Genomic DNA, 57450 nt, shown 5'->3' on the forward strand with positions numbered 1-57450 from the left:
GTTCATGACCTTGGCGACCGAGGCCTTGATGCCCTCGTGCGCGTCCGAGATCACGAGCTTGACCCCACGCAGGCCCCGGCGCGCCAGTTTGCGGAGAAAAGCGGTCCAGAACGTCTCGGCCTCGGAGGGACCGACGTCCATGCCGAGAACCTCCCGGCGACCGTCGCCGTTCACACCGACCGCCACGATCACGGCGACCGAGACGATGCGGCCGGCCTCGCGCACCTTCACGTAGGTCGCGTCGATCCAGAGATACGGCCACTCGCCCTCAATGGGGCGGTCGAGGAAGGCGTTGACCCGTTCGTCGATCTCCTCGCACAGCCGCGAGACTTGGCTCTTCGAGATGCCGGTCCCGCCCATGGCCTGCACCAGATCATCCACCGATCCTTCGACAGGCTCAGGATGAGGGGGTCGAGATGGATGTAAGCCTCTTGGATCACCGCCGTGAGCGCCTTCTCGGCCATGCGCCGCGGTTCCAGGAAACCGGGGAAGTACGAGCCCTTGCGCAGCTTGGGGATGCGCAGCTCGACCGTGCCGGCCCGCGTCTGCCAGTCCCGGTCGCGGTAGCCGTTGCGCTGGACCAGACGCTCGGCGCTCTTCTCGCCGTGAGCCGCCCCGGTCAGGCCGCCCACCTCCAACTCCATCAGCCGCTCGGCCGCAAAGCCGATCATCTCACGCAGCAGATCGGCGTCGGCACTCTTCTCCATCGGCGGGTTCCCATCGTGGCCTGCCACGATGGGCGCCGTTNCGGCCGCAAAGCCGATCATCTCACGCAGCAGATCGGCGTCGGCACTCTTCTCCATCGGCGGGTTCCCATCGTGGCCTGCCACGATGGGCGCCGTTCCCACGCAGGGCCATCATCTCGTCGGTCATCGGAGGTCTCTTGGGTTCGAGGTTGGTGCTCGCAACCCGACCCTACCCGGCAACCGCCGATGACCACCCCTCAGCTACACCACCACCCGGGACACGACCCCGCCATCGCGAGATCGAAGGTTCCCACGCAGGGCCATCATCTCGTCGGTCATCGGAGGTCTCTTGGGTTCGAGGTTGGTGCTCGCAACCCGACCCTACCCGGCAACCGCCGATGACCACCCCTCAGCTACACCACCACCCGGGACACGACCACGCTGGGCGAAGCCGGTCGTGGCCGCGACCTCCGACAGCACGCGACCCTGCGCCAGAAGCCAGATCACCTGGTAGTGGCGCGCGGCGCACGCCTCCTGGCTCGTGCGGGCGCGCCAACCCAGTTCCTCCACGCTCAGATGATCGGCGATGTAAGCCATGCCCGCCTCCGCGATCCATGGCTCAATCGCTAATCCCATCCAACAGTGACGGGAATCCCTCCGAGTCAATCATCCGGAAACGGTATGAGAAGGCGGCGCTCCTTGCCGCGGCGGTGAAGCGGGTCAGCAAGGAGCGCGAGCGGCGGCGCAGCACGACGGCTTCCCACGCGCGTCGCGCCCTCTCGATGAAGCGGGCCGCGGGCGATCCCGCCGCGAACCGCTCGCCGTCTCGAACCTCGAACCGCGGCATGCGCCCGGTAGCCGACGACACGAGAGCGCCGTCCGGGGCGCTCAACGAGGAGGGGCAGGAGATCGCGAGGCGCCGTGGCGGCGGCCCGCGATAGAGGCACGATGCGACGGGCAGTCCTGGCCGTGCGCGGTCGACCCTTGCCGTGATGAGACTACCGGCCCTCGATGCGCTCTCGCGCATCGGGGACCGCCTGGGCAAACTATGACCGGGCTCGGGCGGCCATACGCTGCACCGTCTCGCCGTCGCCGACGGTGCCGCCGCGGCAGATCGGGGCGTCGGGATCCACGACGAAGGCCACGACGAGGGACGCTGCGGCGGCGTGGATCCTGACCTCCGCAGCGTCCGGGCAGAGGCCGGTCTCAGCCTCGCCGAACGTTTGCCCGTCGGCATCAATGCAGCCGGAGAAGACGAAGAAGTAGGTGCGCCAGCCCGGTCGGGCCGGTAGGACTGCGGTGTCGCCCGGACCCATCCGGATGTCGTGGCAGTGGACGGCGTTGCGCACGGTGAAGCGCGCCTCGCTCCCGCTCGGGCCGAAGACGTGACGCCACGCGTTGATGTCGGGCTCGGGCAGGCGGCCATGCTGAATCTGCGGCTCGAGATCGGCGGCGTGAGGCCGCACGAAGATCTGGAGCATCCGCAGCGGCGGGTCGTCGGCGCGTGTGCGCTCCTCGTGCCGGAAGCCGCGCCCGGCATTCATGATCATCAGGTGGTCGGCATCGACGGTCAGGTGTTCGCCCTGCGGATCGTCGTGGCGCATGACGCCGGCCGGAACCCAGGAAACGATCTCGTCCTGCACATGCTCGTGGAGCTTGATATGCGTGCCGGGAGCCAGAAACGACTCCATGATCGTCGCCAGGGGGCCGAGGCCGTGGTCCGAGTGACCTCGTTTCAGATGTCCTGGAAAGTAGGCCCGGGCCACGAACCCATCGCTGTCGATGGCGTCCTCGGTCGTCCGCTTGGCTTTTTCGATCATCGGAACTCGACTGATCCCGGCTTGGGGGCATCCGCGTGGGAGGCTGTCTCGACAACACGCCTGATGGCGTTGGGTGCCGAGCCGGGCGGTCGGGACCGGCTATGACGGCCTGCAATCATCCGGCACTTGGGTCGCGGGCATCGGCAACGCTCTCGCTTGCGCGAACCGCCTTACCACCCGCGGGCGGGTGCGGGATCGCGGCGATCAGCTCGCGGGTGTAGGCGGCCTGGGGCGCTTCCAGCACCGCCTCGGCGCTGCCCGCCTCGACGATGCGGCCCTGGCGCATCACGATCACCCGGTCGCACAGCAGCCGCACCACGTGCAGGTCGTGGCTGACGAACAGGTAGCTCATCCCGAGCTTAGACTTCAGATCCTCCAGCAGATTGAGCACCACCGCCTGGACCGAGACGTCGAGAGCCGCGGTCGGCTCGTCGAGGATGACGAGTTCCGGTTCCAGCGCGATCGCCCGGGCGATGCCGACGCGGGCCTTCTGCCCGCCCGAGAGCTGGTGGGGGAAGCGGTCGAGCAGATCGAGCGGCAGGCCCACCAACTCCGCCAGCGCCTCGCAGCGGGCCCGGATCGCGTCGCGACCCTTGAGGCCGCCCATCCGCATCAGCGGGTCGGCGATGGCGCGCAGCGCCGTGAAGCGCGGGTTCAGGCTGTCGGTCGGGTCCTGGAACACCATCTGGATGCGGCGCCGGTGCGGGGAGGCAGCGAAGCGCCGGGCGGGAATCGCGCCGATGTCGTCCTCGCCCAGCACGATCCGGCCGGCGGTCGGGTCGGTGAGCCGCATCACCATCATCGAGGTCGTCGACTTGCCGCAGCCGGATTCGCCGACGAGCCCGAGGCTCTCGCCCCGGCGGATCTCGAAGGACAGGCCGTCGACCGCGCGGAAGGGCGCCGCGTCGGCCGGGGCGCCCCCTCCGAGAATCTGCCTCCACGTCCGGCTCGTCCCCTGGCGGGGATATTCCTTGACGAGCCCCTCGACCCGCAGCAGCGGGGCGCCGGCTCCCGCGACCGGGGCCCGCATCGCCGGAGGGGCGGGCGTGCCCTCGGGCAGGAGCCCGCGCAGGGTGGCGCCGGGCCGGGGCGTCGCCCGCATCAGGCGGCGCGTGTAGGGGTCCTGCGGCGCGGCGAAGACCTGCGCGGCCGGGGCGGTCTCGACCACCTCGCCCTGGCGCATCACCACGACCCGGTCGCAATAGGTGGCGGCGAGCCCCAGATCGTGGGTGATCAGAATCGTCGCCATGCCGCGCGCCCGCGTCAGCTCGGTCACGAGGTCCATCACGGCCTTCTGCGTCGTCACGTCGAGCCCGGTGGTCGGTTCGTCGGCGATCAGCAATTGCGGCCGGCAGGCGAGCGCCAGGGCGATGACGATGCGCTGGCACATGCCCCCCGACAGCTCGAACGGGTAGGCGTGGTAGCGCTCCTCAGGGTTGGCGATGCGCACCTGCTCCAGCATCGCGATCGTCCGGGCGCGGGCGTCCATCGAGCCGGCTATGGCGTGGCGGCGCAGCACGTCCTCGATCTGGCGGCCGACCTTGCGGATCGGGTTCAGCGCCATGCGCGGATTCTGGAAGATCATCGAGATCTCCCGGCCGCGCAGGTCGCTCATCCCGCGCTCGTCGGCCGCGCGCAGGTCGAGACCCGAGAAGGCGACCGAGCCGTCCGCGATCCGCCCGGCCCGGTCGAGGATGCGCATGACCGCGTAGGAGGTCACCGACTTGCCCGAGCCGGACTCGCCGACGATGCCGACGGTCTCGCCGCGGGCGACTTCGAGATCGACGCGCTTGACGGCCTGCACGGTGCCGCGGCGGGTGGCGAACTCGACCGTGAGCCCCTTGACGTCGAGGAGGGCGCCCATCTCAGGTTCTCCGCTGCGGGTCGATGACGTCGCGTAGGCCGTCGCCGAGCAGGTTGAAGCAGAACACCGCGAGCATCAGCGCGAGGCCGGGAAAGAGGGCGATCCACCATTCGCCCGAGATGATGAAGCCTGCGCCTTCCGCGACCATGATCCCCCATTCCGGGGTCGGCGGCTTGACGCCGAGCCCGATGAACGAGAGCCCGGCCGCGTTCAGGATCGCGTAGCCCATGGTCAGCGACATCTGCACCATCATGATCGGCATGATGTTGGGCAGGATCTGCGCGAGCAGGATGCGCATCTCCGAATTGCCGGTCAGCCGCGCCGCCTGGACGAAGCCCGCCTCCCGGCGGACGTTGGCCTCGGCCCGGGCGATGCGCTGGTAGAGCGGGAAGTTCACGATCGCGGTGGCGAGAACGATGTTCGTCACCGTGTTGCCGAGCGCCGCGACGATGCCCATGGCGAGCACGAAGAGCGGGAAGGCCATGATCGTGTCGCTGATCCGGCTGACGATCCGGTCGGTCCAGCCTCCGTAGAAGCCCGCGCAGATCCCGGCGAACCCGCCCAGCACGAACACAAGGGCGACGGAGGAGACCGCGATGATGAAGTCGAGACGGGTCGCCACGAGCACGCGGGAGAAGATGTCGCGCCCGACCTGATCGGTGCCGAACCAGTGGGCCCGCGACGGCGCCTGGAGCGCGGCCGCCGTGTCGGAGGCCAGCGGATCGTAGGGAGTGATCACCGGTCCCAGCAGAGCGGCGAGCACGATGGCGGCGAACATCGCGAAGGCGAGGCCCGTGATCGGGTTCGAGGCGGCGACGTGGCGGGCGTGGCCGAGGCCTGCGGCGAACCCCGTGGCAGGACGCGCAGGCGCGGGGGGCGCGGGCTCGGCCAGGGACGGCAGGGCAGTGGGAATCTCGCTCATGCTCCGATCCTCATGCGTCGAGCCTCACGCGCGGATCGATCAGGCCGTAGATCAGGTCGATCGCGAGGTTCAGGGCGACGTAGAGCAGCGCCATGGCCAGCACGAAGCCCTGGACCGGCGCGTAGTCGGACTGGATCAGCGCCTCGACCGCGAAGGAGCCGATGCCGGGCCACGCGAACACCTTCTCGACCAGGACGTTCGCTCCGAGCAGGAAGGAGAAGACCATGCCGAGCGTGGTCACAACCGGCAGCATCGCGTTGCGGAAGGCGTAGGTCAGGACGACGGTGCGGGGCTTGAGGCCCGCGGCACGGGCCGTGCGCACGAATTCCGAGGACAGCACCGAGAGCATCGAGGCCCGCGTCATCCGGGCGATGGGCGCCAACGAGAACAGGGCGAGCGTCGCCGCCGGCAGGGCGAGCTGGGCGAGTGCCGCCCGGACGACCTCGAGATCGCCCGCGAGCAGGCTGTCGAGCGTGAGGAAGCCGGTGATCCGCGGCGGCTCCGACAGGTAGACGTCGAGCCGCCCGACCGGGGCCGGCGCCCAGCCGAGCAGGTAGTAGAACAGGTAGACGAACAGCAGCCCGGTGAAGAAGACCGGCAGCGAGACGCCCGCGGTCGTCACCACGCGGCAGGCGTGATCGATCAGCGAGCCCTCGCGGACCGCGGCGAGGATGCCCAATGGGATTGCCACCGCCATCGACAGGATCAGCGCGCCGAGCGTCAGTTCGGCGGAGGCTGGCAGGCGCGTGGCGAGTTCGCTCAGCACCGGCTGGCCGGTCGAGAGCGCGTTGCCGAGGTTGCCGGTCGCGAGGTCCCTCACATAGGCCGCGAACTGCACGGGCAGCGGCCGGTCGAGGCCGAGCGCCGTGCGGATCTGCTCGATCGAGGCCTGATCGGCGGTCGGGCCGGCGAAGTAGGCCGCCGGGTCGCCCGGCAGCACGCGGGTCAGCAGGAAAGTGACGATCACGACGCCAAACAGCGTCGGGACGATGGTCACGAGTCGTCGCGCGAGCGTGCGCATCGGCAGCCTCCTCGACGGGGTGCGGGACGGGCGGAGACGCAGGGCACAGTTACGCAGGGAGTGGGCTCGCGCGCGTCCGCCTCGCGCGAGCCGATGAAATCCGTGTGTCGAGAGGGGTCACCCCTCTCGCGGGTCCAGGGCAGAGCCCTGGTTGAGTCCTCGGGTCGAACAGGCCCTCAGACCGCGGTCTTGACCAGCGAGCGGTAGTCGAGCTGCCGGTGGAACCAGTAGCTGTAGCCGCCCACCGATTTCTGCAGGGCGACGTTGAGGTAGGGCTGGAACAGCGGGATGCGCGGGGCCTCGTCGTAGGCGAGCGCGATCATCCGTTTCACGGCGCCCTCGTAGGCCGTCTTGTCGCCGCTCGCGGCCGCCACGCGGGCGGCGTCGATCTCGGCGTCGAGAGTCGGGTTCTTGTAGGACATCGTGTTGAACACGGCGTTCTGGCCGTGATAGGCCCAGAAGAAGAAGTATTCCGGATAGTCCAGCCAGCCCGAGAAGAAGTTGATCAGAAACGGCATCGACTTCTTGGCCATCTCGCCGCGCCAGTTGGCGCCCGGCACCTTGTCGAGGGCGGCGCGGATGCCGATCTGGGCGAGGCTCTCCTGCAGCAGCACCGCGATCGGCTCGCCGACGATGCCCTGGCCGAGATCGAACGAGATGCGCGTCTCGAAGCCGTCGGCGAGTCCCGCCTCGGCCAGCAGCGCGCGGGCCTTGTCGAGATCTGTCGTGTAGGCCGTGGCCCGCGGCCAAGTCATATCGTCGGAGGTGTTCGAGGCAGCACCGAACAGCGGCTTGGCCTCGCCGAACAGCACCGCGTCCATGATCTTCCGGTAGGGCACCGCGTAGGCGATCGCGCGACGCACCCGCGCATCGTCGAAGGGCGGTTTCGTCACGTTCAGCTCGATCGACCACATGCCGTTCGAGACCGGCGTCGAGGCGACCGCGACCTTGCCGGCCCGCTTCATCTCGGCGAAGTCCTTGGCCGGCAGATCGAAGGACACGTCGGCGTCGCCCCGCTCGATCAGCGCCCGCCGGTTGCCCGCCGACGGGATGGTCCGCCAGATCACCCGCTTCAGGCCGGGCAGGGGGCCGGACTTCCAGTCGTCGTAGCGGGCGTAGACGACCTCGGTGCCCGGCGTCCACTTAGCGACCTTGAAGGCGCCGCCGCCCGCGACGTTGTTCTTGGTGTATTCGAGGCCCCAGGGGTCCTTCTCGGTAGCGTTCTTCTTGACGAGGCCTGAGTTGAACACCGCCGGGACGATCACCGCGAGGTCCGGCAGCGTCAGCGCGTCGGGCCGCAGGAACGCGACCCGGAAGGTGTGATCGTCGATCGCCGTGAACTGCTCGGGCTTGGTGAGGCTGCCCGCCGCCATCTGCGTCGTCGGGAAGCCACCGACCGTGACCGCTCGGTCGAAGGACCATTTCACGTCTGCCGCGGTGACCGGGGTGCCGTCGTGGAAGCGCGCGTCCTTGCGCAGGCGGAAGGTTACGCCCTCGGGATCGACGGTCCACGACTCGGCGAGTTCGGGAACGATCACCGTCTTGTCGTAGCTGCGCGAGCCGTCCGGCAGCGTCTTGATGCCGTAGGTCACGAGCCGGTCGTAACAGTTCCAGGCCGCCTCGTAGCCGGGGCGGTTGGTGCCGACCCCGTGAATGTCGAGGTTGTTGGGCCCGTTCTCGGAGATCAGCAGCAGCGTGTCCTGCCGCGCCCCCTGCGCGTGGAGCCGCGACCAGGGCAGCCCCGACGCGGCGAGCGCGGCGGTGGAGGCGAGGAAAGTGCGGCGGTCCATGGCCCCGGCTCCGGAATCCGTTCGGTGACGGGGACATATTGTATGCAATTAAAGTCTTCTGCATGCGCAAATAGGTATCATGTGTGCCTATAATTTGATTTGCATGCGGTTCCGGCTTGTGCAGCTAGGATCGTCCGGTTCATGCTTCGATGCCGCCGGGAGCTTCGCATGATCGTCCTCGATGACCGCGCCGACGACCGTACGCGGGCGGACCGCCTCGTCGGCGACGTCACGGACGGCATCCTCAGCGGCCTGTTCGCGCCCGGGGACCGGTTGGACGAGGCGTCGCTGGCCGAGCGCTACGGCGTGTCGCGCACGCCCGTGCGCGAGGCCCTGCGGCGGCTCGCGTCGAGCGGCCTCGTCGAGACGCGGCCCCGGCGCGGGACGGTGGTCGCCAGCCTCACGCCGGAGCGGCTCGCCGAGCTGTTCGGCGCCATGGCGGAACTGGAGGCGACCTGCGCGCGGCTCTGCGCGCTGAGCATGAGCCCGGTGGAGCGCCGCCGCCTGGAGGACCACCATGCCGCGATGGAGACGCTCGTGAGCGCGGAGGACGTCGATGGCTTCGTGTCGGCCAACCTCGCCTTCCACACCCAGATCTACGCGGGCGCCCATAACGGGCATCTCGCCGAGATCGCGGCGGGCCTGCGCACGCGGCTGATGCCCTATCGGCGCGCGCAGTTCCGCATGGCCGGCCGGCTGCCGCGCTCGCACGCCGAGCACGGCGCCGTCGTCTCGGCGATCCTGGCCGCGGACGCGGGCGCGGCGCACGGGGCGATGCTGCGCCATGTCAGCCTGGTCGAGGATTCCTTCGAGCGCCTGGCCCTGCGCCGGCCGCGATGAGCGCTCATCCGCTTTGGCGGAGCGGTGACCCCGGCAGTGGCCGACAACGACCGCCGAGGGGCACCGTAGGTTGGCGAAGCGGGCGAGTCCCGATGTCCATCGCGGCATGCCCCGCATCGATCCGGATCAAGCGCCGATCATTGGACCGGCAGACAGTCCATTTCGTTGTCACAGAGGTAGAATACGCCAAGGACAGCTCGGCGAAATTCGTGGGCGCAGAAGGCATTCCCCCGTTAAACAAGTAGTTATTCTAGGTTTCAGTGAGGAATTAAGGAAGTCAGCCTGAGGCAAGCGCGGCGTGAGAGAAGGAATGGCCCGTGCAGGAGACGGCCATGCCGGTTGCGGTTGACGGGCTTCGCGACGATCAGTGGGAGCGGGTGAAGGGCCTCTCTCCGGGTGGGACGAAGGGCAAGCGCGGCCCACGGACGGACAACCGCCGCTTCCTCGATGCCCTGTTGTGGATGGCCCGCTCCGGCGGTCGCTGGAAGGATCTGCCGGAGCGTCTGGGCGACTACCGGACGGTCAAGCGGCGCTCCTACGACTGGATCGCGCGCGGCGTGCTGGACCAGATGCTTTCGGACTTGGCCCGCGAAGCCGATCTGGAATGGCTGATGATCGACTCGACCATCGTGCGCGCGCATCAGCACGCAGCCGGAGCCCGCAAGGTCGAAGAGGGGCGGATGCCCAGGGCCTGGGTCGCCTCATCCTGAGCCTGTCGAAGGACGCGCGGCGGCCTGAGCACCACGATCCATGCGGCCTGCGATGCGCTGGGCAATCCGGTGCGCCTGCTGGCCAGCCCCGGCCAGCGCAACGACATCGCGTTGGCTCACGACCTGATCGGCTGCCGACGATCTCGGCCAGATCGACCCGACCGGGGATGTCGATGGCGGCCTGGACGCGGGCGACGGCGTCGAGCCGGTCCTCCAGAAGGAGGACGTAGGTCTCGAGATCCTCCGCCGGCTCCGCCGAGGAGCGGATCAGCATGCGCAGCATCGCGAAGGTGTTGCGCTGGCGGTGGCGCAGCTCGCCCGGGGCGTTGCGCTGGTCGAGGCGTTGGCGCAGGCGCGCGTTGTCACCCTTGAGATCGGCGAGTTCGGCCTCCAGCGCGGCGATCCGGTCGGGCTGGAGGTCTGGTGTCATCGGCTCGCGCGCGCGCTCGCCTCCGCTTTGGCTCAATCCTTCCGATGGCGGAGCGTTCAGCGCGCCCCGCATCTGATGGGTCCGGTTCGTCGATGAGGCGCGGGCGGCGCCCTCAGGAAGCGGCCGGGGCGGAGCGGCCGGACTTGCCGGTCAGTCGCTTGAGCAGGTCGCTCACCGGCCCCCAGAACAGCAGCAGCACGCCCAGGATCATCAGGGACGAGACGAGGCCGTTCGAGAAGAACACGGAGAGGTCGCCGCCCGAACCCAGCAGGGCCTGCCGGAAGGCATCCTCGGCCCGGTCGCCCAGCACGAGGGCGAGCACGAGGGGGGCGAGCGGGTAGTCGAGCTTCTTGAACACGTAGCCGACGACGCCGAACACCAGCATCAGCCAGATGTCGAAGCGCGAGGACTCGACCGTGTAGGCGCCGATGGCGCACACGACGAGGATGATCGGGGCCACCAGCGCGAACGGGATGCGCATGATCGCGGCGAAGACCGGCACGGTGGCGAGCACGATCAGGAGGCCCGCGAGGTTGCCGAGATACATCGAGGCGATCAGGCCCCAGACGAACTCCTTCTTCTCCACGAACAGCATCGGGCCGGGCTGGAGGCCCCAGATCATCAGGCCGCCGAGCAGCACCGCGGCGGTGGCCGAGCCGGGGATGCCGAGCGCCAGCATCGGCAGCAGCGCCGAGGTGCCCGCGGCATGCGCCGCGGTCTCGGGGGCGAGCACGCCCTCGATGTCGCCCCGCCCGAACTGCTCCGGCTGGCGCGAGAAGCGGCGGGCGAGCCCGTAGCCCATGAACGAGGCGGCGATCGCGCCGCCCGGCGTCACGCCCATCCACATGCCGACGACGGAGGAACGGATCAGCGTCGCCCAGTAGCGCGGCAGCGAGGCCCAGGTGCGCAGGACCACGCCGAGGTCCATCACGGCCTTCTTGCCCTTGAAGTGCAGCCCCTCCTCGATGGTGAGCAGGATCTCGGAGACGCCGAACAGGCCGATCACCACGACGAGGAAGTCGAAGCCCTTCATCAGCTCGGTCGCCCCGAAAGTGAGGCGCAGGTCGCCCGAGATCGTGTCCATGCCGACCGCCGCGAGCAGGAAGCCGAGCGCCAGGGAGACGACGATCTTGGCCTTGTTCTCCCGGCCCATGCCGACGAACGAGCAGAAGGTGAGGAAGAAGACGCCGAAGAACTCGGCCGGGCCGAAGCGCAGGGCGAACTTGGCCACCAGTGGAGCGACGAAGGTGATGAGCACCACGCCCGAGAGAGCGCCGATGAAGGAAGCCGTGAAGGCCGCCGTCAGCGCCTCGCCCGCGCGCCCCTGCTGAGCCAGCGGATAGCCGTCGAAGGTGGTGGCGACCGACCACGCCTCGCCGGGGATGTTGAACAGAATCGAGGTGATGGCGCCGCCGAACAGCGCCCCCCAGTAGATCGACGACAAGAGGATGATCGCCGAGGTCGGGTCCATGCCGAAGGTGAGCGGCAGCAGGATCGCGACGCCGTTGGGGCCGCCGAGGCCCGGCAGCACGCCGACCACGATGCCGAGCAGCACGCCCACCACCATGAACAGCACGTTGTGCCACGACAGCGCGACCTGGAAGCCGAGCAGGAGCTGGTTGAGATCGTCCATGGGTGTCGCTCCGCCGTGTGCCGGTCAGTAGCCGAGGAAGGCTTCGATCGGTCCCTTCGGCAGGGGGACCCGGAACTGCTGCTCGAACACCCAGAAGGAGATCAGCGGCACGAGGACGACGCCGAGTGCGGTCTGCCACCAGCGGAACGAGCCGAGCATGATCATGAACACGGCCATGAACAGCGCCGAGGCGACGTAGATGCCGAGATAGGCGATGCCGAGCACGTAGAGGAACAGCGGCACGAACACCTGCGCGACGAGCCGGAGCTGGCCGTAGGTGACGAACACGCTGTCCTCGCGCCTGAGCGCGCTGACGAGCGCGGCCACCGCTGCGATGGCCAGGATGACGGCGACGCGGGCGGGGAAGAAGCCGTTCTCCGGCCCGTTGTCCCAGCCCATGCCGCGCCCGTAGGAATCCCACAGGGCGAGCCCCGCGAGGCCCAAGAGCAGCAGCGCCACGACGATCTCGACGACGCGGCGCGAGACGCCGCGCTCGGGCGTCAGGGGGGAGGCTTCGGTCATGGTGGGACTTTCGGGGCGGGGCTTTCGGGGCAGGCGTCCCCAACGGGGCCGACGGCGCCGGAGGGGCGGCGCCGGCGCGTGCCGTTTCGGCGAAGCGGCGATCCGCTTCGCCGGACAAAGGATCAGTTCGTCGCGATGAACCCGGCCTTGGTCATCAGATCCTTGTGCTTCTGCTCGTCGGCCGTGAGGAAGTCGATGAAGCCTTGCCCCGAGCGGAAGTCCGGCACCAGCGCATTGCGCTCGAGATAGGCCTTCCAGTCCGGCGTCTCGGTCACCCGCTTGAACAGATCGACGTAGAAGGCCTGCTGCTCAGGCGTGACCTTGCCGGGCATGAACATGCCGCGCAGCATCTGGTAGGTGACGTCCAGCCCCTGCGACTGGCAGGTCGGGATGTCGGACCACGCCTTATCGGCGGTGACCTTCTGGGTGTATTCCATCGGCTTGGCCGAGAAGGCGCAGAGCGGCTTGACCGCGCCGGAGCGCCAGTTGGACACCTCTTCGGCCGGGTTGTTCATGTTGGCGTCGATGTGCTCGCCCGCGAGCTGCACCGAGGCCGGGCCGCCGCCCTGATAGGGCACGTAGGTGATCTTCACGCCCGCCGCCTGCTCCATCGTGACGGAGATCAGGTGATCCTCGCGCTTCGAGCCGTTGCCGCCGGTCTTGAGCGGCGGGGTGGCGGTCTTGGCGGCCGCGATGAAGTCCTTGGCGGTGTTGTAGGGCTTGGCGCTGTTGACCCACAGCACGAACACGTCCTGCGCCAGCATCGCGACGGGCGTGAAATCCTTCCAGCTCACCGGAAGCTTGGTGGAGAGCGGCGTCATGTAGATGCCGCTCGACGTGGTGATGAGCTTGTGGGGGTCGCCGGCCGACTTCTGGATGTCGAGCATCGCCTCGCCGCCCGCAGCCGCCGGCTTGTTGACGATGATGATCGGCTGCTTGACGAGGTTGTTCTTCTGGATCGCGCCCTGGATCGTGCGCGCCATCTGGTCCGAGGCGCCGCCGGGCGGGAACGGGACGATGATCTCGATCGGCTTCGTCGGCTCCCAGGCCTGCGCCGCGGCAACCGGCAGCAACAGGGACGCGATCACGCTCCGCACAATGGTCTTCATGGCGTTCCTCCCACGGTGCTCGTTTCGGCACTCGATCGTTTTATTGGTATCGGAACACCGACCCAACCCTCTCGTGACCTCCGGGCGGCTCCATTTCACAGAGCACGCACCGGCGATCCGGCGTCGAGAGGCGGGCGGTCAGCGACGGACCCCGAGCTGCCGGCAGCCCTGGACCCGTGCATCCGAGTTTTTGAATTTTGAATTATAAAATGGGCCCATGCAAGCGACCGGCGTGATTTTTCGCAGGTTGCCACCGGTATAGCCGATCGGGCCGCGCGCGGCAGGCCCTGATCGGCGCACGGGCCAGTTTGCGCTTTTCGAAACGATGGATTTCCATCGTTTCCGTTTTCACCACACCGCATCGGATGCATGATCCTTGCACGAAAAGCGAAAGGCTTTTCGGCCGGCACTCCCGCCATTCGGGAAGAAGTCGCCGGCACTGAGACCTCGAGTATTGACTCGGATAGCCCATCCGGGACGATACCGCAGGATCATCCCATCGCGAGGAGCTTTGGCATGCCGACGATCATCACCGAGGACGGGACCGAGATCTATTACAAGGACTGGGGCCCGCGGGACGGGCAGCCGATCGTGTTCCATCACGGCTGGCCGCTCTCCTCCGACGACTGGGACGCGCAGATGCTGTTCTTCGCGGGCAACGGCTACCGCGTGGTCGCCCACGACCGGCGCGGGCACGGGCGCTCGGCGCAAGTGTCCGAGGGCCACGACATGGACCATTACGCCGCCGACGCCGCGGCCCTGGTCGAGCATCTCGACCTGAGGAACGCCGTCCATGTCGGCCATTCCACCGGCGGCGGCGAGGTCGCCCGCTATGTCGCCCGGCACGGCGAGCCGCGGGGGCGCGTGGCCAAGGCGGTGCTGGTGAGCGCGGTGCCGCCGCTGATGCTCAAGACCGCGGCGAACCCGGAAGGCTTGCCGATCGCCGTGTTCGACGGCTTTCGCACGGCGTTCGCCGACAACCGCGCCCAGTTCTTCCTCGATGTCCCCTCGGGGCCGTTCTACGGCTTCAACCGCGACGGGGCGACGGTGCACGAGGGGGTGATCCGGAACTGGTGGCGCCAGGGCATGATGGGCTCGGCCAAGGCGCATTACGAAGGGATCAAGGCCTTCTCGGAGACCGACCAGACCGAGGACCTCAAGGCGATCTCGGTGCCGACCCTCGTGCTGCACGGCGAGGACGACCAGATCGTGCCGATTGCACCTGCGGCGCTCAAGTCGATCAAGCTCCTGCGCAACGGCACGCTCAAGACCTATCCGGGCCTCTCGCACGGCATGCTCACGCTGAACGCGGATCGGCTCAACGCCGACCTCTTGGCCTTCGTGAAGGGCTGACGCGCCGCTCAACGGAAACGATGCGTTTCGATCGTTTCCGTTTTCAGCGGGAAGCGCCTGTCGCATCATACTCGCAGGCCTGAGGCGCCGGTCTGGTTTGGCGGCGCCATCGACCCCTCGCAACAGGAGCACACGATGAGCTGGCACGGCGCCGAAGATCCCGTTCCGGGCGATCATTTCAGCTGCGACGCGATCAAGACCCTGATCGTGCCGCGCTCGCGCGATCTCGGCTCCTTCGCGGTGCGCCGGGCCCTGCCCTCGACCGAGTGCCGGATGGTCGGCCCGTTCGTGTTCTTCGACCAGATGGGCCCGTCGGAGTTCGTGCTCGGCGCCGGGATGGACGTGCGCCCGCACCCGCATATCGGCCTCTCGACGGTGACCTACCTGTTCGAGGGCGAGATCATGCACCGCGACAGCCTCGGCACCGAGCTGCCGATCCGGCCGGGCGAGCTGAACTGGATGACGGCCGGGCGCGGCATCACCCATTCGGAGCGCACCGGCAGCGCCCTGCGGCAGACCGGCTCGACGCTGTTCGGCCTCCAGAGCTGGGTCGCGCTGTCAGAGCGCGACGAGGAGACCGCCCCGGCCTTCGAGCATTACGAGGCCGACGCGCTGCCGGTGCTGACGGGCGAAGGCAAGACCGTGCGCCTGATCGCGGGCGAGGCCTTCGGGGCGCGCTCACCCGTGCGGACGTCGAGCCCGATGGTCTATGCCGACGTAGGCTTGGAGGCCGGCGCCGTGCTGCCGCTCGACCCAACCTACGACGAGCGGGCGATCTACACGGTCTCCGGCGCCATCGAGATCGCGGGCGACGGCTTCGGGCCGGGCCGGCTCCTCGTGTTCCGCCCCGGCGACCGCATCAGCGTGCGGGCGACGGAAGCCGCCCGGTTCATGGTGCTCGGCGGCGAGCCGATGGACGGGCCGCGGTACCTCTGGTGGAACTTCGTCTCGTCGCGGCCCGAGCGGATCGCTCAGGCCAAGGAGGATTGGCGCCAGGGCCGGTTCGACACCGTGCCGAACGACGCCGAGTTCATCCCCCTGCCCGAAGACCCGCCGCCGGTCCGCTACCCGTAGGCCGCCCCCTCCTCGCGTCCCCCCAAAAAACAGGAATCCGCCATGGCCGCCGAAGCAACGGGCGCCGCGAGCGAACTCGTGCAGGTCGTGTCCCTGCTGGCGGCGGGCGTCGTCGCGGTGCCGCTGTTCAAGCGGCTCGGGCTCGGCTCGGTGCTGGGCTACCTGCTGGCCGGGCTCGCCATCGGCCCGTTCGGCCTGCGCCTGTTCACCGACGCCCACGCGATCCTGCATGTGGCCGAACTCGGCGTGGTGATGTTCCTGTTCATCATCGGCCTGGAGATGGAGCCCTCCCGGCTCTGGGGCATGCGCCGGGCCATCTTCGGCCTCGGGCTCGCCCAGGTCGGCGCCTGCATCGGGGCGCTCACGGGGGTCGGCCTTGCGCTCGGCTTCTCGCTGCCCGTGGCGTTCGTGGCCGGCACCGGCTTCGTGCTGACCTCGACGGCGATCGTCATGCAACTCTTGGAGGAGCGCGGCGCGCTCTCGACGCCGAAGGGCCAGCGCATCGTCGCCATCCTGCTGCTCGAAGACCTCGCCATCGTGCCGCTCTTGGCCGCCGTCGCCCTGCTGGCGCCGGGCGGCGCGGAGACGAGCGGGTGGGACCGCATCGTCGCGATCGCCATCGCGCTGGCTTCGCTCGCCGCCCTGGTCGCCGCGGGCCGCTGGCTGCTCAACCCGTTCTTTCGCCTGCTCGCCGCCGCCAAGGCGCGCGAGGTGATGACCGCGGCCGCCCTCCTCGTGGTGCTGGGCTCGGCGCTGGCGATGCAGCTCGGCGGCCTGTCGATGGCGATGGGGGCGTTCCTGGCCGGCGTGCTCCTCTCGGAATCGAGCTTCCGCCATCAACTGGAGGCCGACATCGAGCCGTTCCGCGGCATCCTGCTCGGCCTGTTCTTCCTCGGCGTCGGCATGTCCCTCGACCTCACCGTGATCGCGGCGCGCTGGGGCCTGATCCTGGGAAGCGTCGCCGCCTACATGACGGTCAAGAGCCTCGTGATCTACGCGGTGGCCCGTGCGCTCCGGTCGTCGCACGCCGAGGGGTTGGAGCGGGCGGCCCTGATGGCGCAGGGCGGCGAGTTCGCCTTCGTGCTCTACGCGGCGGCCGCGAGTGTCGGCCTCATCGACACCACCACCAACGCGGTGCTGACCGCCACCGTCATCCTGTCGATGGCGCTGACGCCGCTGATGGTGATCGCCTTCGACCGCCTCGGTCCCAAAGCCGTCCCGTCGCTGGACGGCGTCGAGGCGCCGGAAGACCTCGTCGGCAGCGCCCTGATCGTCGGCTTCGGCCGCTTCGGCCAGATCGCCAGCCAGCCGCTGCTGTCGCGCGGCTGCTCGGTCTCGATCATCGACGTGAACCCCGAGAACATCCGGCTCGCGGAAAAATTCGGCTTCAAGGTCTATTACGGCGACGGCGCCCGCCTCGACATCTTGCGGGCGGCCGGGGCCGGGACGGCGCGCGCGATCCTGATCTGCATCGACGAGCCCGAGACCGCCCGCCGCATCGCCGAGATCGCCAGGTCAGAGTTCCCGCTGGTCCCGGTGCTCGCCCGCGCCCGCGACCGGGAACACGCCATCGCCCTGATCGAGGCCGGCGTCGCCTACCAGATCCGCGAGACGGTCGCCTCGGCGCTCAGCCTCGGCGAGCGGGCGCTCCTGACCGTCGGGGCCGACCCGGAGACGGCGCAGGACATCATGGCCGAGGTGCGCCGCCGCGACACCGAACGTCTCGATCTGGAGATCGTCGGCGGCCTCCACGCCGGCCTCGACCTGATCCACGGCAACGCGGCGGCCCCGGCGCACCGGGCGGGATGAGGGCATCGCCCGCCGACTGGCTCCCCCCCTCATCCTGAGGTGCCGCGAAGCGGCCTCGAAGGAGGGCTCCAGGGATCGCGCGCTCCGCTGGAGCCCTCCTTCGAGGCTCCGCCTTCGGCGACGCACCTCAGGATGAGGGCGAGGGTGGGAAAACCTCTTCTGCGGCAAAGCCGATCCGCGGCGCACGCTGGACGCACGACCGCCGTTCCTGTCTGATCGTCAAAACAGACGGGGGGGGGCGGACGATGGCGAAGGGTGACGACGATCAGGGCCGGCTCACGCGCGCGGCGAGCTTCGTTTTTCTGCATACGGAACACGCGATCTACGCCGCCCTCGGCATTCTGCTGGCCTTGACCGCGCTGGTCGCGCTGATCGACGCCGGGGAGATGACGTGGCACGCGCTCGTCGCGCTGGGGGGCACCGCTCAGATCCTGGAGGTGGTGGACCGCCTCCTGTTCCTGCTGATGCTGATCGAGATCCTGCACACGGTGCGGGTGTCGATGCGCTCCGGCCGGCTCACCTGCGAGCCGTTCCTGATCGTCGGCCTGATCGCCTCGATCCGGCGGGTGCTGGTGATCACCCTGCAATCCTCCGAGATCACCCATTCCAAGGACTGGTCGCCGGAGAAGCAGGCCTTGTTCCAGGCCTCGATGATCGAACTCGCGGTGCTGGCCGGCCTGATCCTGACCATGGTGGTCGCGATCTTCATCCTCCACCGCGCCCGCGACGACGGTCAGCCCGCGGGCGAGGAGAAGAAGGAGGACGCCGGCGCCTGACGGCGCGGGAGGCACCTGACGCGCCGTCAGCCCGCGGGCTTCCGCCCGGCCGAATCCTGCAACGGGCGCTCCTCGACGAGACTCAGGCAGGCCAGTGCCAGGACGAGGCCGAGGCAGGCGGCGAGGAAGACGAGGCGGAAGGTCTGGCCGAGTTGCGCCGCATCCGCCCCGCGGATCAGCGCGGCCATGTCATGCGCCGCCCCTTCGCCCGCCCCGCCGAGCACGAGGGTGCCGAAGATTGCGACGATGAGGGCCCCACCCAGCGCGCGAAAGAAGTTCATGGAGGCGGTGGCGATGCCGAGCTGCGGCAGCGGCACCGCGTTCTGGACCGCGATGGTCGAGAGCGGCAGCACCGTGCCGATCCCCATCGACAGCAGCACGAACAGGATCTCGATCCCCCACAGCGGCAGCCGGTGGCCGAGGAAGGCCAGCGTGGCGCAGGCCACGACGCTCAGGCTCAGGAGCGCCAGCGGCAGGCGCTTGTAGTGGCGGAAATGGACCATCGAGCGGCCCGAGATCGTGGCGCCGACGACCGTGCCGACCATCAGCGGCACCATGGCGAGGCCCGACCGGCTCGGATCGAGCCCGATCACCCCTTCGAGATAGATCGGCACGTAGATCGACAGCCCGATCAGCGTGCCCATGGCGAAGCATGCGGCGAGCGTCGCGCCTGCGACCACGCGGTCGCGCAGAATGCTCAGGGGGATCAGCGGCTCGGCCGCTTTGGCGAGGCGGGCGACGAAGGCGGCGCCGCTCAAGAGGCCGAACCCCAAGAGCCCGATGACCGGGGCGGAGGCCCAGGGATAGCGCACGCCGCCCCAGCTGAGCGCCAGCATCAGGCTGGTCGAGCTGACGACGAGGAGCGCGGCGCCGGGATAATCGACGCTGTGGCGCCGCTCGCGGCGGGGCAGGAGCTTGAGCTTGTCGTTGGTGAGGAGGAAGGCGGCGAGCCCGATCGGCAGGTTGACCCAGAAGATCGCCGACCAGTGCAGATGCTGGGCGAAGAAGCCGCCGAGCAGCGGCCCGGCCACCGAGGACACGGCGAACACCCCCGCGATGTAGACCTGATAGCGCGCCCGCTCCTTGGCTGAGAGGATGTCGGCCAGGATCGTCTGCGACAGCGCGATCAGCCCGCCCCCGCCGACGCCCTGCAGCCCGCGGGCGAGCGCCAGCGCGATCATGCTGGGCGCCAGCGCGCAGAGCAGCGAGCCGAGGCTGAAGGTCACGATGGCGATGAGCAGCATGATCCGCCGCCCGTGGATGTCGGACAGCTTGCCGTAGAGCGGCGTCACCGCGGTCGAGGCCAGGAGATAGGCGGTGACGATCCAGGGAAGGTTGGCGGCGTCCCCGAGTTCGAGGCCGATCGTCGGCAGGGCGGTCGCCACGATGGTCTGGTCGAGGGCGGCGAGCAGCATCGCGGCGACGAGGCCGATGATGATCGAGCGAATCTGGTCGGGGGTGAGGCGCGCCGGGGTTTCGGCGCGGTGGGGTGCGTTCAAAGCGGAAAGCCTCGGATGAGGGCGCGCGGCGGCCGTCGGCGGCGCGGCGCGAATCTCCGCCACACAGGACTTGATTGGGGCGGGAGGGTGGCGCAAGGCCGGGCCGGATGGCGGGGCAGGCTTCGGCCGGAGGCGGCGTGGACGGCGAGAGCATCGGTGACGAGGCCCTGTTCGCGCCTGCCGCCGCCCGCAACGGCGCGGCGATCCTCGACGTGCTGCGCGCCGTGCTGCCGCCGGGCGGCACGGTTCTGGAAGTGGCGAGCGGGACCGGCGAGCACGCCGTGCGCTTCGCCGCCGCCCTGCCCACCCTGCGCTGGCAGCCGAGCGACCCGGACCGGCGGGCGCTCGGGAGCATCGCGGCCCATGCCCGTCTTGCGGGCCTACCGAACCTGCTGGCGCCGCTCGAACTCGATGCCGGCGCAACGGACTGGTCGGTGACGCGGGCCGAGGCGGTGCTGTGCGTCAACATGATCCACATCGCCCCTTGGGCGGCGACCGAGGGGCTGCTCGCGGGCGCCGGGCGCCTGCTGCCGGAGGGCGGCCCGCTCGTCCTCTACGGCCCGTTCCGCATCGGCGGCGCGCATACGGCCGAAAGCAACGCCCGCTTCGACGCCGATCTGCGGATGCGCGATCCGGAATGGGGCGTGCGCGATCTCGAAGCGGTGCTGGCGGCGGCCGCCGGGCACGGCCTGGGTCTCGCCGAGCAGATCGCCATGCCGGCCAACAATCTCAGTCTCGTGCTGCGGAAAGTCGGGACTGCGGCAACCTGAGGATGTGGATTCGGTAGCCAAGGCCGCGGCGCTGTGCTGAAAATGCCCGCAAGGCGACCCCGCCCGCTTTCGGCTCGATGGTCCGTTCTCGAATCGTGTGTGCGTTTCCCGATCCTGAAGCGGCGCGGCCCTCGATCGCGGCCGGCACGCTGGCCGGGCGGATCGACGGGCTGGGACCGGGCGAGCGCCTCGTCGTCTTCGGGATCGGCCGCGAGGGCCTGGGGCGGCTCCTGGCGGACGGTTCCGCCCGCGGCGCGCTGACGGTCGCCTGCGAGGCGCCGCTCACCGCCCCGGCCCTGATCGGGCGGCTCCTCGACGACCTCGCCGAACTCGCTCTGGATCGCTGGCCGGAATGGCATGAGGGTGGCTCACCCTCGCCCGATCCGTGGCGCAAGGCGGCGGCCAAGCGCGCGGCGCTCGGCCATCCGCCCCGCTTCCGCCGGATGGCGCGAGAGATCGAACTCGCCCGCCTCCTCGGCGTCCTCGGGCCCCTTGGCCCGGCGCTCGTCTGGGAGGTCGATCCGGCCGCCGCGCAACGCGCCCGCCCGGTGATCGAGGCGATGGAATGGTGCGCCCGGCACGGGGCGGCGACCGTCGCGGTCCTGCCCGTCGCTCCGCCCGAGACCGCCCCCTACGACCGGCTGCTCTACGGAGCCCTCACCCTCGCCCGCGCGGAGCCCGCGGTGCTCGCCCGCTTCATCGCACCCGCCGGCCCCCACCATGCCAGCACCACCGAGCGGCGCGTCGCGGCGGCGCTGGGGCGCGATCCGGAGTTGGCCGGCCTGTTCGCCTGCAACGCGGCGGTGCCGGTCGGCGCCTGGGGCGGGCGGGCGCGGGTCGATCTGCTGTGCAGCCGTCACCGCGTCGTGGTCGAACTCGATGGGCCGGAGCATCGCGGCGAGCCGAATTTCGGCAACGACCGCCACCGGGACTACGAGTTGTTGACGGCGGGCTACCTCGTGCTGCGCTTGACGAACCAGCAGGTGGCGGACGACCTGACGCTCTGCATCGAGAAGATTCGCGCCGTCGTGAGGCTGCGGCGCGACGGACAAGGAGGGGAGCGATGAGCGGGACGCCGACACCGAGGCAGGCCCTGATCCTGTGGTGCCTCTTGGGCCGCCACGGCAGCGCCCTGCAAAGCGCGCTGGTGCCCAAGATCGACAAGGCCGACCGCGAGGCATTGCTTGCCGGGCGCTACGTCGAGGCGACCAAGGAGGGCCGCTCGCTGCGCCTCACCGTGACCGACCGGGGCTGGAACTGGGCCGGCGAGCACCTGCGCGCGCCGCTGCCGCCGAATTTCCGCGTGTTGCAGGACTGGCTGGAGCGCATCGGCGCCGACCTCGCCGCGAGCGGGCGGACGCTCGCCGACCTTGTCGGACCGCCGCCCGAGGCGCCGGCCCCGGCCGCGCCGCCGGCACGGGCGAAGAAGCCGTCCGCCGCGAAGGCTCCGAAGAAGCCGACGCCCAAACAGCTGCGGGCCCGCATCGAAAAGGCCTATCTCGCGCTGACGGGCGGCGAGCGGGCGAAAGCCGTGCGGCTCAGTGCCCTGCGCGCCGAACTGGCCGAGTTCGACCGGGCCACCGTCGATGCCGGGCTCGCCGCGATCCTGCGGGGCGACGAGACCGCGCGGCTGAGCCAGTTCAGCGACCCGAAATCCCTTGATGCGGCCGAGCGCGAGGCGGCGTTCAGCCCCGCGGGCGAGCCCTTCCACATCCTCTGGATCCAGTCATGAGCGAGCCCCTCGACGCCCTGCGCCGGGTCGATTTCGACTGGGTGCGTACCCTCGACAGCATCTGGATCGACACGGCCCCGACCGGGGCCCCGAACGAGCGGTGGGTGCCGGAAATCGTCGCCGCGCTGCACGAGAAGGCGCGCCAGCCCTCCGACCGGGCGATGGGCCGCGTCCTCGTCGGCCAATCCGGCGTCGGCAAGACCCATCTGGTCGGCCAATTGCGACAGGAGGCGTGGCGCCGGGGCGGCTGGTTCGTGCCGCTCGATGTCCTCGGTTTGACGGATTTCTGGCGCAGCGCCGCGCTCAGCTTCGTCACCGCCCTGCTCCAGACGATGCCGGACGGGCGGCGGCAATCGGATGCGGTGCTGGCCGGCGTCGCCCGCCGCTTCCACGTCGAAGAGCAGGTGGAGGCGGCGTTCAACACGCCCAACATCGACGCCCGCCGGATCGTCGACGTGCTGGTCCAGGCCCTGATGCGGGTCGATGCCTCGCGCGCCCTCAAGCATCTCGACGTGTTCCGGGCGCTCTGCCTGCTGCGTTCGCAGGATTTCGGCGTGGTCGGGCTCGCCCATGCGTGGCTCCAAGGCTACGAGGCCGACCCGGCGGAACGCGCGGCTTTGGGCTTCCGCACGCCGCCGCCCGCGCCGATCGAACTCGTGCGCGGCATGTGCTGGATCATGGCGCTGAGCGGCCCGACGCTGATCGCCATCGATCAGATCGACGGCATCATCGAGACCAGCCGCCTCGCCGCCGAGGACGGGATCGAGGCGGAGGCTGGCCTCGCCGAGGTGCTGGCCGCTGGGCTGCTCGAACTCAACATCGTCTGCGACCGCAGCATGAGCGTGGTCACCTGCCTCGAAGAATCCTGGGCGCGTCTCTCGGCCCGCAGCCTGCAGCCGATGCTCCAGCGCTTCGGCGAGTTGAAGGTGCTCGTCGGCATGAACGAGCGGGAGGCGGCACTCGCGCTGGTGGCCGGGCGGCTGGCGCCGGCCTATGCGGCGGCCGGCTTCGCGCCACCGTTTCCGACATGGCCGTTCACCGAGCGGGCCATCGCCGAGGCCGCCGCCTCGGCCATGATGCCACGCACCCTGTTGATGCGCTGCGACGCCTTCCGCCGCCGCTGCCTGGCAGTTGGGGCGGCCACGGTCTGCGACAGTCTCGTCGCGGCACCGACCGCGGTGGCACCGCAGCAAGTCACAAAAGACTTCGATCTCGCCGCCGCGTGCCGGAGCGCCGACATCGCCGGCATCCACGGCGACGACGAAAGCTGGCTCGGGCAGGTTCTGCGCGACGCCTTCGACCTCTACGCCCTGGAGGACGACCCCGACGACGCCCTCGATCTGGCGAGCAAGGGCGAGCCCGACCAGAAGATGCCGCCGTTGCACGGCCGGCTGATCTTCATCCACCGCAACGAGAACGACCGCGAGCGCCACGTCTGCTACCGCGCACTCCCGCACCAGAACGCCATCGCGTTCCAGGCGCGGCTGCGGGCGGCGCTGACCGCCTCGGGCATCTCCTCGCGCATCCCCGACCGGGCGCTGCTGATCGTGCGCCGGGGCGCGATGCCGAGCGGGGCCAAGACCAAGCAACTCCTCGATGCCTTCGCGGCGGCGGGGGGCCGCCTGCTCGACCCTTCGGACGACGATCTGCGGGTGTTCGTGGGCTTGCGCGAGTTGCGGTCAAAGGCCGAGGCCGAGGGTGCCGCCGATCGGTTCGTGGGCTGGCTGCGGGCCGAGCAGCCGCTGATGGGGACGGGCTTCTTCCGCGACGCGGCCCTCGCCCACGGGCCGGGGAAGGCCGAGCCGACGCCGCCCGCGAACAAGCCGCAGGAGGCGACGCCGCCCTCCCGGCCGCCCGAGCCTGCGCCCGTCGCGAGGCCCCCCACTCCGCCCACACCAAGGGACAACCCACAAAGGACGGCGCCGGACGCGATCCCGGTCGGGCACCGCCTCACGCCGGACGCGCCGGGCGTGAGCCTGCCGCTGCGCCTGCTGCCGCGCCACACCGCGATCATCGCCGGCTCAGGGTCAGGCAAGACCGTGCTGCTGCGCCGGCTCGTGGAGGAGGCGGCGCTGGCCGGCATCCCCGCCATCGTCATCGACCCGAACAACGACCTCTCGCGCCTCGGCGAGCCCTGGCCCGAGCGGCCGGAGCGGTTTTCCGACGAGGACGCCCGCAAGGCGGAGGCCTACCGCGCGGGGGTCGAGGTGGTGGTGTGGACGCCGGGCCTGCACGCGGGCAACCCGCTGTTCCTCTCGTCGCTGCCCGACTTTTCGGAGGTCGGCGAGGACCGGGACGAGCGCCAGCAGGCGATCGAGATGGCCGCCGAGACGCTGGGGCCGCTGGCCGGCGCCAAGACCAACCTCCAGCGCGGGGTGCTGGCAGATACTTTGCGACACTTCGCCAGGGCAGGCGGGCGCAACCTCGACGCCCTCATCAAGCTCCTCGGCGATCTGCCCGACGGGATCAGCGATATCGGCAACGCCGGAAAACTCGCCGCCGGCATGGCCGACCAGCTCCACGCGGCTTTGGCGACCAACCCGCTGCTCAAGGTCGAGGGCACGGTGCTCGATCCGCGCCGGCTGTTCTTCGGGGCGGACCCGGCCCGCACCCGCGTCTCGGTGATCAATCTGTCGGGGCTCGCCTCCGAGGCAGCGCGCGAGGATTTCGTGAACCGCCTCCAGATGACCCTGTTCGGCTGGATCAAGCGCAACCCGTCGCCGCGCGGGATGCTCTACGTCATCGACGAGGCACAGACCTTCCTGCCGTCGCAAAAGTCCAGCCCGAGCCTCGGCAGCGGCATCAAGCTGGTGGCGCAGGGGCGCAAGTACGGGCTCGGGATGATCGTGGCGACGCAGGTGCCCCGCGGCATCCACAATCAGGTCGTCTCGAACTGCACCACGCAGTTCTTCGGCCGCCAAAGTTCCCCCGCCACCATCGCGGCGGCCCAAGAAATCCTGTCGGCCAGCGGCGGCAGCGCCGCCGACATCGGCAAGCTCGGCGCGGGCGAGTTCTACTTCGCCACGGAAGGCTCGGGGCGGCCGGGCAAGCTGCGCACCCCGCTCTGCCTCAGCCACCACCCGGCCAACCCGCCGCGGCCGGAGGAGGTGGTGGGGCTGGCGCGCCGTTCGATGATGGCGGGGTGAAGCCGTCTGTGGACCACGTGCCGCGGGCGGGACCCGGCGGGCTTGAAGCGCGGTTCATCGGGGAGCCGGTCCTGAACCGGCTCACCAGGGACCCCCGATGGCCGCGAAAAAGACTGCCACGAAGACTGCCCCGGAGCCGAGCGCCGTCCCGCTGGTCCCCACCGGGGCGCTCGCGGTCTCCCTGCTTGACCTTTGCGAAGGATCGCGGCCGCTGGTCCACGTGGCCCGCGACGGGCGACGCCTGGAAGAGGTCGCCGCCATCCTGCGGGCGCTCGCGCCGGAGCGCAAAGTCGCGGTCTATCCCGAATGGGACTGCCTGCCCTTCGACCGGGCCTCGCCCTCGCGCGGCGTCATGGGCGCGCGGGCCGGGGTGCTGCGCTGGCTGACCGACCGGGACGCGCTGCCCGATATCCTCCTCACCACGGCCCCGGCCCTGCTCCAGCGGGTGCCGCCGCCGGAGACCTGGGGCCCGGCCCATGTCGAGATCACCGTCGGCGACCGGCTCGACCCGGAGGCGCTGACGGCGCAACTCGCCCGGCTCGGCTACCAGATCGACGACCGCGTGGACGAGCCCGGCGAGGTCGCGGTTCGGGGCCGGACCATCGACGTGTTTCCCGCCGCCGCCCCCCTGCCCTGCCGCATCGAGCACGCGGACGGCCGCGTCACCGCGATCCGCGCCTACGATCCGGTCTCGCAGCGCTCGCGCACAGAGACCGAGCGGCTGGTGATCGACCCGGCGACCGAGATCGTGCCGGACGAAGGATCCGACCTCACGGTGACGCCGTTCACCGGCGCGGAGCACCGGCTGGCGCGACACTATCGCGACCTCTCGACGGTGCTCGATTACGTGCCCGACGCCCGCCTCGTGGTCGAGGCCGGCACGGAGGACCGCGTCGCTGCCTTCTTCGAGCAGTTGGAGGAGGCGCGGGAGGAGGCGGGGTCGCCGGACGACGGCGCGCTCTATCTCACGCCCGCCGATTGGACCGCGCTGGTGAAGCAGCGCGGCCTCGCCACGGCCAGCACCGAAGAGGCGGAAAAGGTCGCGCTGACGCCCTTCGTGCGCGAGCGCCGGCCCGACTCCGCCTTCGCCAAGACCTTGAAGGAGCGCCTCAAGGCCGGCGACCGCATCGTGCTCACCGGCCCCAAGGCACCCTTACGGCGGCTGGTGCGGGCGGCGGCCGAGCAGGACGGGCGCGACCTTCGCCTCATCGACAGCTGGAGCGAGGTGGCGGACGCCGCCCCCGGTGCGATGCTGGCGATTGAGGCCCCGATCCAGGCGGGTTTTCGCGTGCCGGAGGCAGGCGCGACCGTGATCGCCGCCGCCGACCTGTTCGGCGGCGCAGATGCGGGGGCGGCGCGCCCCGTCGCGATGCTGCCCATCGGCGAGGTCGAGCTGCGCATCGGCGACGTCGCGGTCGATCGCGAGCACGGCCTGTGCGTGTTCGAAGGGCTGGAGGCGATGCCGGGGGGCGAGGAAGACGCCCTGCGCCTGCGCTTCGCCGACGACGCGATCCGCATGGTGCCGGCCTCCCAGGCCGACCGCATCTGGCGCTACGGCTCGGAGGAGGAGGCGGTCTCCCTCGACCGGCTCGACGGCGGCACCTGGGCCCGGCGGCGGCTGGAAACGGAGGCCGCGCTGGCCAAGGCCGCCCGCGTCATGCTGGCGGCGGCCGAGGCGCGGCGCACGGCGCGGGCCGTGCCCCTCGTCCCGCCCGCGCGGGAGATGGAGCGCTTCGCCGCCGGCTTCGGCTTCGCCCTGACGGGTGACCAAGCCCGCGCCATCGAGGCGGCGCTCGCCGACCTCCCGGGCGAGGCGCCGATGGACCGGCTGGTCTGCGGCGATGTCGGCTTCGGCAAGACCGAGGTGGCGCTCCGCGCGGCGGCGGCCGCCGTCTTCGCCGGGCGGCAGGTCGCCGTGATGGCGCCGACCACCGTGCTGGCGCGCCAGCACGCCGCGACCTTTGCGCGGCGCTTTTCCCGCTTCGGCATCGACGTCGCGCAGCTCTCGCGGCTGGTGGCACCGGCCGAGGCGCGGCGGGTGAAGCAGGGTATCGAGGACGGCTCGGTGCGCCTCGTCGTCGGCACGCAGGCGCTGGCCGGGCGCGGCGTGCGCTTCCACGATCTCGGCCTCGTCATCATCGACGAGGAGCAGCGCTTCGGCACCAAGACCAAGGCGGCTCTGCGAAAGGCGGCGGGCGACGCGCATCTCCTGACGCTGTCGGCCACGCCGATCCCGCGCACGCTCCAGGCCGCGATGGTGGGATTGCAGAGCCTCAGCGTGATCGCGACGCCGCCCGCCGTGCGCCGGCCGATCCGCACGGTGATCGCTCCGTTCGAGGACGAGACTTTGCGCGCCGCACTCAGCCGCGAGCACCGTCGCGGCGGCCAGAGCTTCGTCGTCTGCCCGCGGATCGAGGATATCGCGCCGATGGCGCGTCGCCTCGCCGCCCTGATGCCCGACCTCGACGTGGTGACGGCGCACGGCGCGATGAAGCCCGCCGAGATGGACGCCGCCATGGTCCGCTTCGCCGACGGCGCGGGCGACGTGCTGCTCGCCACCAGCATCATCGAGAGCGGGCTCGACGTGCCACGCGCCAACACGATGCTGGTCTTCGATGCCGAGCGCTTCGGGCTGGCCCAGTTGCATCAGTTGCGCGGCCGGGTCGGGCGCGGGCAGCGGCGCGGCAGCGTCTGGCTGTTCGGAGGTTCCGACAAGCCGCTGAGCGCCACCGCCGAGAAGCGCCTGCGGACGCTGGAGGCCCTCGACCGGCTGGGGGCGGGCTTCGCCATCGCGGCGCGCGACCTCGACCTGCGCGGCGCGGGCGACCTCGTCGGCGAGGCCCAGGCCGGCCATGTCGCCCGCGTGGGCCTCGGTCTCTACCAGCACCTGCTGCAACTGGCGCTCCGCGCGGCCAAGGGCGAGCCGGCGGAGGATTGGAGCCCGGAGGTGCGCGTCGGCCTCTCGGGCCGCGTGCCCGCCGACTACGTGCCGGAGCCGGAAATCCGCTTGAGCCTCACCACGCGGCTGCTGCGGCTACGCGCCCGCACCGAACTCGACGCGCTGCGCGACGAGGTCGAGGATCGGTTCGGGACACCACCGGAGGCGGTCGAGGCATTGTTCACCTTAGGCTCCTTGCGGATCGGTTGCCTGTCGCTCGGCATCGTGCGCCTCAGCGGCGGCCCGCAGGGGATCGCGGCGGATTTCCACCCCGAGCGCAAGCCGCCGACGATGGGGGTCTCGGACGAGATCGGCGTCCGCGACAACCGCGTCGTCTGGCGCCGGGGCGGCGACGGCCCGGAGTCCTGCGCGCGTCAGGCCGCCGCGCTGTTGCGCCACTTGGAGAAAGCCGCCGCCCGGCACAGGTGAGGGAGGAGCAACGGGGCCCGCATGAGCACGCCGATCGACCGCGCCACCCTCGACCGGCTGATCGCGCTCGGCCGCGAGCGCGGCGAACTCACCGCCGACGACCTCCAGCGCGTCCTGCCGATCGACGCGATGGACGTGGACGCCCTCGTCCTCGTCATGCTGGAACTCGACGCCGCGGGCGTCTCCGTCGAGCCCGACGCGTTCGGCCCGCGGGGCGAGCGCCCGGTGCAGGCGGTGCCGGACCTGCCCGCCCCAGAGCGCGGGGCGGCGGTGACGACCCCGGTGCCGGTGGGGGCGCCGGACGGCGCGGGCGGAGGTGCCGGGGCGCGGGTCGAGGCAGCCGCCGCGTCGGAGCGGGCCGCGGGGGCGGGGTCGGTGGACCGGATCGTTTTGCTGTCCGGCCTCGCGGCTTTCGTGCTTCTGGCGGGCGTGCTGCTTCTACTGTGAGAAGCCGCTCGACCGGCGCTTCCCACCCATTCCCCTCATCCTGAGGTGCCCGCCACGGCGGGCCTCGAAGGAGGGCTCCAGTGGATCGCGCGACTTCTGGAGCCCTCCTTCGAGGCTGCTGCGCAGCACCTCAGGATGAGGGGGGTTGGTAGGAGAGGCATCCAGAAGGGACGCCGAAGCCCGCCGCTACCGCCGCCCAATCAACCGCTTCATCTCCGCCCGCGCCCGGTGCTCGAAGCGGGCGAGGTCGGCGCGGCGTTCGAGGGGGAGGAGGCCGCCGCCGGGGGGCTGCGCCAGGATCTCGGCGATCCGCATGCGTTCGGGAAACAGGCTCTCCAGGGGCGAGCCCGGCAGCGTCGCCGAATCGAGGCGGTCGGCGAAGGCGGTGTCGTGGAGCGCGCGCACGATCTCGTCCTCCAGCACGAGGCCGGGGGCGTGGGCACGCAAGTTCTCGTCGTAAGCGGTCTTGAGGAGGTAGGCGGTCGAGCCCGCCACTAGGGCGAGGCTCGCGGCGATCGTCCGGCCGTCGAGGTGCAGGGAATCGGCCCGCACCGCGGGCGGGCCCGAGGTGCCGTCCTGCCGAAAGAGGGCGTGGGCGAAGCGGGTGGTGTCGGTGCGGCTGGCCAGCGCCGTGCCGGCCTCGCCCTTCCAGCCCGCGGCCTCCAGCGCCAGGAAGCCGTCGAGGGCGCGCTCCAGCGCGGGGCCGTCCGTGGCGACCTCGAAGACGAGGGTGCCGGCCTCGCCGAGGCGGCGGCGGCGGCGGCGCAGGTCCTTCAGGCGACTCTTGTGCGGGTGGGCGGCGAGGAACGCGGCGTGGTCCGGGCGACGGTCGAGCGCCGGGCGCTCGAAGCTCGCCACGGTGGCGACCTGCCAGCCGGCCCGCGTCATCGCGGCGACGAGGCCCGCGCCGAGGCGGCTCTCGGTCGCCAGCATCGGCCAGCGCCAGCAGCGCCCGTCGGACGCCGCCGCGAGGCCCGCCACCAGAGCGTCGAGCCGGGCGTCCAGAGCGGGGCCGTCGGCGACGAGGGGGGCGCTCGCCGTCACGTAGGGGGAGAGGAAGGGCTGGGCCACCGCCGTGCCGAACCCGGCGATGTCGGCCCGCAGGACGAAGGGCAGCAGGGCCGCGAGGCCGTCCGGTCCGCGCACGACCACCGCGGCGAGGTCGTCGGGGCTAAGCCCGCTCGCGCGATGCGCCTCGACCGGGCGGCGGGCGTAGAACGGGTGCGGCTCGGCGGCACCGAGCGCCAGCGCATCCCAGGCCTCCGCGGCGATGGCGGAGACGGGCTCGACGGCGGCGTCGAAGGCGGACGGCAAGACCGAGCGGAGGGGGATTCCCATGGGTCAGGCGGCGCCTCGGCCTCGAGACAGGGACGGGAGGCGGAAGGCCGACGTGGCGATGCCGTGCACCGCTTTGGCCCCCGCCGCCATGGCGAGACCGCGGAGCGCATTGGCGCCTGCCATGGCGAGCGCCGCCCCGACGATGCCGAGCCAGGGGATGAGGACGAGGCAGAGCAGCACCGCGAGCGCCAGCATGGCCAGCGTGATGGCGACGCAGAGCCGCTCGCCGCCGAGCATGATCAGGATGTCCTCGCCCGGCCCGAACAGGCTGGCGGTGACGCCGCCCGCGACCAGGATCGCCAGCACCGGCAGGCTGTCGTGGAAGTCCGAGCCGAACAGGCCGAGCAGCAGCGGCGCGGCGGCGATGACGCCGAGCCCGACCACGACCGTGCCGAGGAAGGTCCAGCGCGCCTGCGCCCGCACGAGCGCGGCCAGGCCCGCCTCGTCGCCCTCGGCGCGAGCGGCGGCGAAGCGGGGCGCGGTGGCCGCGGAGGCCGCGTAGGCGACGAAGACCACGAATTGCTGGATGCGGGTGGCGGCGAAGTAGAGGCCCACCGCGGCGGGCGGGGCGAGAAAGCCGAGGAGTACTACGTCGATGAAGCCGAAGGCGCTGGTGGCGAGTTCGCCCGCCGCGATCGGCAGGCAGGCGGTGAGCCAGATCCTCCAGCGATAGGTCCGGGGCCCGGCGGGCAGATGGCGGCGCAGCCGCGCCAGCAGCACCACGCCCTGCACCGTCGCGGCGACCCCGGTGGCGACCAGCGTGCAGGCGATGGCGACCCAGGCGTGCGCGGGCGCGCCGAACAGCACGGCGCCGACCATGCCGGCCATGATCAGCCCCTGGCGCAGCAGGTAGGGCGGCGCGATGGCGAGCATCGGCCAGCCCTGGCTGCGGGCGAGCCCTTCGAGATAGTCCTGAAACGCGAAGAGCGGCACGACGAGGACGGCGACGAGGATCGGGCCGCCGTAGAGGCCGTCGAGGATGTCGTGCTGGATCTCGGCGACGGCGAGCCCGGCGAGCGCGAGCGCCAGCCCGCCCGCCGCGCTGACCAGCGCCCCGCCCACGAGGTAGCCGCGCACCGCGTCGAGATGGCCGCGCGCCCGCTCGACGGGCAGGAAGCGGCTCGCACCCTGGGCGAGCCCGAGCGTCGCGGTGTGGCCGAGGATGGCGATCCAGACCCAGACGGTGGCGAAGATGCCGTATTCCTCGCCGCCCATCATCCGGGCCATCAGCACCTGGGCGAGGTAGGCGCAGCCCGCCGCCGCGATGCGCACGGAAAACACCCCAAGCGCCGCCCCGCCGGCCCCGGCGCGGGCCGCCATCGCCCAAGCGCGCACCCGGCGGAACGGGGACGCCGCGTCCGGGATGGGGCCGGCCGCCCACTCATCCGCCGCCAACGCCACGCCCTCCGCCCCAAGCCGGACGTAAGCCGGCGCACTCGACGCTCAGGCTAGGGGGTGTCGCGTTTCGGCGAGGTTAAGCCCGAGGGCGTCGTCCGGGGCGCTCGCTTAGGTTTCTTGGGCTATCCGGGCCATCGGCGGAATCGCGGCGGCTTAGGCTTTTCTTCGCGCTTGCCTTCCACGATCACCGATCAATGTAATCCCCATGGTTCACGCGCGGGCACACACCGAATCGCTGCCGGCCGATCAGGGGCCGGTGCTGGATGCACAGACGCGGGAACGCCTCGGGCGTCATCTCAAGGCGCTGTACGAGCCCGTGCTCGACGAGACCCTCGATCCGCGGCTGGCTGAGTTGCTTCAGCAGCTGGAGAGCGACAAGCGCGAGCGGGGCGACCGCTGAGGCCGATGGGCCGGTTGGAGTGTCATGGTGCGAAAGCGCACCACACGGCCGGCAAAGCGTCGATCATGCACATCGCGCATCCCGAGACGGGTTGCTTTGTGCGACGCAGCATATAATTTTGCATCATACGAGATCGCGATGGCGTCGCGGTCCCGTTGCCCTTCTTGGGCGTTTCCTCCCTAGACTTCGGGCCGCTCCCTCACCGGGGCGGCCTTTTTTGTCTCAGGTGTCGCGGCGGTTTAGCCGGCTCGGGGGCGGGCGCCAAGGGCTTTTGCGCAAGATTTTGCCGAAACCCGCCCTGATTGCCGCAATTTTTATCTTGTCCAGGGCCGCAGGCTAGTTGCCGCCTCCTACGGGGGCGGCCTCGCGGCCCGGCGCCGGGCGGGTCGCGGTGCCGGTGCGGTCGGGGACCGCGTTCGGGTCGGGCTTCACCGGGTCGGATTGCAGCAGCGACAGGGTGATCGCGCGGGTCGCGTGCTCGGCCATGCAGCGTAAGCCCAGATCGTTCAGACGGAACTGGCGCCCGAGCATGTGCGCCTCGTCGTTGCCCCGCGTGGAGAGGAAGCGCATCGCCGCGTAGCGGTGGACCAGCGGCACCGCTTCGCGCCGGGCGACCTCCTGCACGATGCCGACCATGCGGTTGTAATAGTCGTCCTGGGCGAGGCTCGCGGTGAAGACCGGATCGATCAGCACGATGTCGATGTCGTGCGACATCACCCACTTGACCGATTCGTCCAGCGCCTCGGCGAAGGTGTCGATGTCGACGCGGGCCAGCGCGTCGTTGGTGCCGACCTGCCAGACCACGAGATCGGGCTCGACCTCGGCGACGATGGTGCGCAGGCGCTCGCCCGCCCCGCTCGCGACCTCGCCGGGCAACGAGCGCGCCTCGACCTCGATCTGCACGTCGGGCAGCGCGCTCTCCAGCGCGTTCTCGAGCTTGACCGGATAGCTCGACCCGGTGCCGAGCCCCGCCGAGGACGAGCCGATGGAGAGCACCCGGATCGGCCGCTTCTCCTTGAGCGCGGCCTTGACCGCGTTGAGCTTGGCGAGCGTGTAGAGCTTGGAGCCCGGCACGCGGCATTCGGGCGACAGGCTCTGGTCGAGCGCCTCCGCCGCCTGGACCGGCGCCACCTTCACCGCGGAGGGCGGCGGGGCGGTCGCGGGCGTCTCGGCGCGGGCGGGCGTCGAGGCGAGAAGCCAACTGCCGAGGGCGAGGCTCAGGCCGGCGGAGAGGCCGGGCGCGAGGCGGCGCCGTCGGGCGGCGTCCGCGGGGCGCGCGGTCTGCGGGCACGCCATTCGACGAACCATGCGGTGAAACCCAGTGCAAACAGGCCGAAGCCTACGACCGAAACATCGACGATGATACCGCCTCCGGTCTGGAAGCGCACGAACTGCGCGGCGAGGCTCAACAGCGATCCCATCGAGAACACCGCGAGCGAGTTGCGCCCGAGCCCCGAGAGGAACCGCGCGAGCGGCATCACCCGCGGCGCGATCAGCCCGTAGACCGCCTGGAACGCCAGCACCATCCCGCAGAAGTGGATCAGGCGCCCCGGCGACAGGTACGTCTTGTCGAAGGTGAAGACGAGGCGCGGCTCGGGCGCCAGCATCGGATCGGGGCGCAGCTCCCACACGGCGAGCACGACGCCGAGGATGACGAGCCCGATGCCGAGCGGCGTCAGCCGCCGGGCCCACGCCCGCAGGCGCGGGTTCTCGCGGGCTGCCTCGTTCGAGACGAAGCCGAGCACGAGCAGGAGTTGCCAGCACAGCGGGTTGAAGAACCAGTCGCCCTCGCCCGGCCATGCCGGGAAATTCCACTCGAACACGAGGCTGGCGCCATAGAGCGAGAACGACAGGGCCAGCAGGAGCGCCCGGCTGACGCGCCCCAGCAGCACCACGACGGGCGCGATGGCGATCAGCACGACGTAGAGCGGCAGGATGTTGAAGAAGCCGAGTTGGTGCGTGAGCAGCACGATGCCGACCATCGTCTGGATCGGGTCGGCGAAGAAGCCGCCGGCATTGTGCCATTCGAGGATGAGCGGGTTGTCGAGATAGAGCGCGCATCCCGCGATCATCGCCAGCGCCAGCGCCATGATGACGATCTGCGCCCGGTACACCTCGACCGTGCGCGACAGCAGCCGCAGCACGGTGATGAGCCGCGGCTCGGGCTTGCCGTCGCGCCCGCGGGTCGCGAGCCCGATCGACCAGCCGGCCAGGAACACGAACAGCTCGGCGGCGTCCGAGATGCCGTATTGCGAGAAGGTGTAGCGCTCGAAGAAGTTGCCCGGGATGTGGTTGATGAAGATCGTCACGAGCGCGACGCCACGCCAGAAATCGATCGCGTTCGGCTCGCGCATCAGGCTCCACGGTCCGGCGGTGTGACGTCGCAGCGGCAGGCCCCGGCCTCCCGGGCCGGGGCTTCCACCTCCGCCCGGCGCCGCTTCGGGACCCGCGACCCGGAAGCGGAAGGCGGGCCCTGATAGACCGCGCCGGGGCGGCTTGGAAAGCCACGGTCGGGTGAGGATCGGGCTTCGCGTGCGGGATCGAGGATCGCGTCACATCCCCACCACTGTCATTCCGGGGCGCGAAGCGAACCCGGAATCCACCCGTGATGCGCGGCTATGGCAGGCGTTGCGGCCAGTCATGGATTCCGGGTTCCGCTGCGCGGCCCCGGAATGACGGCGGTGGTCTTTTTGGGAGTGCGCGCTCCCGAATCACCGCCCTGCGCGTGCTGTTGTCAGGCCGAGCCGTGGAGCTGACCGGCGTGCCATTCGGCCAGCGCGTCGAGGGTGACGATTCCGTCCGGCCACGCCACGCCCTGGAGGTGGGTGTGGGGTGCCCCCGGCTCGCCGAGGTCGGACACCGCCGAGAAGGCACCGTCGAGCGCGTGGCTCCGGGTGTAGCGGCTGCGGGTGGCCAGCACCGGCAGACCGGCACTGAGCGCCGAGCGGATGCCGGCGGCCGAATCCTCGAACGCGATGGCCTCGGACGGGTCGATGCCGAGGCGGTGGACCGCGAGCGCGAAGATGTCGGGGGCGGGCTTCTTCTGCGCCGCCTCGTCGCCCGCCGCGATCACGTCGAAGGGGTTTTCGCCGGGGAAATTGAGGCGCAGCAGGAGGTCGATGTTGGGTCGGCTCGTGGTGGTGGCCACGGCCAGGCGCACGCCGCGGGCGCGGGCCTGCCCCACCAGCCGCCCGACGCCGGGCCGCAGGCCGAGATGACCGCCCTCGGCGAGTTCGCCGTAATAGCGGGTCTTGAGGTCGTGGATTTCGGGCAGCCGCGCCTTCAGGCTCTCGGCTTGGTCCGCGTGGAAGCGCTCGATGTAGTGGACCAGCCGCTCCTTGCCGCCCATCACCTTGAGGAGTTCGGCGTAGAGTTCCGGCGACCAGTCCCAGGGCAGGTCGAGCGCCCGGAAGGCGCGGTTGAAGCCCTGGCGGTGAAGGTCCTCGGTCTCGGCCAGCGTACCGTCGACGTCGAAGATCAGCGCCTTCAGCATCGCGCGCCGTCCCGGCCCGTGGCCGTCGCGGCGGCCTCGCGGATCGCCGCGATGTTCTTTGCGTATTGGTCGGGGCCGCCCTTGAAGGCGGCGGAGCCCGCCACGAGGATGTCTGCGCCCGCCGCCGCCGCCGGGCCGGCTGTCTCCGGGGTGACGCCGCCGTCGATCGAGATGCCGATCGACCGCCCGGCCGTCAGCGCCTTGACCCGGGAAACCGTGTCCAGTGCCGAGTGGATAAAACTCTGGCCGCCGAAGCCGGGATTGACCGTCATCACCAGCACCAGATCGACCATGTCGAGCAAAGGCTCGATCGCGCTGGCCGGCGTGCCGGGGTTGAGCGCCACGCCTGCGCGCTTGCCCAGCGCCCGGATCGTCTGGAGCGAGCGGTGGATGTGCGGGCCGGCCTCGACATGGACCGTGATCGCGTCGGCGCCGGCCTCCGCGAAGGCGGCGAGATAGGGGTCGGCCGGGGCGATCATCAGGTGGACGTCGAACAGCTTGTCGGTCGAGGGCCGCAGCGCCTTCACGATGGCGGGGCCGAAGCTGATGTTGGGCACGAAATGCCCGTCCATCACGTCGAGATGGATCCAGTCGGCCCCGGCCTCGGCGATGGCCCGCGTCTCCTCCCCGAGGCGCGCGAAGTCGGCGGCGAGGATCGAGGGGGCGATGAGGGTCATGGGCGGGCTCGGGCAGGGGGATTGGGGCGGCGGCTCGGGGCGTACGGCGCGCCGCCCGCGGGGGCGGCCTACCGCGGATGAGTCTAGGGCGGACGATGGACGGGATGTAGTGGACCTTTGCCCCGAGCGCACGGGACGATCCGCCGTCCTGACCCCAAAGATGCGGTTCGCGTGACGCCTCCGCCCGCGCATGCGCAAAGGCCGTGCCCGATGCGACGCATCGGACACGGCCTCAGGATGCGGGCCTCGCGGCGCCCGGCCGATGGCCTGGCGCGCCGTCAGACGATGAGGAAGTCCGCGTGGGTGATCGCCGCCTTGTTGTCGAGGACGGCGAACTTCACCGCCGCCGCCTTGCCCGAGCCGTCGGCGTCGTAGAACAGGTTACCGCTGCGGCTGTCGTAGAGGATGTGGTCGTCGGCATCGACCTTGGCCCGGCCGATGTCCTTGAACTCGTTCGCCTTGAGCCCGCCCGGCGCCAGGGCCTCGAAGATGGCGTCGCCGAGCCGGATCGTGTCCTCGGCGGCGAAGTCAAGGATGTGATCGATGTTGTTCTTGCCTAGGGCGGAGCCGAACACGAAGGTGTCGCCGCCGCGTCCGCCGGCGAGGATGTCGTTGCCGCCCTTGCCCTCGAGGCCGTTGGCGCCGGCATTGCCGACGAGGGTCTGGCCGAACTCGTTGCCGGCGAGGTTGAGCTTTTTCATGCCGGTCGAGGCGAGGAGCCGCAGGCTCTCGATCTCCTGGCCCGCCTTGAGGGCATAGTGGGTGCTCGTGAAGATGCGGTCGGTGCCGCCGCCCGCCCGATCGAACACGAGGTCGGCGGAGTTGTCGACGCCGTAGGTGTCGTTGCCGGCCCCGCCCGACATCCGGTCGGCGCCGGTCCCGCCTTCGAGGGTGTTGTTGCCGACATTGCCGATGAGGATGTCGGAGGCCGAGCCGCCCTTGGCGTTCTCGATCAGGTTGACGATGACGCCGCCGACCGTGTGGGCGAGCGCGAGGCCGATGTTGTCGGCGACCTTGCCGATGGTCGAGAAGGCGCCGGGATTGAGGTCGATCTTGACCGAGCCGGTCTGGTTCGAGGCGTTGATCGTATCCACGCCGCCGGCATCCCATACGGTGAGGATCGCGGTGCGGCCGTTGGCGAGCAGGCCGCCATCCTTGAGGGCGTAGTGGCCCTTCGCGCCGAAATAGCTCGTGGCGCCGGCTCGCGTCTCGAGGTTGGCGCCGTAAAGCTTCTGGATTGCCGCGATGTCGTACATCATCGGCGTGATCGGCCAATCCTGATCGGCTGCCGGAACGCCCGCCTCGCCCGGATGGGCGATGTAGGACATCACCGTGTACTGGTTGTTGTGGAAGGGGATCGGCGAGGCGGGCTCGCCCTTGCCCTCGGGATGCTCCAGGCCGAGCGCGTGGCCGAGTTCGTGCAGGTAGGTCTGCCAGCCGGTGTTGCCGTACACGGCGCCGACCTGCTGGGGATTGCCGGTGTTGACCCAGAAGTCGCCGTGGGCGGACGGCACGCCGAGCTGGCCGGCGGGGATGTCCTCGTCGGTGGACCGGGGCAGGCCCGGCACGAAGCCGAACAGGTTCTCGTCGGCGAACTCGTAGGAGCCGAGGGTGATGTCGGCGACCTTGAGGCCGGGGCCGGCCTTGACCTCGACGAGGTTGAGCTTGGCGACCTCCGCCCATTCCTTGATGGCTTGGCGCGTAAGCTGAGCCTCCGCCCGGCCCATCGCGACGTTCGCACCGAACGGCACCGTCGAAGCCGGGCTTTCCCCGTCGCCGCTCGCGATGAGGTAGGAATCGTCCTTGCCGTCCCAGTCGGTGTCGATCGTCGGGTAGTAGCCCGGCACCTGGGAGATGAAGGCGTAGGTGATCGTCCGATTTCCGGTGTGCCAACCGCCGGCCTCGCCGACGAGGAGGGAATCCGGAGTAATGCGGGAGGGGGCCATGGTCGCTTCACCTGTCTGAGGGCGACCGCCCTTCTATAAGCTCGGCCATAAAGGTTCCACGGAGCCGTTCGGCAATTTTCGCGACGATCTCGGGCGATCGGGACCGTGCGGGCACCGCCTCGGCCGATCCAACCGCGTCCTGCCGCGTTGTCCGGTCTCAATGAACGGCCGCGCCGCGGCCGAGACGAAAGAAGCAGGGATCGGGACGGACCGGATGAGCGAGCCGCGGGAGATCGAGCTGAAGCTGGAATGCGAGCCCTCCGACCTCGCCATGCTGCAGGAGCATCCGCTCCTGCGGGAGGTGTCCGAGCATGGCGAGGCGGAACTCGCCTCGGTCTATTACGACACGCCGGATCGGGCCTTGCGGGCGGCGGGCCTCGGCCTGCGGGTGCGCCGGATCGGCGAGCGCACTATCCAGACCCTGAAGGCCGAGGGCGACGGCCTGTTCGCCCGGCCCGAATGGGAACAGGCGATCGAAGGCCCGGAGCCCGATCTCACCGTGCTCGCCGACACGCCGCTTCCCGACATCCTCGACCGGGACGCCAAGCTCGCGCCGCTCTTCACCACCGCGGTGACGCGCAAGACATACCTCGTGCGACAGGGCAGCTCGACGGTGGAGGTCGCCCTCGACACCGGCCGGATCGTTGCGCCCACGGCCGGCGACCGGATCGCCACGATCTGCGAGATCGAGCTGGAATTGAAGGACGGCGCGGCCAGCGACCTGTTCGCCCTGGCCCATGCGGTGGCCGCCCTGGTGCCGGTGCGGCTCGGGGTGCGGACCAAGGCGGAGCGCGGCTACGCGCTCACCGAGGGCAAGCCGGAGCGGGTCAAGGCGGAAGCCGTGCCGCTGCGGGAGGGAGCGAACGCGGCGGACGCCTTTCGGGCGATTGCGCACGCTTGCCTACGCCACATGCGGCTCAACGAGGCGGTGCTGCTGGAACGGCGGGATGCGGGCGCGCTGCACCAGATGCGGGTGGCGATCCGGCGCCTTCGCTCGGCCTTCTCGCTGTTCGGCGACCTCGTCGAGGACGCGCAGGGCGAGCGGCTGCGGGCCGAGTTGAAGCGGATGACCGAGCCGCTCGGCCGGGCGCGCAACCTCGATGTCTTCCTCGCCACCACCCTGCCGGCCGAGCGCGAGCGCCATCCCGACGAGGTCGGCCTGCTCGGCCTGGAGCGGCAATTGGAGGAGGCGCGCACCAAGGCCTATGCCGAGGTCGAAGTCCTGCTCGCCTCCGAGGCGTGGCGCTCGCTGGTGCTCGACCTGATCGGCTGGATCAATGCCGGGCCGTGGCTGCGGGATGCGCGCGGCGACCGGCCGGTGCGCCGCGACGAGCCGGCGGTCGATTTCGCCGAGCGCGAACTCGACCGCCGCCGTCGACAGGTGAAGAAGCGCGGGCGCCGCCTCGACCGGCTCAGCCCCGAGGAGCGCCACCGGGTCCGCATCGCCGCCAAGAAGCTGCGCTACGGTGCGGAGTTCTTCGCGAGTCTCTATTCCGGCCGCAAGGCGGGCCGGCGCCACGCCGCCTTCGTTAAAGCGCTGTCGGGCCTGCAGGACCAACTCGGCGCGCTCAACGACATCGCCACCGCCCACGAGGTGGTGCGCGCGGAGGTGGTCGAGGAGGCCGGGATCGCGGCCGGCGCCTCGACGCTGTTCGCCGCCGGCATGGCGGCCGCCGACGTCGAGGTGCGGGAGCGGACGCTGCTCGACGAGGCCGCGGAGGCGCATGCCGAACTGGTCGATGCCAAGCCGTTCTGGCGCTGAAGGAGCGCTCGGGCGCCGAGGGCGCGTCCGAGCCCCGCGCGCGCCGCATCCGCCGCGCGCTCAGGGTTGGATGGCGTACAATCCGGTTTTGTCCTAGTCGGGTTCCGCTGAAGGAGGCGGGCCTGCTCCGTCGTCCAGCTTTCCTGTCGTGATGCGTTTCGAGATCGAGCGGAAGTTCTTGGTCGTCCACGACGGCTGGAAGGCGGGCGTCATCGGCCGGCAGCGGCTGACCGACGGGCTCGTCGGGCAGTTCGAGAACGGGAAGGTGCCGGTGCGGCTCGACGACGAGCGCGCCTTCCTCACCGTCAAGGGCGAGCGCCAGGGCCTCGGGCGGCCGGAATTCGAGTACGAGATTCCGCGGGCGGACGGGGAGGCGATGCTGCGCCTCGTCTGCGACACCTGCCTGATCGAGAAGACCCGCCACCGGGTGCTCCATGGCGGGCTGGTCTGGGAGGTCGACGTCTACAACGGCGCCCTCGACGGCATGATCCTGGCCGAGGTCGAGTTGGAGCACGAGGCCCAGGCCTACGCCGCCCCCGACTGGCTCGGCCGCGAGGTCACCGCCGACCCGCGCTTTCGCCAATCGACCCTGCTGCGGCTCTCCCGCGAGGCCGGGCGCACCGTGACCCTCGACGAGGTGCTCTCCGCCGTCCTGTGATGGTCGCTGGCGCGACAACTGTGCCCGGAACGGCATCCGCGGGGCGAGGTTGCCCGGTCTCACGCGAAGGAGACCACGATGTCGAAGCACCTCAAGACCGATACGCCGACCGACGCCGACCTGAAGGGCAATCCCGGCATCGGCCAGTCCAAAGGCCTGACGGGGACCGATCCGGGGCAGATCGAGGCCGACTCGACCTTCGAGGGCGACGTGGAGAACGAGACCACCCCGGAAGGCGGCGTCGATCCGGATCATCGCGGCCGCAAGAACGCGTAGGCAGGTTCGGATGTCCTCGACGGGTGGGCCTTTCTCGGCACCACCGGCGGGACGACGTGCCGCTTGAACCGAAACGGAGCGCGTCGGGGACGATCCCCGCCGCCGCTTCGGCCTGACCCCGCGGGGTATGGCGGCCCTCGCCCGGTTCATCGCCGACACCGCTGTCCTCGCACGACATGACCGACCGCATGGCGCTCTGGGCGATGGACGCGGCGCCGTCTCTGAGCCTGTGGCTAGTCAGGGTGCCGCCGCCTGGGCCGGCACCGCGCCGCAGCGGCTCTTCAGCCGGCCGCGAAACAGGGCTTCGGCCGCAGTGTCGGCCTCGCCCATGATCGAGACGTGATCGCCGGGGATCAGGTGGAGTTGCGCCTGCGGGCCGGCAGCCGAGGCGAGGCGCACGGCGAGCTTGGCCGGCACCACCGGATCGTGCGTGCCCTGGACGATCAGCACCGGCTCGGTGCGGCCGGCGATGCGCCGGTCCGAGCGGTAGGTGTCGGCGAGCAGCCAGCGGCTCGGCACGAACGGGAACCGCAAGGCCACGAGATGGCTCATCGAGTCGAACGGCGCTTCGAGATAGAGCCCGAGATGCGGCGCCCGCTCGGCCACGGCCACCGCGATGGCGGCGCCCAGCGAATGGCCGTGCAGCAGGATCGGCGCGCCCGGCGCCCGCTCGGCGGCGGCGACATAGGCCGCGACGCCGTCGCGGATCAGGCCGTCCTCGGTCGGGCTGCCGGTCGAGCCCGGATAGCCGCGATAGGACGGGGCCAGGATACCCCAGCCGCCCTGCCGCCACACCCCTTCCGAAAAACGCTCCGCATGCGGCTCGGGCACGGAGGCGTTGCCGTGGAAGCTGACGACGACGCCGCAGCCCGGCTGCGGCGCGCGCCAGAGCGCGTGCAGGCTCTCGCCGTCGGCGGTGCGCAGGGTGATCGCCTCGGTCCCGGCGACCGCCTCGGCGGGGGGGCGCTCCATCCAGGCGCCCGGATAGATCAATCGCCGCTGCCCCAGGGCGAGCGACAGAACGGCGGCGCCGTAGAGGCCGGCGAGGGCAAGGGCGAGGAAGCCGAGGAGGCGCATGGACCCGAGGCTGTGGCGGACGCAAATTGAATAATGCGTGCACCGGCCGAAGGGTAGAGGCGCTCCCGCGACCGTGATCGGCCCCAACGGAAATCCCCGCTCCGGATCTGGAAATCCGGAACGGGGCTCGGTTCGGGTCAGCGGCGAAGGGACGTCAGTGACGGAGGGAGGCGAGGCGGGCGGCGGCGGCGTACAGGCCGGGCTCGTCGCGCGAGCCGCTGAGCGCGTAGGCGGTGTGGCCGTTGCGCCAATAGGCGGTGGCGCCGTCGCCGGAGCGGGTCACGGGCTCGCTGCCCTCGGGGACGACCGCGCCGCCGCTGCGCTTGGCGAACAGCGACAGTTCGCCGAGATCCTTGGCCTCGATCTCGATCTCGACGCCGGTGCCGTGGCGGCCGGGGAAGATCTGCACGTCGCGCACGACCCAGCCGTTCGGCATCTCCGGCAGATCGACGCCGGTAGCGGCCTCGAGATCGGCCTCGTCGTAGGCGAGGGTCGCCCGCTGCGAGGTCGCGCGGGCACGGATCTGCACCGCCTGACGCGCCTGCTGCGCCTCCTCAGCGAGCGCCGGGTCGATCGGCGAGGCGATGGAGTTCGGCACGCCAAAGGTGCCGATCTCGGTATGCGCCAGCCAGCCGGCGCCGACGAGCACGACGATGGCGGCGGCCCGGCGCAGGCGGTTGCCGACCCGCTGCCATGCCAGGGCGCGGTCGATGCGGCGGGCGCCCGAGCGCAGCCGCTCCGGACCACCGATCGTCGGTTGCGCGGTGGGCAGCGAGAAGGCCTCGCGCAGGGCGTCGCGATCCCGTAGGTCCGCCATCACCAGGACGGCGTCCTCGGGATGGCGCGCGAGATGCGCCTCGACCTCGACGCGGCGCATCGGGTCGAGTTCGCCATCGACGTAGGCGATGAGATCGGTTTGCGTGATCGGGTCGACCATCAGCCCACTCCGATGTCCTTTCCGCCAGCCAAGCCTGTCGGCCTTCTGGCCCGATGCCTCTTCCTGCGCCCCCCTCGCTCGGGGAGCGCGCTGTTCGTGTCCAACCTTCGGGTAACGCCGGATCAGGCGGCGCTTTCCCGGCCGACGATACGCAGATGCGGTCGTCCTCGCTCGGCGGGGTCGTCCGACGAGGCGGCCGAGCCGCGAGACTTGCGGCTGCCCTCCTCGAAGGCGCGGAGCGCCGCACGCCCACGGCCGAGCCGCGACATCAGCGTGCCGATCGGGATGCCAAGCACATCGGCCGCGTCGGCGTAGGCCATGCCCTCCAGGGTCACGAGGTGGAGCGCGGCGCGCTGCTCCTCGGGCAGGCCCTCGAAGGCCTTGCGAATCTGCATCAGCCGCACCTGGCCCTCCTGGGCGGGCGGCGCGACGTCGTCGGAGAGCTGGACCAGCACGTCGGCGTGGCGGGCCTCGACCCGCTTGCGGCGCTGCTCGTCGATGAAGACGTTGTGCAGCACCGTCATCATCCAGGTGCGCAGGTTGGTGTCCGGCCGCAGGTTGGCACGGGATTCCAGCGCACGCACCAGGGTGTCGTGGACGAGGTCGTCCGCCTTGACCGCGTCCCGCGTGAGCGAGCGGGCGTAGCGCCGCAGCGGCACGAGGAGATCGACGATTTCGGGGCGTTTCGAGCGCATGCGATCTGGCACCATGTCGAGTTAACGCGGGTGCCCTCGCGTTTAATCCATTCCCGCGCGGGCGAACCCGCGCGGGGTGCGCGACCTCACGCGACGAGGAAGTCGGCGTGGGTCAGGAGGGCCTTGTTGTCGAGGATGGCGAAGGTCACCGCCGCCCCCTTGCCCGAGCCGTCCGCGTCGTAGGCGAGCACACCGGTGTCGTGGTCGTAGACGATGCGGTCGTCGGCATCGAGCTTGGCCCCGGCCACCGCGAGATCCTTGAACGCGCCATCGAGGAGCTTGCCCGGCGCCAGCGCCGCGAAGACGCTCTTGGCGAGCTGAATCGTGTCCTCGACGGCGAAGTCGGTGATGTGGTCGAGGTTGGTGCTGCCGGGCTGAGTCGAGAACACGAAGGTGTCGGCCCCCGCCCCGCCGGTGAGCACGTCGTGACCGAGCTTGCCGTCGAGGATGTTGACGCCCGCATTGCCGACCAGGGTCTGGGCGAACTCGTTGCCGGTGAGCGCGAGCTTGGTCCGCCCCGCCGCCAGTTGCAGAGTCTCGATCTCCTGGCCGGCGGCCAGGGTGTAGCTCACGCTGGCGATGAGGGTGTCCTTGCCTTCCATCTTCAGTTCGACCACCCGGTCGCGGGCGTTGTCGACGTAGTAGGTGTCGTCGTGGCGGCCGCCGACGAGCAGGTCGGCACCGCCCTTGCCGTCGAGCACGTCGTTGCCCTCGCCGCCGGTCAGCGAATCGGCCTTGGCGCCGCCGGTGATGAGATCGACCCGGCCGCCGCCGACGACCTTGCCCTCGACCTTGTCCGAGACCGTCACGGCGTTGTTCACGACCGGACGCAGGGTGACCGTGCCGTAGGTCTCGACCACCACGGTGCCGGCGGTGCCGACCGCCGAGGTGTCGAGGAAGAAGTCCTTCATCCCGCCGAACAGCGTCAGCCGGTCGCCGTCCGCCTGCCCCACCGCCGCCGCGCCGATCTGGAACGAGGCGGTGCCGCTCGTCTGCGTCACGTCGATGATCTCCACCGACGACAGGCGTGCGAGGTTGGCGTCCGTCTGCGACACCCGGCCGGAGATGAAGCGCAGCGTGTCGGTGCCGGCCCCGCCCGTGACGTTGTCCGCCGTGGTGAGGCCGAGCGCGGTGCTCTCGAAGAAGTCGTCGCCCGCGGTGCCGACGAGCTTGTCGGCCCCGCTGGTCAGCGTGCCGATCACCGGGCGGCTGTGCAGCCCGGCCAGCGTCGACTCGGTCGAACCGAAGAAGATGAAATCGTCCGCGGCGATCTTGGACTGGCTGGTGTTCTTGAGGAAGAACGTGGTGGTGCCGACCTTGACCTGGAGGTCGGCGCCGACCTGCTTGAGGCTCAGCGCGGAGAAGCTCGTCGCCGCCTTGATGCCGCGCAGGTCGATCTTCTCGTAGCCGTCGGTGACCGAGAAGTCGGTGATGACGGCGCTGCCGCCGATGACGAACACGTCGGAGCCCGCCCCGCCGGTGGCGGTGTCGCCGCCCGCGAGCAGGAGGGTGTCGTTGCCGTCGCCGCCGGTCAGCACGTCCTTGCCGAGGCCGCCGTCGAGGATGTCGTCGCCCGCCCCGCCGTCGAGGGTGTCGTTGCCTGCGCCGCCGACGATGCGGTCGTCGCCGCCCGCGCCCGTCAGCACGTCGGCCTGGGCGCCGCCGGTGATGGTGTCGCGCCGCTCGCCGCCGATCACCCGGCCGCCGACCTTGTCCGAGACCGTCACGGCGTTGTCCACGGAGGTGCGCAGGGTCACCGTGCCGTAGGTCTCGGTCACCACGGTGCCGGCCTTGCCGACCGCCGAGGTGTCGAGGAACAGGTCCTTCGTCCCGCCGAACAGCGTCAGCCGGTCGCCGTCGGCCTGCCCCACCGCCGCCGCGCCGACCTGGAACGAGGCGGTGCCGCTCGTCGAGGTGACGTCGATGATCTCCACCGAGGACAGGCGCCCGAGCGAGGCGTCCGTCTGCGACACCCGGCCGGAGATGAAGCGCAGCGTGTCGGTGCCGGCCCCGCCCGTGACCATGTCCGCCCCGGTGAGGCCGAGCGCGGTGCTCTCGAAGATGTCGTCGCCCGCGGTGCCGGCGAGCTTGTCGGCCTTGCTGGTCAGCGTGCCGATCGCCTTCTTGTTGTGCAGATCGGACAGCGTCGTCTCGGTCGAGCCGACGAAGATGAAGTCGTCCGCGTTGATCGCCGACCGGCTGGTGTTCTTGAGGATGACGGTGACGCCGCCCACGACGACCCGCAGGTCGGCGCCGCTCTGGCGGAAGGCGAGCGCGGAGAAGCTCGTCGCCTCCTTGATGCCGCGCAGGTCGATCTTCTCGTAGCCGTCGGCCGCCGCGTAATCCGTGATGGTGGCGTTGCCGCCGATGACGAACACGTCGGAGCCGGTTCCGCCGGTGGCGATGTCGCCGCCTTCGATCCGCAGGGTGTCGTCGCCCTCGCCGCCGATCAGCACGTCCTTGCCGAGGCCGCCGTCGAGGATGTCGTCGCCCGCCCCGCCGTCGAGGGTGTCGTTGCCGAGACCGCCGCGGATCAGGTCGTCGTCGAGGCCGCCCGACAGCTTGTCGGCCCGCGCGCCGCCGAAGATCGTGTCGCGCCCGCTGTCGCCGACGACCTTGCCCTCGACCCGGTCGGAGACCGTCACCACGTTCTCGACGTTGCGCCGCAGGTTCACCGTGCCGAAGGTCTCGACCACCACCTTGCCGGCCTTGCCGACCGCCGAGGTGTCGAGGCCGATGTCGTCGGCGCCGCCGTAGATCGTCAGCAGGCCGTTGGCCTGGGCGACGCCGCCCGCGCCGATCTCCAGATCGATCGTCCCGGTCGCCGTGGACACGTCGACGATCTCGATCGAGGACATCCGGGCGAAGGTCGCCGCGTCCATGCCGATCTTGTCGGAGACGACCCGCAGCGTGTCGGTGCCGGCATTGCCGAAGACCCGGGCCGTGGTGGTGATCTGGACCGCCGTGGTCTCGATCAGGTCGTTGCCCGCGGTGCCAATATACTCCACCGAATCGAGCGCCGGGCGCACGTTCGGCATCTTGGTGTGCATCTCGGCGAGGGTCGCGTTCCGGTCGCCGACGAAGACGAAGTCGTCGGCCGTCAGCGTGCTCGCCTTGACGTTCTTCAGCAGGATCGTGACCCCGCCCACGACGACCGAGGCATCCGCGCCGACCTGGGTGATCCCGAGCGTGGTGAAGCCGGTGGCGGCCTTGATCCCGCGCAGGTCGATCTTCTCCAGCGGATCGGCGACGGAAAAGTCCGCGATCGTGGCGTTGCCGGTGATCGCGAAGGTATCGGCGCCCGCGCCGCCGGTGCCGGTGTCGCCCGCCCCGAGCCGGAGGAGGTCGTTGCCCGCCCCGCCGAAGAGCGTGTCGATGCCGGCCTCGCCGTCGAGGAGGTCGGCGCCGTCGTCGCCCGACAGCACGTCGTCGTTGGCGCCGCCCCTGAGGATGTCGGCGCCGCGACCGCCGTTGAGCCGGTCGTTGCCGCGGTCGCCCCAGATCAGGTCGTTGCCGTCGCCGCCCGAGAGCAGGTCGGCGCTGCGGGCGCCGTAGATGATGTCGTCGCCGCCCGCGGTGTCGATGTCGCCGCCGGTCAGCGCAGCGTGGACGATCTCGTCCTTCTCGGTCGAGCGCAGGTAGCGGAAGCGGACGTCATTGGCCTCGATGGTGCTGTTGGGGCTCCCGAAACCGCCCGGTCCGACCGTCGGCCAGCTCGCGCGACCGGGCAGGTAATACCCCTCGGAGCGATCGACCAGGACCGTGTTCTCACTGTCAGGACTGCCATGAAAATTGATGTCGCGATTGGTGAAATCCACCTGGATATTGTTGTAGTGCTCCGCATTCCACGTCGAGAACAGCACGCTGTGGCGCATATCCTTGTCGGTGAGATGGGTCAGATTGCTGGCGAACGCCTCCTCCAGAACGAAGGCGTAGCCGTTTCCGCCGGTGCCCTTGTTGTGGCTGCCGAGCGCGGTGAGATGGTCGGCGGTGATGTTGTAGGCGCGGCTGAAGACGAACGCGCTGGAGTTGTTGTTGATCGCCGAGACGTCGTGGATCGTGCTGTCGGCCACGCTCTTGAAGAAGACCGTCGCGACGTTGGTCCAGGCCTCGCGGGTGTTGTTGAAGTTCGTCGAGTCCGGGGTCGGCAGGTTGGTCTCGATGCGGAAGCCGCCGACGGTGACGTCCCGCAGCAGGGCGGGCTTGCCGGCCCAGCCCTTGCCGCCCTCGAAGGTGTAGGGCAGCGGTTCGGCCAGGGTGACGGTGTTGCCGTCGATGGAGACGACCCGCGACAGCATCTCGCGCAGCGGGCCCGCGCTCTCCGGGTCCGACGGATCCGGGATGTGGACCCCGGTGTTGCCGGTCTCGGCGAAGAAGGCCGCGTCATTCTCCTGGGCGACGTAGAGCACGTCGCCGACCTTAAGATTCGCGGTCGTGGTCAGCGTGACCGTCTTGGAGCCCTTGAGGGCGGTCTCGGTGAAGTCGGCGAACTTGTATTCGGGCAGCGAGCCCTGGACCAGGATGGTCGGGGCGGCCTTCGCGTCCGGGATCAGCGAGCGGATGATGGTCTGGTCGCTGCCCGCACCTTCGAGGGTGATGCCGGTGCGGCGGATCTGCAGCGTGGTGTCGAACTCGAACACGCCGGCTTCGAGCTTGATCGTGGTGCCGGGGGGCGACTCGTTGATGAGGCGCTGGATGACCGACTGCGCGGTGCCGGCGGCGACCGAGATGACGTTGGTGTCGGTCTGGCCGCTGTAGATGAAGTTGCCGGCGCTCACCTGATCGGCCTTGACGCCCTTGAGCAGCACCGAGGTGTCGGCGATCGCCACGAGCGCGCCGGCATCGCTGTCCGTCACCGTCAGCTTCGAGAAATCGGTGGCCGAGGCGACCCCGCGCAGGTCGATGCGCTCGAGATGGAAGCCGACGTCGAAATCCGTGATCGTGGTCGAGCCGGGCCCGACGCGGAAGATGTCGGCGCCGGTGCCGCCCATGACGGTATCGTTGCCGCTCCCGGAGACGAGGAAATCGACGCCGTCGCCGCCGTCGAGCACGTCGTTGCCCGCGCCGCCCGCCAGGGTGTCGCGCCCGGCGCCGCCCTTGAGCGTGTCGTTGCCGCTGCCGCCGGTGAAGACATCGTCGGACGAGGCCCCGGTGACGCGCCCATCGAACCCGTCGGCGATCTGGATGCGCTGACCGTCGAAGTTGCGCAGGGTGACCTGCCCGGTGCCGGCCAGGACCACGCTGTCGCCGGCATCCATCGAGGAGATGCCGAACGTCATCGCGTTCTGGCCGAACGCCACGGTGAGTTGCCCGCCGTCGGCCTGACCGATCGCCGCGGCGTCGAGGGCCATGCTGATGTTGCCGTTGACGCCGGACAGATCGATCCGCTCGACCGAGGAGAGGCCGGCCAAGCGGTCGGAGCCGAGGGAGAACAGGGAGGTCGTGATGTCGATGAAGCGAAGGGTGTCGGTGCCGCGCCCGCCGCTGATGACGTCCGTGCCGCCGAGGGTATTGAGAGAGCCGGCGCCGCTGAAGACATCGTCCTCGTCACCGCCGATCAACCGATCCGCCGCCCGGCTCAGCTTGTACTCGGTCATCTGGCTCACGTCCCCCGAAGGCGCTTGATCGGCTTCGCGCCGTCCAATGTCGGCGCGCACCATTCCACCCAAGACTTAACCGACCTTTGCACGGTCGATCCGTCCCGGTTTCTCCAACCGGAAACCATGGTTTCCGAAGCGTTTACTGAAATTGTTCGTATTCGATACAGGCGGCGACGGTGCCACCTCGGCAGGACGGCGCGCCACCGGATCGCTGGCGTGGCGGCCAGCGAATCGGGACGTTGTCGAATTCCTGCTTACCGGCACGCATCGTCCCGAACTGGGACAGAAACCTGCGGCAGGCGGTCGCAGAGGGCTGCCGTCGAAGTGCGGCCGCGAGGGCGCATCGCCGGTTTCGGGCGCTGCGTGCCGGAAGAGCCACACCGACGGGCAGCACGGCGGCACGAAAAAGCCCCCGGGTCCGTCGGACCCGGGGGCGCAAGGCCGTCGCTGTGGCGAGGGGCGGCTTACTCGTCGCCCGGCTCGAAGGTCTCGGGTTGGGTCGCGGCGGCGCTGGCGACCGGGGTCGGCGCCTCCAGCGTCGAGGGCACGTTGACGCCGTCGCGCTTGTAGATGTCGTCGCGGAACTGGACCGTGCCCTCCGGGGTCGCCCAGGCGGTGATGTAGGTCCAGTAGACCGGCACGGGCTGGGCGAGGCGCGCGTCGATGCGCTGGCCGCCTTCCACCGCGCGCTCGACCGCGGCGCGGTCCCAGCCGGGCGTCTCCTTCAGGAGCCACGTGATGTATTCGCGCACGTTCTGCAGGCGGACGCAGCCCGAGGAGATGAAGCGGAAGTCGTCGCCGAACACGCCGCGGGAATTGGTGTCGTGCATGAACACGCCGTAGGGGTTCGGGATGTTGATGCGCACCACGCCCATCGAGTTGAAGTCGGCGCCTGAATCCTGGCGGTAGGTGTAGCGGGTGCCCTCGTCCGAGTTCCAGTTGACCTGGCGCGGCGAGATCTCCTGGCCGCCCGAGAGGATGCGGATCTTGTTGTCCGTGAGGTAGTTCGGATCCTTCTGCATCTTCGGGATGAGGTCCTTCTTCACGATGGAAGCCGGGACCGTCCAGGTCGGGTTGAAATTGATCTCCACCGCCTTGGTATTCATGATCGGCGACTGGCGGTCGATCTTGCCCACCCCCGCGGCGTGCAGCGTCACGACCTGTCCGTTCTCGACCGTCTGCACCAGAGCGGCCGGGATGTTGGTGATGACGAAGCGCCGGCCGAGATCGCCCGCATAGGAGCGCAGGCGGATCACGTTGGTCTCGAGCTGGCGCAGGCGAATGTCGGCGGGCACGTTCATCGCGGCCTGGGTCGCCGGGCTCATCTGGCCGGTCTGCGACAGGCCGTGGCGGGCCTGGAAGCGCTTCACGCCCGCCGAGACGTAGGAATCGTAGACGCCCGCGCCGCCGGCATTCGCGTCGAGGTCGCCGGTCACGATCAGGCGCTGGCGCACGGCGGCGACCGCAGGGCCGCGGGAGCCGACGCGCAAGGCCGCCGCGCCCGAGACCGCCTGCCAGCCGCCGCGGGCGACGATGGAGCGGTACTTCTCGACCATCGCCTCGGTCGACGCGATGGTCTGCGGCGACAGGATCGGCGTCGAGGAGCGGGTGACCTGCATGGTCGAGGGCGAGGAGTAGTCTTGCGCCCACTCGGCCTGGGCGAAGCCCGGCTCGCGGGCGAGCGCCGGCCCGGCCATGAGCGTTGTCGCCGCCAGGGCGAAGGCGAGGGAGCGGGTGAGGCGCGCGGTCTTCAGCATCGATCCGGGGCTCTGGATGAAGGTGCGGTTCGGTGGGGCCGGCGGGGACGACAGTCCCGCCAAGTCCTCGTGCCGCCGTTGTCGGGGTCTTAGCATTAAGAAGCCATGCCGTTCCGGGCCATATTGTGGCGCTCCTGGTGCCGTGGCGCACGTGACCGCGCCGGTGGGGCGCGAGAGTCACGGGTGAAGGCAGTGCGATCTGCGACGTGATTCCGCTGGCGGCCTGCGCGCGGCTGTTCTACGCCTCGAATCATGCCGACGAACCACCGCGACCGGACCGGGCGTGCGCCGCGCCGCCTGCGCGGGTTCACGGCCGTCGTCGCGCTCTACGCGCTGGTGCTCCAGGCGTTGCTCGGCGGCATCGCGGCCCTGCCGGTGGCGGGTGCCCCCGGCTTCCTCTGCGTCGCCCCGGCCGAGGCGGCGCCCGAAGACAAGCCCGCCCCGACGCAGCTTCACGCCGCCTGCTGTACGGCCGCCGGCCACGCCCCCTCTGCTGCCCCACCGCCCGTGCTGGCGCGTGCGCCAGCCTGGAGCGCGCCGGACGCGGCGGCGCCCGGCTGGCCGGGCCGTCCGCGTCTCGCCGCCCGCGCCCCGCCCTTCCTGATCGCCAGCGCCCGCGCGCCGCCGCTCACCTGAGCCCACCCGCCCGTCGGCCGCCCCCACGACGGCCGTTGCGGGATCGCGCCGCCGCGCCCTCTCCTCCCGTGAGGGCCGCGAGCGACCTTCGCCATCAGCCTTTCGGATTCCGCCATGCCCTACGCCCGCATGCCCCATGCCCGCCCGCGCGCCGCCCTGCCGGCCGCCCTCGTCGTTCTGCCGCTCCTCGCCTCCGCCGCCTCGGCGCACGCCGTGCTGGAGCGCAAGGAGGCCTCGCCGAACGCCGCCTATCGCGGCGTCGTCCAAATCATGCACGGCTGCGACGGCCGGCCGACCACCCGGATCAGCGTCACGATCCCCGAGGGCGTGACCGGGGCGAAGCCGATGCCTAAGCCCGGCTGGACGCTGGCCACCACGCGCTCGGCCTATGCCAAGCCCTACCCGTCCTTCCACGGCACGGTCACCGAGGGCGTCACCACGATCACGTGGAGCGGCGGCAGCCTGCCCGACGATCAGGTCGACGAGTTCACCTTCCTGGCCCGCGTCTCGGACGACTTCGCGCCCGGCGCGACGATCTACTTCCCCGTCGAGCAGGATTGCAGCGAGGGCGGCTATCACTGGAGCGAGGTGCCGGCGCAGGGCCAGGACACCCGCGCCCTCAAGAGCCCGGCCCCCGCGGTGCGGATCGTCGCGGCTAAGGCTGCGGCCCCGGCGCCCGTCAAGGCCGAGACCGAGGCCAAGGCTGCTGCGCTCGCGATCGAGACGCCGTGGCTGCGCGCCACGCCGGGCGGGGCCAAGGTCGCGGGCGGCTATGTGACCGTGCGCAACACCGGCTCCGAACCGGACCGGCTGACCGGCGCCACCCTCGCCCGCGCCGGGCGCGGCGAGATTCATTCGATGTCGACCGAGAACGGCGTCATGAAGATGGCCCCCGTCGAGGGGGGCCTGCCCATCGCCCCCGGCGGAACCGTCGCGCTCAAGCCCGGCGGGCTGCACCTGATGTTCCTCGATCTCACCGACGGCCTGCGGGCCGGCGAGACGGTGTCCGGCACCCTCACCTTCGAGCGGGCCGGCTCCGTGCCGGTGACTTTTGCGGTGGCTCCCATCGGCGCCCAAGGCCCGACCCAACAAGGCCCCGGCGCGGCGGTGCCCGAGGCCGGCAGCCACGCCCACCATCACTAAGCGGGAGCGCGGCGTGCGACGCCGTTCGCCCCGCCCATTCCCAAAAACCTCCCTATCTTCCCCGATGCCTCCACGCCCCGCGGCCGACGCCCGGAGCGCCCCGACCGGAGACCGATCATGCGCCTTGCCACCCTCGCGCTCGCCCTCACCGTCCTGTCGGCGGGCCCGCTCTCGGCCCACGACTATAAGGCGGGCCCGCTCAAGATCGACCATCCCTGGTCCCGCGCCACGCCGGGCGGGGCCAAGGTCGCGGCGGGCTATCTCAGCGTCACGAATACGGGCACCAACCCCGACCGCCTCACCGGCGCGAGCGTCACCGCAGCGGGCCGGGCCGAGCTGCATTCCATGTCGAGCGAGGGCGGGGTGATGCGGATGGCCCCGCTCCCCAACGGCCTGGAGATCGCGCCGGGCGCGACCGTAACGCTCGCGCCGAGCGGCAACCACCTGATGTTCCTCGACCTGAAGCAGCCGTTCAAGAAGGGCGTGCGGCTGACCGGCACCCTCACCTTCGAGCGGGCCGGCACGGTGCCGGTGGAGTTCGTCGTGGAGGGCATCGCGGCCAAGGGCTCCGACAAGGGCTCGGACAAGGGACACGACCATGCCCACTGACCCGGGCGGGCCGGCGCCGCGGCGGGGCGGCGGCCTGATCCTGGCCGTCTTCGCCCTCGGGCTCGCCGCCATCGTCGGGACGACGGTGGCATTCCTGCCGTCCGGCCCGAAGCCTCCGCCGATCTCGGTGATCGGCGGGTCGTTCCGGCTCGAATCCTCGAAGGGCGGCGTGCTCGATTCGCGCACGCTCCTCGGCAAGCCCTACCTCGTGTTCTTCGGCTTCACCCAGTGCCCCAACGTCTGCCCGACGACGTTGGCGGACCTCGGCAACCTGCTCGACGCCTTCGCCCAAGAGAACGCAAAGCAAGGCAGCGACATCCAGGCCTACTACGTCACCGTCGATCCCGAGCGCGACACGCCCGCGGTGATGCGCGAATACATGGCCTCGTTCAGCGACCGGATCACCGGCCTGACCGGCAGCCCGCACGACATCGAGCGGGTGACGCGCGCCTTCCGCGCCGAGGTGAAGCGGGTGCCGCTGACGGAGGGCGGCACCACCATCGAGCACAGCCTGATGGTCTACATGATGGACCGCGACGGGGGCTTTGCCGGCCCGCTCGACCTTGAGGCGGGCCATCCCCTCGCCCTCAAGCAACTGCACCGGCTGGTCGCGGGCGGGCGCGACAGCTGACGCGCCGTCGCCGGAGACTGAAATCGCGCCGCTGCTGCGCTCGTTCGCATTGACGCCCGGCCAAGCTTGACCATAGCTGGCCCGATGCGAAGGCGCCTGCCCGGATGGACCGCGTGCCGCGCGGTCATCGCCGTGGCCGCGCTCTACGCGCTCGCCTTGCAGGCGCTTCTGGGACAGGCCGCCTTCGTCGGCGGCTTCGGGCCCGCGCACATCCTCTGCTCCCCCGAGGCCGGGGATGCCGACGGATCGTCGAAGCACCCGGCCCACGCCCACCTGCCCTGCTGCCCCGCCGCCCACGCGGTCGCCGCCCCGGTGCTTCCCCCGACGGCCGCCACCGCCGTCGTATGGCCAGCCCCGCAACACCACCGGGTCTCGTGGCGCCCCGAAGTCACGGCCTCCCCCCGCGCGCCGCCGGGAACCCGACCCCGCGTCCGAGCGCCCCCCGTCGCCTGATCGATCGCCCCTTCCCGATCCATCAGACCACGGACCCTTCCCACCATGACTTCCTTCCAACGGGGCGCGCCGCGGGCCGCCCTGCTCCTGCTCGCCTGCCTGACGACCGTTTCACCCGCCCTGGCCCAAGCCCCGCCGGGCAGCATGAGAGCCCCGCCCGGCCCCACGACCACGCTCGACGAGATCAGCGTTGCCGGTGCATCCGGCCCCGGACGGCGCGAGACCGCCGGCTCGCTGACCGTGCCAAGCGTCGCGGCCCAGGAGGCGGCGGTGAAGTCCACCGTCGGCTCGGTCGCCTTCGTCGATGCCGCCGCCTACCAGAACACCTATGCCAACACCGTCCGCGACGTGCTGAAGGACGTGCCCGGCGTGTTCGTGCAGACCCGCTACGGCCAGGAGATGCGGCTGTCGATCCGCGGCTCGGGCATCGCCCGCGGCTTCCACGTGCGCGGCATCGAGCTGCTGCAGGACGGCATCCCGCTCAACCTCGCCGACGGCAGCGGCGACTTCTACCAGATCGACCCGCTGGGCTTGCGTTCGATCGAGGTGTTCAAGGGCGGCAACGCGCTGAGCTTCGGCGCGACCACGCTGGGCGGGGCGGTCAACTTCGTGACCCCGACCGCCTATACGGCGCTCGCGCCCAACATCCTCCGCTTCGAGGCCGGCAGCTTCAACACGTTCCGCGAGAGCTTCCAGTTTTCGCGGATTTCGGGGCCGGCGGACTTCCTGATCTCGGGCACGCTCACGAACTCGGACGGCTTCCGCGTTCACGAGACCCAGCGCACGCAGAACTTCAACGCGAATGTCGGCTACCGCATCGCGCCGGGGATCGAGACGCGGTTCTACGTCGGCCGCTACGACACCGACCAGAAGCTGCCCGGCACGCTGAACCTCGACGCCGCGCTGACGAATCCAGGCGTGGCGAATCCGAACGCGGTCAGCGGCAACCAATCGCGAAAAGTGCAGGCGGAGCGGATCGCCAACCGCACCTCGTTCGAACTCGAGGTCGGCCGCCTCGACATCGATACCTGGGCGATCCACAAGAACCTCTACCACCCGATCTTCCAGGTGATCGATCAGGACGGCTGGACCTACGGCGTCTCGCCCCACTGGTCCGGCACCTTCGACATCGCGGGCTACCGCAACGACCTGCTCGTCGGCCTGCGGGCCTTCGCCGGGATCAACGACGCGCGGCAATACGAGAACAAGTCCGGCCTGCGCGGGCCGCAGACGCTGCGGGCGGTGCAGAGCGCCTCGAACTACGAGGCCTATGCCGAGAACCGGTTCTGGTTCCTGCCCGACATGGCGCTGATGACCGGGGCCAAGGCCTTCTCCTCGAACCGCACCTTCAGCAACAAGGGCGGTTTCCCGCAGAATCCGACCGTGCGCTACGCCAACGTGACCTACGAGGGCGTGAACCCCAAGGTCGGCCTGCTGTGGCAGCCGCTGCCCACCGTGCAGGTCTTCGCCGACGCCACCCGCTCTCGCGACGTGCCGGACTTTTCCGACCTCGCGCAGATGAACACGTTGGGCACGACCTTCGTGCCGCTGCGGGCGCAGCGCGCCTGGACCTACGAGGCCGGCACCCGCGGAAGCCTCGACCGCTGGACCTGGGACGTGACCCTCTACCGGGCCGAGGTGCGCGACACGCTGATCAACTTCAACACGGCTGCAGGCAGCGCGGCGAACGTGCCGGCGGCGACCTTCAACGCGCCGCGGACGCGCCATCAGGGCATCGAGGCGGCATTCGGTTATGACCTCTCCCGTGATCTCACCGGCATCGGCGACGGCTTACGCCTCACGCAGATCTGGACGCACAACGACTTCCGCTTCGTGAACGACCCAGTCTACCGCAACGGCCGCATCGCCGGCATCCCGCAGGACGTGCTGCGCACCGTCCTCGGCTACACCCATCCGAGCGGGTTCCACGTCACGCCCTCGATCGATTGGGTGCCCGGCGGCGCCTTCGTGGATCACGAGAACACACTGAAGGTTCCGGGCTACGCCCTGTTCAACGTCCAGACCGGCATCGACTTCGCCAACGGCGTCTCGCTGTTCGTGGACGCCCGCAACCTCACCGACGAGCGCTATATCTCGGATATCTCCGTCCTCGCGCTCGCGCCCTCGTCCAACCCGGTCGCCTTCTATCCCGGCGTGGGCCGCAGCGTGTTCGGCGGCATTCGGGCCTCGTTCTGAGGCGCGTCCGAGCCCTCGCGCCGAGTCGGCGCCGAGGGCTCGCCTGCGAGAGCGGGCGCCCCATGGTGAACCGTCCCTCAACGCCTTCGGTAAAACCCGCCTTAACCCTCGTCGGCCAGAATGGCACTTCGAGGGGCACGGACGGGAGACGATCCGTGACGAAGACGGTGACCGAGACGAAATCGACGGGCGACGACGGCGTCCCGCCGCTGAGCCAGGGCGTGCGCCGCCACATCGGCAAGAACCTGCGCACCCTCTATGCCGGCTGCCTCACCGAGCCGGTGGGCGAGCGCCTCGAGGCGCTGATCGCCCGTCTCGGGAAGACGCTGGGTTAGGCCCGCCAATCCGGCAGCTCGCCCGCCGCCGCGCCGAGCCAATCCGGCGTCGGCAGGCCGCGTTCGTTGAGGAAGGCCGGGTTGAACAGCTTCGAGGCGTAGCGCGCTGCCCC

The 57450-nt window shown here is 70.5% G+C and carries 46 protein-coding genes and 3 pseudogenes (1 of these 49 only partly in view); 24 read left to right on the forward strand and 25 right to left on the reverse strand.

The genetic code is table 11. The features are described from left to right. The 7 genes and pseudogenes from ASG52_RS09710 to ASG52_RS09745 form a co-directional block, all read right to left on the reverse strand. Positions 1-707, reverse strand: a pseudogene (locus ASG52_RS09710) (IS256 family transposase); the annotation flags it as partial. 360 nt (positions 708-1067) lie between these two features. Next, a complete protein-coding gene (locus tag ASG52_RS09715; protein ID WP_056242324.1) occupies positions 1068-1283 on the reverse strand; it encodes a hypothetical protein in 216 nt (71 codons plus the stop codon). A 449-nt stretch (positions 1284-1732) separates the two neighbouring features. Then, positions 1733-2377: a pirin family protein gene (locus tag ASG52_RS09725; RefSeq protein ID WP_210170407.1), complete on the reverse strand. Its 645-nt coding sequence runs from the start codon at positions 2375-2377 to the stop codon at positions 1733-1735. 244 nt (positions 2378-2621) lie between these two features. Further along, positions 2622-4370: a dipeptide ABC transporter ATP-binding protein gene (locus ASG52_RS09730; protein ID WP_082552478.1), complete on the reverse strand. Its 1749-nt coding sequence runs from the start codon at positions 4368-4370 to the stop codon at positions 2622-2624. Between the two features lies 1 nt (position 4371). Continuing rightward, complete coding sequence (locus tag ASG52_RS09735; RefSeq protein ID WP_156383878.1) at positions 4372-5292, reverse strand: ABC transporter permease; 921 nt, start codon at positions 5290-5292, stop codon at positions 4372-4374. Positions 5293-5302: 10 nt separating this feature from the next. Beyond that, a complete protein-coding gene (locus ASG52_RS09740) occupies positions 5303-6313 on the reverse strand; it encodes an ABC transporter permease (protein ID WP_056242331.1) in 1011 nt (336 codons plus the stop codon). A 176-nt stretch (positions 6314-6489) separates the two neighbouring features. Further along, entirely contained in the window at positions 6490-8103 is a 1614-nt protein-coding gene (locus tag ASG52_RS09745) for an ABC transporter substrate-binding protein (protein ID WP_056242335.1), read from the reverse strand. Between the two features lie 168 nt (positions 8104-8271). Here ASG52_RS09745 and ASG52_RS09750 point away from each other — a divergent pair, with 168 nt between their 5' ends. Both ASG52_RS09750 and ASG52_RS09755 read left to right on the forward strand, forming a co-directional pair. Then, the gene (locus tag ASG52_RS09750) at positions 8272-8943 is read left to right on the forward strand and encodes a GntR family transcriptional regulator (RefSeq protein WP_056242339.1); all 672 of its coding nucleotides are present in this window, start codon (positions 8272-8274) and stop codon (positions 8941-8943) included. A gap of 332 nt (positions 8944-9275) precedes the next feature. Continuing rightward, a pseudogene (locus ASG52_RS09755) lies at positions 9276-9782 on the forward strand (IS5 family transposase); the annotation flags it as partial. A gap of 103 nt (positions 9783-9885) precedes the next feature. On the opposite strand, the pseudogene ASG52_RS28625 reads toward ASG52_RS09755, so the two are convergent. Further along, positions 9886-9936, reverse strand: a pseudogene (locus tag ASG52_RS28625) (hypothetical protein); the annotation flags it as partial. Positions 9937-9957: 21 nt separating this feature from the next. Between ASG52_RS28625 and ASG52_RS28275 the strand changes: the two are divergent. Further along, the gene (locus tag ASG52_RS28275; protein WP_056242345.1) at positions 9958-10179 is read left to right on the forward strand and encodes a hypothetical protein; all 222 of its coding nucleotides are present in this window, start codon (positions 9958-9960) and stop codon (positions 10177-10179) included. Positions 10180-10195: 16 nt separating this feature from the next. Here the strand turns inward: ASG52_RS28275 and ASG52_RS09765 are convergent, their stop codons facing one another. The 3 genes from ASG52_RS09765 to ASG52_RS09775 all read right to left on the reverse strand — a co-directional run bounded on the left by ASG52_RS09765 (position 10196) and on the right by ASG52_RS09775 (position 13347). Next, a complete protein-coding gene (locus ASG52_RS09765) occupies positions 10196-11716 on the reverse strand; it encodes a tripartite tricarboxylate transporter permease (RefSeq protein ID WP_056242346.1) in 1521 nt (506 codons plus the stop codon). Between the two features lie 24 nt (positions 11717-11740). After that, positions 11741-12238 (reverse strand): tripartite tricarboxylate transporter TctB family protein, encoded by a 498-nt coding sequence (locus tag ASG52_RS09770; protein WP_056242348.1) that lies wholly within the window; start codon positions 12236-12238, stop codon positions 11741-11743. Between the two features lie 122 nt (positions 12239-12360). After that, entirely contained in the window at positions 12361-13347 is a 987-nt protein-coding gene (locus ASG52_RS09775; RefSeq protein WP_056242351.1) for a Bug family tripartite tricarboxylate transporter substrate binding protein, read from the reverse strand. A gap of 516 nt (positions 13348-13863) precedes the next feature. Between ASG52_RS09775 and ASG52_RS09780 the strand changes: the two genes are divergently transcribed. The 4 genes from ASG52_RS09780 (at position 13864) to ASG52_RS09795 (ending at position 18359) form a co-directional block, all read left to right on the forward strand. Further along, positions 13864-14700, forward strand: a complete 837-nt coding sequence (locus ASG52_RS09780; protein WP_056242353.1) for an alpha/beta fold hydrolase — start codon at positions 13864-13866, stop codon at positions 14698-14700. A gap of 135 nt (positions 14701-14835) precedes the next feature. After that, positions 14836-15774, forward strand: a complete 939-nt coding sequence (locus ASG52_RS09785) for a pirin family protein (protein ID WP_056242355.1) — start codon at positions 14836-14838, stop codon at positions 15772-15774. A gap of 42 nt (positions 15775-15816) precedes the next feature. Continuing rightward, positions 15817-17583 carry a monovalent cation:proton antiporter-2 (CPA2) family protein gene (locus tag ASG52_RS09790; protein ID WP_056242358.1) on the forward strand — a complete coding sequence of 589 codons (1767 nt, stop codon included), beginning with the start codon at positions 15817-15819 and terminating at the stop codon, positions 17581-17583. Positions 17584-17828: 245 nt separating this feature from the next. Next, entirely contained in the window at positions 17829-18359 is a 531-nt protein-coding gene (locus ASG52_RS09795; RefSeq protein WP_056242359.1) for a phosphate-starvation-inducible PsiE family protein, read from the forward strand. Positions 18360-18385: 26 nt separating this feature from the next. On the opposite strand, the gene ASG52_RS09800 is transcribed toward ASG52_RS09795, so the two are convergent. Further along, positions 18386-19858 (reverse strand): MDR family MFS transporter, encoded by a 1473-nt coding sequence (locus ASG52_RS09800; protein ID WP_056242362.1) that lies wholly within the window; start codon positions 19856-19858, stop codon positions 18386-18388. A 137-nt stretch (positions 19859-19995) separates the two neighbouring features. Here ASG52_RS09800 and ASG52_RS09805 point away from each other — a divergent pair, with 137 nt between their 5' ends. From ASG52_RS09805 to ASG52_RS09830, 6 genes are all read left to right on the forward strand, one after another. Next, positions 19996-20628, forward strand: a complete 633-nt coding sequence (locus tag ASG52_RS09805; RefSeq protein ID WP_286159004.1) for a DUF938 domain-containing protein — start codon at positions 19996-19998, stop codon at positions 20626-20628. Between the two features lie 95 nt (positions 20629-20723). Next, a complete protein-coding gene (locus ASG52_RS09810; protein ID WP_286159005.1) occupies positions 20724-21695 on the forward strand; it encodes an endonuclease domain-containing protein in 972 nt (323 codons plus the stop codon). After that, the gene (locus ASG52_RS09815) at positions 21692-22360 is read left to right on the forward strand and encodes a hypothetical protein (protein WP_056242371.1); all 669 of its coding nucleotides are present in this window, start codon (positions 21692-21694) and stop codon (positions 22358-22360) included. Before ASG52_RS09810 ends, ASG52_RS09815 begins: the two co-directional genes overlap by 4 nt. Beyond that, complete coding sequence (locus ASG52_RS09820; protein WP_056242374.1) at positions 22357-25506, forward strand: helicase HerA domain-containing protein; 3150 nt, start codon at positions 22357-22359, stop codon at positions 25504-25506. Before ASG52_RS09815 ends, ASG52_RS09820 begins: the two co-directional genes overlap by 4 nt. Positions 25507-25603: 97 nt before the next feature. Continuing rightward, positions 25604-28873 carry a helicase-related protein gene (locus tag ASG52_RS09825; protein ID WP_056242376.1) on the forward strand — a complete coding sequence of 1090 codons (3270 nt, stop codon included), beginning with the start codon at positions 25604-25606 and terminating at the stop codon, positions 28871-28873. Between the two features lie 21 nt (positions 28874-28894). Continuing rightward, complete coding sequence (locus ASG52_RS09830) at positions 28895-29320, forward strand: RNA polymerase sigma factor region1.1 domain-containing protein (RefSeq protein ID WP_056242379.1); 426 nt, start codon at positions 28895-28897, stop codon at positions 29318-29320. Positions 29321-29506: 186 nt separating this feature from the next. Here ASG52_RS09830 and ASG52_RS09835 read toward each other — a convergent pair whose 3' ends face one another. Together ASG52_RS09835 and ASG52_RS09840 are read right to left on the reverse strand one after the other, a co-directional pair. Then, positions 29507-30658 carry a GNAT family N-acetyltransferase gene (locus ASG52_RS09835; RefSeq protein WP_056242382.1) on the reverse strand — a complete coding sequence of 384 codons (1152 nt, stop codon included), beginning with the start codon at positions 30656-30658 and terminating at the stop codon, positions 29507-29509. 3 nt (positions 30659-30661) lie between these two features. Further along, positions 30662-32053: a lipopolysaccharide biosynthesis protein gene (locus ASG52_RS09840; protein ID WP_056242385.1), complete on the reverse strand. Its 1392-nt coding sequence runs from the start codon at positions 32051-32053 to the stop codon at positions 30662-30664. 208 nt (positions 32054-32261) lie between these two features. Here ASG52_RS09840 and ASG52_RS09845 point away from each other — a divergent pair, with 208 nt between their 5' ends. Then, entirely contained in the window at positions 32262-32456 is a 195-nt protein-coding gene (locus ASG52_RS09845; RefSeq protein WP_056242386.1) for a hypothetical protein, read from the forward strand. A 336-nt stretch (positions 32457-32792) separates the two neighbouring features. Here ASG52_RS09845 and ASG52_RS09850 read toward each other — a convergent pair whose 3' ends face one another. The 5 genes from ASG52_RS09850 to ASG52_RS09870 form a co-directional block, all read right to left on the reverse strand. Then, on the reverse strand, positions 32793-33752 hold the full coding sequence (locus ASG52_RS09850; protein WP_082552480.1) for an SGNH/GDSL hydrolase family protein: 960 nt from the start codon (positions 33750-33752) through the stop codon (positions 32793-32795). Continuing rightward, positions 33674-34810 carry an OpgC family protein gene (locus ASG52_RS09855; RefSeq protein WP_056242389.1) on the reverse strand — a complete coding sequence of 379 codons (1137 nt, stop codon included), beginning with the start codon at positions 34808-34810 and terminating at the stop codon, positions 33674-33676. The genes ASG52_RS09850 and ASG52_RS09855 overlap by 79 nt, the downstream gene beginning before the upstream one ends. Positions 34811-35190: 380 nt before the next feature. After that, positions 35191-35949, reverse strand: a complete 759-nt coding sequence (locus tag ASG52_RS09860) for an HAD-IA family hydrolase (RefSeq protein ID WP_056242392.1) — start codon at positions 35947-35949, stop codon at positions 35191-35193. Next, a complete protein-coding gene (rpe, locus tag ASG52_RS09865) occupies positions 35943-36626 on the reverse strand; it encodes a ribulose-phosphate 3-epimerase (protein ID WP_056242395.1) in 684 nt (227 codons plus the stop codon). Before rpe ends, ASG52_RS09860 begins: the two co-directional genes overlap by 7 nt. Before the next feature lie 278 nt (positions 36627-36904). After that, on the reverse strand, positions 36905-38572 hold the full coding sequence (locus tag ASG52_RS09870) for a M10 family metallopeptidase (protein ID WP_056242398.1): 1668 nt from the start codon (positions 38570-38572) through the stop codon (positions 36905-36907). A gap of 214 nt (positions 38573-38786) precedes the next feature. Here ASG52_RS09870 and ASG52_RS09875 point away from each other — a divergent pair, with 214 nt between their 5' ends. The 3 genes from ASG52_RS09875 (at position 38787) to ASG52_RS09885 (ending at position 41268) form a co-directional block, all read left to right on the forward strand. Then, complete coding sequence (locus ASG52_RS09875) at positions 38787-40334, forward strand: CYTH and CHAD domain-containing protein (RefSeq protein ID WP_056242468.1); 1548 nt, start codon at positions 38787-38789, stop codon at positions 40332-40334. Between the two features lie 151 nt (positions 40335-40485). Further along, the gene (locus ASG52_RS09880; protein ID WP_056242402.1) at positions 40486-40992 is read left to right on the forward strand and encodes a CYTH domain-containing protein; all 507 of its coding nucleotides are present in this window, start codon (positions 40486-40488) and stop codon (positions 40990-40992) included. A gap of 78 nt (positions 40993-41070) precedes the next feature. Beyond that, positions 41071-41268: a hypothetical protein gene (locus ASG52_RS09885; protein ID WP_056242408.1), complete on the forward strand. Its 198-nt coding sequence runs from the start codon at positions 41071-41073 to the stop codon at positions 41266-41268. A gap of 237 nt (positions 41269-41505) precedes the next feature. On the opposite strand, the gene ASG52_RS09890 is transcribed toward ASG52_RS09885, so the two are convergent. The 5 genes from ASG52_RS09890 to ASG52_RS09910 form a co-directional block, all read right to left on the reverse strand. Next, entirely contained in the window at positions 41506-42345 is an 840-nt protein-coding gene (locus ASG52_RS09890) for an alpha/beta hydrolase (RefSeq protein WP_056242411.1), read from the reverse strand. 154 nt (positions 42346-42499) lie between these two features. Then, positions 42500-43282, reverse strand: a complete 783-nt coding sequence (locus ASG52_RS09895) for an anti-sigma factor family protein (protein WP_056242412.1) — start codon at positions 43280-43282, stop codon at positions 42500-42502. A 122-nt stretch (positions 43283-43404) separates the two neighbouring features. After that, positions 43405-43977 (reverse strand): sigma-70 family RNA polymerase sigma factor, encoded by a 573-nt coding sequence (locus ASG52_RS09900; RefSeq protein ID WP_056242414.1) that lies wholly within the window; start codon positions 43975-43977, stop codon positions 43405-43407. A gap of 86 nt (positions 43978-44063) precedes the next feature. Then, on the reverse strand, positions 44064-49574 hold the full coding sequence (locus ASG52_RS27075) for a calcium-binding protein (protein WP_162249990.1): 5511 nt from the start codon (positions 49572-49574) through the stop codon (positions 44064-44066). Between the two features lie 467 nt (positions 49575-50041). Further along, entirely contained in the window at positions 50042-51334 is a 1293-nt protein-coding gene (locus tag ASG52_RS09910) for a L,D-transpeptidase family protein (protein WP_056242418.1), read from the reverse strand. A gap of 252 nt (positions 51335-51586) precedes the next feature. On the opposite strand from ASG52_RS09910, the gene ASG52_RS09915 reads away from it, so the two are divergent. From ASG52_RS09915 to ASG52_RS09945, 7 genes are all read left to right on the forward strand, one after another. Continuing rightward, positions 51587-51970, forward strand: a complete 384-nt coding sequence (locus ASG52_RS09915; RefSeq protein WP_056242422.1) for a hypothetical protein — start codon at positions 51587-51589, stop codon at positions 51968-51970. Positions 51971-52084: 114 nt separating this feature from the next. Then, a complete protein-coding gene (locus tag ASG52_RS09920) occupies positions 52085-53113 on the forward strand; it encodes a DUF1775 domain-containing protein (RefSeq protein WP_286159006.1) in 1029 nt (342 codons plus the stop codon). A 117-nt stretch (positions 53114-53230) separates the two neighbouring features. Next, entirely contained in the window at positions 53231-53722 is a 492-nt protein-coding gene (locus ASG52_RS09925; protein WP_056242426.1) for a copper chaperone PCu(A)C, read from the forward strand. Next, positions 53712-54353: an SCO family protein gene (locus ASG52_RS09930; protein WP_056242429.1), complete on the forward strand. Its 642-nt coding sequence runs from the start codon at positions 53712-53714 to the stop codon at positions 54351-54353. Before ASG52_RS09925 ends, ASG52_RS09930 begins: the two co-directional genes overlap by 11 nt. Positions 54354-54437: 84 nt before the next feature. After that, positions 54438-54806, forward strand: a complete 369-nt coding sequence (locus tag ASG52_RS26220; RefSeq protein ID WP_082552482.1) for a hypothetical protein — start codon at positions 54438-54440, stop codon at positions 54804-54806. A gap of 45 nt (positions 54807-54851) precedes the next feature. Further along, positions 54852-57002, forward strand: coding sequence for a TonB-dependent receptor family protein (locus ASG52_RS09940; protein WP_056242435.1), 2151 nt, complete (start codon positions 54852-54854; stop codon positions 57000-57002). Between the two features lie 155 nt (positions 57003-57157). Continuing rightward, positions 57158-57337, forward strand: coding sequence for a NepR family anti-sigma factor (locus ASG52_RS09945; protein WP_056242439.1), 180 nt, complete (start codon positions 57158-57160; stop codon positions 57335-57337). On the opposite strand, the gene ASG52_RS09950 is transcribed toward ASG52_RS09945, so the two are convergent. Next, positions 57334-57450, reverse strand: the end of a protein-coding gene (locus ASG52_RS09950; protein WP_056242443.1) for a cysteine synthase A. It continues 942 nt past the right edge of the window; the window shows 117 of its 1059 coding nt (coding positions 943-1059); the start codon falls outside the window, past its right edge; the stop codon is at positions 57334-57336. The genes ASG52_RS09945 and ASG52_RS09950 overlap by 4 nt on opposite strands.

It is taken from the genome of Methylobacterium sp. Leaf456 (assembly GCF_001425465.1).
In the GTDB taxonomy this organism is placed as follows: Bacteria; Pseudomonadota; Alphaproteobacteria; order Rhizobiales; family Beijerinckiaceae; genus Methylobacterium.

Coding starts and splice junctions, on each gene's coding strand:
- ASG52_RS09830 (WP_056242379.1), top strand. CDS start 28,895: ATGAGCACGCCGATCGACCGCGCCACCCTCGACCGGCTGATCGCGCTC.
- ASG52_RS09875 (WP_056242468.1), top strand. CDS start 38,787: ATGAGCGAGCCGCGGGAGATCGAGCTGAAGCTGGAATGCGAGCCCTCC.
- ASG52_RS09770 (WP_056242348.1), bottom strand. CDS start 12,238: ATGACCGAAGCCTCCCCCCTGACGCCCGAGCGCGGCGTCTCGCGCCGC.
- ASG52_RS09940 (WP_056242435.1), top strand. CDS start 54,852: ATGACTTCCTTCCAACGGGGCGCGCCGCGGGCCGCCCTGCTCCTGCTC.
- ASG52_RS09775 (WP_056242351.1), bottom strand. CDS start 13,347: ATGAAGACCATTGTGCGGAGCGTGATCGCGTCCCTGTTGCTGCCGGTT.
- ASG52_RS09860 (WP_056242392.1), bottom strand. CDS start 35,949: ATGCTGAAGGCGCTGATCTTCGACGTCGACGGTACGCTGGCCGAGACC.
- ASG52_RS09825 (WP_056242376.1), top strand. CDS start 25,604: ATGGCCGCGAAAAAGACTGCCACGAAGACTGCCCCGGAGCCGAGCGCC.
- ASG52_RS09715 (WP_056242324.1), bottom strand. CDS start 1,283: ATGGCTTACATCGCCGATCATCTGAGCGTGGAGGAACTGGGTTGGCGC.
- ASG52_RS09835 (WP_056242382.1), bottom strand. CDS start 30,658: ATGGGAATCCCCCTCCGCTCGGTCTTGCCGTCCGCCTTCGACGCCGCC.
- ASG52_RS09855 (WP_056242389.1), bottom strand. CDS start 34,810: ATGCGCGAGCCGAACGCGATCGATTTCTGGCGTGGCGTCGCGCTCGTG.
- ASG52_RS09790 (WP_056242358.1), top strand. CDS start 15,817: ATGGCCGCCGAAGCAACGGGCGCCGCGAGCGAACTCGTGCAGGTCGTG.
- ASG52_RS09765 (WP_056242346.1), bottom strand. CDS start 11,716: ATGGACGATCTCAACCAGCTCCTGCTCGGCTTCCAGGTCGCGCTGTCG.
- ASG52_RS09920 (WP_286159006.1), top strand. CDS start 52,085: ATGCCCTACGCCCGCATGCCCCATGCCCGCCCGCGCGCCGCCCTGCCG.
- ASG52_RS09890 (WP_056242411.1), bottom strand. CDS start 42,345: ATGCGCCTCCTCGGCTTCCTCGCCCTTGCCCTCGCCGGCCTCTACGGC.
- ASG52_RS09900 (WP_056242414.1), bottom strand. CDS start 43,977: ATGCGCTCGAAACGCCCCGAAATCGTCGATCTCCTCGTGCCGCTGCGG.
- ASG52_RS09820 (WP_056242374.1), top strand. CDS start 22,357: ATGAGCGAGCCCCTCGACGCCCTGCGCCGGGTCGATTTCGACTGGGTG.
- ASG52_RS27075 (WP_162249990.1), bottom strand. CDS start 49,574: ATGACCGAGTACAAGCTGAGCCGGGCGGCGGATCGGTTGATCGGCGGT.
- ASG52_RS09850 (WP_082552480.1), bottom strand. CDS start 33,752: ATGGCGTGCCCGCAGACCGCGCGCCCCGCGGACGCCGCCCGACGGCGC.
- ASG52_RS09880 (WP_056242402.1), top strand. CDS start 40,486: ATGCGTTTCGAGATCGAGCGGAAGTTCTTGGTCGTCCACGACGGCTGG.
- rpe (WP_056242395.1), bottom strand. CDS start 36,626: ATGACCCTCATCGCCCCCTCGATCCTCGCCGCCGACTTCGCGCGCCTC.
- ASG52_RS09925 (WP_056242426.1), top strand. CDS start 53,231: ATGCGCCTTGCCACCCTCGCGCTCGCCCTCACCGTCCTGTCGGCGGGC.
- ASG52_RS26220 (WP_082552482.1), top strand. CDS start 54,438: ATGCGAAGGCGCCTGCCCGGATGGACCGCGTGCCGCGCGGTCATCGCC.
- ASG52_RS09910 (WP_056242418.1), bottom strand. CDS start 51,334: ATGCTGAAGACCGCGCGCCTCACCCGCTCCCTCGCCTTCGCCCTGGCG.
- ASG52_RS09730 (WP_082552478.1), bottom strand. CDS start 4,370: ATGGGCGCCCTCCTCGACGTCAAGGGGCTCACGGTCGAGTTCGCCACC.
- ASG52_RS09740 (WP_056242331.1), bottom strand. CDS start 6,313: ATGCGCACGCTCGCGCGACGACTCGTGACCATCGTCCCGACGCTGTTT.
- ASG52_RS09745 (WP_056242335.1), bottom strand. CDS start 8,103: ATGGACCGCCGCACTTTCCTCGCCTCCACCGCCGCGCTCGCCGCGTCG.
- ASG52_RS09795 (WP_056242359.1), top strand. CDS start 17,829: ATGGCGAAGGGTGACGACGATCAGGGCCGGCTCACGCGCGCGGCGAGC.
- ASG52_RS09885 (WP_056242408.1), top strand. CDS start 41,071: ATGTCGAAGCACCTCAAGACCGATACGCCGACCGACGCCGACCTGAAG.
- ASG52_RS09930 (WP_056242429.1), top strand. CDS start 53,712: ATGCCCACTGACCCGGGCGGGCCGGCGCCGCGGCGGGGCGGCGGCCTG.
- ASG52_RS09780 (WP_056242353.1), top strand. CDS start 13,864: ATGCCGACGATCATCACCGAGGACGGGACCGAGATCTATTACAAGGAC.
- ASG52_RS09845 (WP_056242386.1), top strand. CDS start 32,262: ATGGTTCACGCGCGGGCACACACCGAATCGCTGCCGGCCGATCAGGGG.
- ASG52_RS09870 (WP_056242398.1), bottom strand. CDS start 38,572: ATGGCCCCCTCCCGCATTACTCCGGATTCCCTCCTCGTCGGCGAGGCC.
- ASG52_RS09895 (WP_056242412.1), bottom strand. CDS start 43,282: ATGGTCGACCCGATCACGCAAACCGATCTCATCGCCTACGTCGATGGC.
- ASG52_RS09815 (WP_056242371.1), top strand. CDS start 21,692: ATGAGCGGGACGCCGACACCGAGGCAGGCCCTGATCCTGTGGTGCCTC.
- ASG52_RS09750 (WP_056242339.1), top strand. CDS start 8,272: ATGATCGTCCTCGATGACCGCGCCGACGACCGTACGCGGGCGGACCGC.
- ASG52_RS09725 (WP_210170407.1), bottom strand. CDS start 2,377: ATGGAGTCGTTTCTGGCTCCCGGCACGCATATCAAGCTCCACGAGCAT.
- ASG52_RS09915 (WP_056242422.1), top strand. CDS start 51,587: ATGCCGACGAACCACCGCGACCGGACCGGGCGTGCGCCGCGCCGCCTG.
- ASG52_RS09785 (WP_056242355.1), top strand. CDS start 14,836: ATGAGCTGGCACGGCGCCGAAGATCCCGTTCCGGGCGATCATTTCAGC.
- ASG52_RS09735 (WP_156383878.1), bottom strand. CDS start 5,292: ATGAGCGAGATTCCCACTGCCCTGCCGTCCCTGGCCGAGCCCGCGCCC.